Below are 42981 nucleotides of genomic sequence, written 5' to 3'. Positions count from 1 at the left end.
ACTTCTAAAACTGAGGAGTTGGGCTATATGCCATCAAGGTTGCTCTTAACTATATTGATTCGACACTCTTCTAAAACTGATCAAATCCATCATATTGCTTTGGCAATGCTCTTAACTATATTGATTCGACACTCTTCTAAAACAAAAAGTGTTAGAAAGTGTAATAAAACTGGGCTCTTAACTATATTGATTCGACACTCTTCTAAAACTATCCTTAACGGGTTTTACATCAAAGATGGGCTCTTAACTATATTGATTCGACACTCTTCTAAAACTGCAGGGTTGGAAACGTAACGGACTAACTGGCTCTTAACTATATTGATTCGACACTCTTCTAAAACTAATCGTACAGTTTAAACATTAATTTCACCGCTCTTAACTATATTGATTCGACACTCTTCTAAAACGTGGATCAGCAGAGACAGCTGGTACAACAAGCTCTTAACTATATTGATTCGACACTCTTCTAAAACTCGCTGTTTTATCAGTCATTTATTTTTTCCGCTCTTAACTATATTGATTCGACACTCTTCTAAAACTCAGCAAACAGTTTACCAACTACCCGTCAAGCTCTTAACTATATTGATTCGACACTCTTCTAAAACCATTAACTCGTTATTCTGCAAAACTAAATAGCTCTTAACTATATTGATTCGACACTCTTCTAAAACTGATGTACCCACGGGTTAAGTTTATTTCGCGCTCTTAACTATATTGATTCGACACTCTTCTAAAACCCTGTTTTGATTAGCCTCATTTTGTAATTGGCTCTTAACTATATTGATTCGACACTCTTCTAAAACTAACGACATCATCTTTTAAATCATTCATTTGCTCTTAACTATATTGATTCGACACTCTTCTAAAACTGACTATGTTAGAGCTTACCAGAGGGGCCAAGCTCTTAACTATATTGATTCGACACTCTTCTAAAACTAAAACATTCTGAGTATTCCAACGTAGCGGGCTCTTAACTATATTGATTCGACACTCTTCTAAAACGATGAGATGATTAATAAGTATCACGTTGAAGCTCTTAACTATATTGATTCGACACTCTTCTAAAACGTATCATGAGCATAAACAATGGTTCGCTGTGCTCTTAACTATATTGATTCGACACTCTTCTAAAACAGCAAGAGTAATTTGACCGGCAAAAAATGGGCTCTTAACTATATTGATTCGACACTCTTCTAAAACACACGTTCATGCACAGGCTCGGACGGGAGCGCTCTTAACTATATTGATTCGACACTCTTCTAAAACATCGGATTTACTGATTATACATCAAAAATAGCTCTTAACTATATTGATTCGACACTCTTCTAAAACACCTTAGTGGCGCATCGTCACCCCAGATATGCTCTTAACTATATTGATTCGACACTCTTCTAAAACAGGTGGCAAGGCACAATACAAGTATCCGGAGCTCTTAACTATATTGATTCGACACTCTTCTAAAACGCTGTTCATCTGCGTGTACCACGCCTTTGTGCTCTTAACTATATTGATTCGACACTCTTCTAAAACCCAGAGGCCGAATAAAAAAGACCCTAGCAAGCTCTTAACTATATTGATTCGACACTCTTCTAAAACTAAAACAATAGAAAATATTCAATCTGATAAGCTCTTAACTATATTGATTCGACACTCTTCTAAAACGTGTAGTCGTATCACTTCTGACCAGTATAAGCTCTTAACTATATTGATTCGACACTCTTCTAAAACTCCTGGACCATCTGAAGCTCAACAACAATTGCTCTTAACTATATTGATTCGACACTCTTCTAAAACTTAACCATTTAACAGACGGCCCCATCACCAGCTCTTAACTATATTGATTCGACACTCTTCTAAAACCCCACTGACTAAGCCAAGTCGAGCTTGGGAGCTCTTAACTATATTGATTCGACACTCTTCTAAAACCATTAGAAACAGGAACATAAACAATCCGTTGCTCTTAACTATATTGATTCGACACTCTTCTAAAACCCATAGGTTAGTATTAAAATTAAAGAATCTGCTCTTAACTATATTGATTCGACACTCTTCTAAAACATATTCTTAGTATTAAATTGTTTCTCAATTGCTCTTAACTATATTGATTCGACACTCTTCTAAAACCATCCGTTTCAGTATTCCGCCAGCCTATTAGCTCTTAACTATATTGATTCGACACTCTTCTAAAACAGTGATACTGATAGTATTAAGATTGAACACGCTCTTAACTATATTGATTCGACACTCTTCTAAAACTAATGGTTCTCATGATTAAACCGTCCAGTTGCTCTTAACTATATTGATTCGACACTCTTCTAAAACCCAGGTTCTTACTATTCCACGGAGCATCAAGCTCTTAACTATATTGATTCGACACTCTTCTAAAACTGTAAGTTTTGTCATAGTTGTTTTGCCTCTGCTCTTAACTATATTGATTCGACACTCTTCTAAAACCAACATGATACAGTCCTTCATTTTTACCAGGCTCTTAACTATATTGATTCGACACTCTTCTAAAACATGGTTGGACTCCTGCTTGAGGATCCTTTTGCTCTTAACTATATTGATTCGACACTCTTCTAAAACGTGATCCAGCTAGTCTTAGCCCAATATTAAGCTCTTAACTATATTGATTCGACACTCTTCTAAAACAAAAAATGTGGTGTTGAATACAGGTTCAAAGCTCTTAACTATATTGATTCGACACTCTTCTAAAACATCAAATGATGATTATTGGGGTCAGTTTAAGCTCTTAACTATATTGATTCGACACTCTTCTAAAACTCGCACACAGGGTTTACTTTAGTGAACGCAGCTCTTAACTATATTGATTCGACACTCTTCTAAAACGCGGCATAGCTGTTTTAATTGGGTACATTGGCTCTTAACTATATTGATTCGACACTCTTCTAAAACCGTACTTGGTTATGCAATTGGAAGAGATAAGCTCTTAACTATATTGATTCGACACTCTTCTAAAACTCACTGTGTGCTGTATTCGGAATTTTTGCCGCTCTTAACTATATTGATTCGACACTCTTCTAAAACTAATGCTCGTGATGATGCCAAGGATGCAGTGCTCTTAACTATATTGATTCGACACTCTTCTAAAACATCAGTGTACAGCACAAGTCTATGGGCCAAGCTCTTAACTATATTGATTCGACACTCTTCTAAAACATATTATTAACGCGGTATTTGCATTGCTGTGCTCTTAACTATATTGATTCGACACTCTTCTAAAACATTAATGTTTGCATAATAAAAAAGGGGATAGCTCTTAACTATATTGATTCGACACTCTTCTAAAACGCAGACTTCCAACTCCCACTCAAAACGCTTGCTCTTAACTATATTGATTCGACACTCTTCTAAAACCAGAGCTTGAGACTACCCCACTAGATGAACGCTCTTAACTATATTGATTCGACACTCTTCTAAAACTTGCCTCGGATTCTTCCGGGCCACAGCCAGGCTCTTAACTATATTGATTCGACACTCTTCTAAAACCCCAGCCTGTTGTGCTGCCCATTGGACTAAGCTCTTAACTATATTGATTCGACACTCTTCTAAAACTTGTTCGTCTGTCTTAGCTTTGTATTCGTCGCTCTTAACTATATTGATTCGACACTCTTCTAAAACTCAAGTCATTTTCCTGATTATCAACTTGCGGCTCTTAACTATATTGATTCGACACTCTTCTAAAACTAACGCGAAAGCACAGTATAAATCTCTTCCGCTCTTAACTATATTGATTCGACACTCTTCTAAAACCTTGTTAATCAAAACCTGTGTATCGATATTGCTCTTAACTATATTGATTCGACACTCTTCTAAAACAAACTTTATTGTGTGTGCCACATACACAGGGCTCTTAACTATATTGATTCGACACTCTTCTAAAACGCGTCACAAACCGGTAGTAAAGCTCATCATGCTCTTAACTATATTGATTCGACACTCTTCTAAAACCTGGACAGGTCAAACTGTCCTTGCATAGTGGCTCTTAACTATATTGATTCGACACTCTTCTAAAACAGCGAACAAGGATAATCAAGCCGATACACAGCTCTTAACTATATTGATTCGACACTCTTCTAAAACTCTGTTCACCATATTTCGTTTCGTTCAATGGCTCTTAACTATATTGATTCGACACTCTTCTAAAACAGCGGAAGTCTATGACGGCATATACGAAAGGCTCTTAACTATATTGATTCGACACTCTTCTAAAACCGTTTTTTTATAATGCTATTCTCATAGTATCTAGTACCGCCAATCAACAAAATCCTGATCAACGTAGTAATAACGGCATTTATCAAATTCTTCATGATTATCCATTTCTGAGAATGAAATAAATAGGATATTCAAATCAAGTGACTTAATTAAACTCACCAATTCATCAAATTGGCTGACACTGAGATAATTTTTCACACTAGTCAAGACAAGTACTTTGGTTTCCTTTAATTCAGAAGCAGTTTTTAACACCGTTTCAATTATACCATATGGATCTTGCTTTAAAGCACTTACAAAGCTAACTTCACAGTACTTTACCAACTTAATCGGATCAAATTCGTCGTTAACCTTAAGAGGTAAATCTAATGAAAATGTTGCATCAAAAATTAGTGATTTTAATTGACTATTGATTTCAGTTAGTTTTTGCCTAGAAGCATCATCCAATTTTGACACGATTTGCTTTTGCAATTGGCTTTGGTACATCTTATTTAAGTCTACGTCAACAAATGCATCCCCAATCCATTGAATGGCTTTTTCACATTCTTCAATTTCAAAATTATCATCACTAATTTTTACTGAATCAGTATATCCGCGCAATCCTGAAACCAAATCTGTGTAAACCTTTCGATTACTGGTCTCAATCAAAGTTGGTTTATTCGTATTAATAACAATTGGTTTAAACGGAAAATATGTAAGATTCATATAATGATGGTCCTTTCAGCTGAATTACGTACATCTTGCTTGGGTTCACCTACAATAAAGTTCATACTATTATATTGTTTTTCAGTTACCATTAGACTCTGAATCAACCCATCTGCCGGTGCATAAGTGGCAATTCTTTTTTCCATTAAATGGGCACTCTTTTTATCCACACATACGCGTACATATATTGAAAATTGCACCATCAAAAACCCTTCATTCAGCAATGCCTTTCGGAATTTTCGATAATTTCGTCGATCTTTACTCGTTTCAACCGGTAAATCAAACATTACCATTAATCGCATTATTCGATACCTCACTAATCTCCACCTCAATTTTTATTTTGTCAGTCTCTTCACTTAAATACTTTAAACAGTTGAGTACATGCTTAGAAATAGCATTCCTCATAATAGTATTCTGTCCGTTATATTTCATCTGTAAATCTAGCAAACCCACTAAGCCAAACTTAATATCTGGGGTAAAATCGTTAAATTTCTTTTGTTTAACCCACCAATCAATTATTGGCCTAAAAGGTTCCATCAAATCAGAGCCTAAATTAAAGTTGTTTTCTTGACTATGATGATGAATCCCTAATTGGGTTATATAACCATTTGCAACAATTTCTCGATTAACGGCAGATAAAATGATAGCATATCCATAATTTAAAGCTGCGTTCGTCGGGCTAAAATCTCGTCGGGATGCTTCATCTTCAAACAATAATGAAAAATATTTTCGAGCAACAACTGCTTCTCGATTTGTAACGTCATTCACCTCTAACTTCGAAAGCTCATCCTTTAACTCCTGGGATTCAATGCCCAAGGAATCTACCACAAAAATTTGATTAGCAATTTTTTGAACGACAATCTTAGTCCACAAATCTGTCTTTCGTTTCTCAGACCAGTTAAATTGCGTGTTTAGCAACTGCGGATCACGATTATTTGGATAATAATCTACCGTCTCCGTAACAGGTTGTCCACTGTTATCCGTAAAAATCACTTTACTTTGATGCTTGGCTAATTCACTAATTACAGCACTAGTAATTACCGCCCGCGTTGTACTAACCAGTAGAATCTGAATATCACTCACTGGAATTTGATTAATACTATCTGCCGTTTGAACGACCACACAATGTCCTGAATAGGAAATCTTTGCGTGTTGTGTAACCACAACTGTTCGCCATCCCATATAAAATTCCTCCTTGTTTTGAAAGCGTTAATATGATATTATGCAATTGTTAAGTTCGACACACTTAATATTTTAACTATATTGATTTGACGCTCTGGGTTAAAATCAAACAAAGCTTTATGCTGAGTTTTATCTTTTGAGTCCGCTATCGGACCATACATAATTTTATTAAGAAAAGCTATTGAAGGTTATTAAACCGACAATAGCTTTTCTTTTTACTTAATTTTATTCAATTGTACTCGCCGTTCAAATAAATCTGTTGGCGACTGATAAATTAGTTGAGCATTCTCACTTAATGCAATACCTGTTGGCTGTTGCATAAATCCAAATGGAGATTTAATACCTAAAATCTTCAAATCTGTCATTGTTGCATTAGCGTGTAATCCCTGTAACATCCTGTTGATAACCTCTTTTTTCCCTATTTTAGTTAGTTTTCCATTCTTAAATTCATTTGATATTGGTAAATTTTCAAATGTTGATTTACCTTCCGCAACTTTTTCTCTAAAGCCACGATTATCATATAGTGGAAAATATTTTTTCATGGCAATTATAATTTCATCATACACATCGTCCAATTTATAACTTTCTTGTTTATCACTGTTTTCTCCCTTTCGATAAACATTATTTATCACTTTAAGTGCACCTTCTGACAACACTAATTGTTGTGCATTATACGGGTACGTATCACTCCCGATCATAAACAATTTATCATCGTCTTCGACTAACTGCTGGTACTTCACCCTAGGAATAACGATTTCAAATTTACTTACAGTTTCAGAAATCTCACCAGTTTTGTTGTTTTTCTTCAGTTGGGTAAATTGAGGTTTAAGTACGTCATATAACCGATTTAGTTCCTCTTGAGATCCATGTTCAATACCTGCTAATTGAACTAAAGCAGAAGTCGGTACCCCCACAACTTTATATGCAATTTTCTTACCCTTGATCACTTTAACAATCGCCATGTAGGCAAGTGTTTTACCAGTATATCCACCATAAATTTCGGTCGGTTTATTAGCTTTAATTGGGATTAATTTCTTAGAACCTTGTCCACTAGCCTTATCATCACTGGCTTTATACACGGTTTGATTATAAAGTGCCCCACGCCGTTCACTCACTTCATGCGAAATCAGAATCTTTTTGTATGCAAACAAGTGACGAATGTAATCAAGATCATTCGTTTTGTGCCATATTTTTTTACCATTCTTATCTGCAATCTGATCACTATGTTTCAAATCGTAGATAAAGTTAAACCGTCTCATCTTTGTATCTTTTTGACTAAACTTCTTGAAATCTCCATAAACAAAGTATGACTGCAACTTAGGATAACGTTCCAACAAGTAGTTGCCAATAAACGCCGCTAAATAGGCATCAAACGCATGGTGATAATCATTCACATCCCGATTTTTCAGTAATTCAAAGTCTTCACGCATCTGATGGGAAAGGTCCGCCTTTACTGAAACAATTTGGGTATCTTCTGTATATTCATCAGCCAAAATATTAACAGCTAACTTAATTACCTGTCGAGTTTCAACCAATTGCCGATTGATAAAGCCATTTTCAGTATGGGCATTAATATTCTCAGGATTCATGGTTAAATTTCGATACTTAGCTTTTGAAATTAACCCCTGTTCTCTCATTAATTCCCAGGTTGATCGCATCTTAGCACCAAAAAGCTCACTAGGAACGGCATCCGATTTTCGTCTGTTTCCCTCAGCATCAGTTAACACACGATTATTTAATGAATCATCCTTAACAAAGGCCTGTGGCAAAATATGATCAATATCATAGCTTGAAAGGCGATCTATATTAATTGGTTCGCCATTATAAATATCACGACCTCCCTGCATGAAGTACAGGAATAATCGATCTTTAAAATCTCGTTTATCGTTAATGGCATCTTTTAGCTCTTGACGAACACCGGCGTCTACCAAGAGGTCACTGGTCACTTTATCATATGCTGCTTCAATCTGATGCTGACGTTGAATGGAACGTCGAGGGTTACGTTCCTCTCCACGCGCAAATTCTACATGAATTTTAGCGGGTGCTTGCCCATGCATCGCGTTTTGGATATCATGAACAACTAATAAAATTTGTCGAATTGCTTTTTTGTTTTGTGGAGAAGTATATAAATCGTTAATAACATCCTGTGAATTATTCTTGCCAAGCATCCCTTGATTAGCATTTTTTACAAGTTCAGCGAAATCTGGATCTGCTTGAATTTGCATAAAGTTTTCGTTCGTAATCCACAAAATGTCTAAAATACTACGATGATCCGAGTTTCTTAGACCACTAAGTAGTTTCTTTGATAAGCGACCCCAACCTTGATAACGTTTAGTCGCTAATTTTTCTTTTTGACTATCCGTTAGCCAAGTCAACTCATCTAGTTTGGCCCGGTAAATCTTTTTATCTTCAAAAATTGTCGACCACTCAATAATCTTTTCCAAATCGTCTTGTTTATCATTGGCATCAACAACCTCTGCACCCAAAATTCCATGCAAATCATGATAAGCACTTAGTCCACTATTAAATCGTTTTTCATCAGCTAAACCGTCAATTCTCGGGCGTTTATCATAGCCACCAGTAGCTACTAAATACTCCTGCAAATGCTTAATCGTGACATTTTTAAACTTTTTAAACAAATCATTAAAAATCTGTTGCTTGAGTTCGATCGAAATTGGCTTACGATCAATTCGAATTTTATTGAGTTCGTTTAACACTTCAAATCTTTGATATAACAAACTCTGTGCCGGTAGCACATCTTCACCCAATAAATAGGTATCAGTAGTTGTCATCCGTTTGATAAACTGGTTTGCACTAGCCATCCGGTCCACTTTTTGATCGAAGTTCCAAGGTGTAATATTTCCTGGTTCTTTTCGTTTCATCCATGCAAAACTAGCACCAGACTGTTTTTCCTGATCTTCGGCAGTAATCATTGGGCCAACATAATAAGGCACACGGAAAGTGACCAACTCATCCAACTTATATTTAGCAACCCCGCGGCGTGTCTCATTTGGATTTTCCTCAGCTAACCAAGGATAGTATTCCTTTTGATTTTCAACGATCTGATCCAGCTCCTGTTGTTGCAGTTGATGCGGAATTGAACCATTCGCTTTGGTGCGTTGCTTAGGCATAAATTCATCTTGATCCATCACATCTTGAATTTTCTGTGCTTCGGCTGAATCATCCAAGTTACCTTGAATTTGTTTATAGAAATCATCCCTAGTTAAAACTTTTCCCTTTACACCATCAATATAGCCGTCATATGCAGCACGAAGATTCTTAGCTTTCCTCGTATCAGTCATATTATTAATCAAATCTTTCAATAATTTCAAATGTGCCTTATGCGAATTATATTTTTCTACCATTGATTGTGATAAAGTATGATTTTCTGGCACAATTGCCGCCAAAGTGATCCCGGAGTATAGACTACGCAAAATTTCAATAATTTCACGGCCATCGTCTGTCATCTGACCATCAACCTTGGCCAATTCATCATCAATCGTTTCTGAATCAAATGTTAAGGACCAATCTTTAGCGGCTTCCTTGTCAACTTCAACGTTGGTAATCACATTTAATTTGGCTTTATTACCAACTGCAGCTTTCAGGATTTCGGTTGCAATGGCTTTGTTACGTTTTTCAATTTCTTTTTCTTCAGAACTTTGATACACATCCCCAGTCAAAGTTCGTTGCCGATCAGCCTTACTCCGCTTGTTATCAATCAATATTTCTTTGATATGATCCAAATTATCCGTTCTAAGTGCAAACGGATCATCAGTTAAAACGCGTTGATAAATTTCATTTAGAGCATCAAATTTGCCCTCCAAATTCAATTTACCAACAGTAAAATTACTGGCAGAAGCTGCATTTAAAAAATGCCCACGAAACTTCACAATATGATGGATCGCCAAATAAATCTCACGAACATCAAATTTACGATGTTCTGTCATGAGCGCATGACGTAAATGATAGATTGTAGGATACTTTTCATAAAATTTTTGATCCGATTGATCGTTAAACAAAATATCTCCTGAGTAGTGCTTGTTAGCATCCTTCGGTGACAAATTTGATTCTTTCAATCGCATAAAGAATGCTTCATCCACAGGATTTATGTACGGTTCAAAAATCTCCCGCAATAATCGTAAACGCCAACGACGGCGACTTAAGCGACGGCGTGTTGTTCTGAAACTACGTCGATCCGCAGCTGGTTGCCCTTCAGAAAATAAACGCACACCAATTGCATTTTTTCCTTTCACGCGCATGACACGGTTATTTTCATCCACGACTGCAAAACCAATTGAACTGGTTCCGATATCTAGGCCGATACTATATTTCTTATTTTCCATAATTTTCACTCCTACTTATTACTTCACTGTTACTATGATTATATAATACCCTTTCTTATAGCGCTTTCACATACCTTTCAAGAAACTTTTTAACTTCTACCTTATCCTACTAAAACCATTCTTTTTCCAGCCAATATCCTGTATAATAAATGTAAACGAATACAGTCACCAACAAGGGAGTTGTGACCTATGTTACAAGTGAAAAACTTAAACAAATCGTTCGGCCAAATGCAGGCCGTTGTCGATGAAAGCTTCACCGTTAATGACGGTGAAATTCTTGGTTTGATTGGTCAAAATGGCGCTGGTAAAACCACCACGTTTCGTATGATTCTGGACTTGCTCAAGCCCGATTCAGGTTCTGTATTTTGGAACGGCCATCCTTTCACTCGCAAGGATCAAGACATCGTTGGCTTCTTGCCCGAAGAACGCGGTTTATATCTTAAAATGACTGTCGAAGAACAAGTCATCTATTTTGCAGAGTTGCGCGGTCAAAAACCAGCTGTGACTAAACAAAAACTAAATGATTGGATGCAACGTTTTGCCGTCAAAGGTAAACGCACCGACAAAATTAAAGATTTATCTAAAGGAAACCAGCAAAAGGTGCAGCTAATTGCTACGCTCATTCATGATCCCAAACTGGTCATCTTAGATGAACCATTTAGTGGTCTCGATCCGGTGAATGCCAGTCTTCTCGAAGACGGTATCGAACGGCTCAAAGCACAAGGTTCCGCTATTATCTTTTCTTCACATGATATGGGGAACGTTGAAAAAATTAGCGATAAACTTTTGATGCTCCGCCAAGGCGAAACAGTTTTAAATGGCGTAACCAATGAAATTCGAGAAAGTTTTGGTGACACGCGTATTTTTCTTCAATCTCCTCTCACCGAAACCGACCTCCTGGCAATTGACGGCGTGACCGACGTTAAGAAGTATCAAGCTGGCTTCGAATTGCAACTAGCCAATCCTGAAGTCGGTAAAACGGTCTTTGCACAGGCAACCAAAAATGGATACATTCGTGAGTTCTCGCAGCAACCACCATCTCTTGATGAAATTTTCCGAATGAAAGCGGGTGTGTCTAATGAATAAATTTTGGGTTGTTTGCAAACAAGTCATTCGCAAAAACATTAAAAGTCCCACTTACATCGTTTTGTTATTAATGCCCGTTATTTTATTAGGAACCATAGTTGGCATCGCCGCCATCAAGAATCACACTAGTGAAACACCACAAATTGCCATTGTGAGCAACAACGCGCCATTACGTTCGGCTTTGCTTAAAAGCAATACCAAGAAAGCATATAACGTCAGCAAATCAATCACCACTAAAAAGGCAGCTGAAACCAGTTTGGCAAAGGAAAAATTGGACGGCTATTTAACCGTCGCAGTCAAAGGCAGTCAGGTTTCTGCAATCTATAAATCACGGACAAATGGAAAAACGGTAGATACTACCAGTTTGCAGAATTCATTAAATTCACTGAAAATGCAACAAACGGCAGCCCAATTAGGTTTATCTGCTAAACAGCTAGCAACTCTCTTTGCCCCCGCCAACTTTAAAACTCAGTCTGTTTCGTATACAAATGGAAAAGAAACGGCTCAAAAAAATAATCAACAGACCATCAACAGCATTTTAGCCATGGTGGTGACCATCTTAATTTATATTTTCATGGTCAGCTACGCGAGTCTGATTGCCCAAGAAGTGGCTACGGAAAAGGGTTCCCGAATCATGGAAATTCTGGTTAGCAGCGTCTCACCACAAATTCAGTTTTTTGCGAAAGTCACTGGCATGTTTGTTCTCATTCTGTTACAAGTTTTAGTTACCGCAATCTGTGGTGTGTTTGGCCTGAAGTATCTGAGTGGTAATGTGCAATTCTTAAAAGATCTAGATTTGAGCCATGTTCAACCCAACATTATCATCATATTAGTGTTGTTCTTTATTTTGGGAATCACGTTATACACCATTTTGGCAGCCGGTTTAGGCGCGCTAGTTTCCCGATCAGATCAAGTCAGCCAGGCAGTTTCTCCACTGACTATGGTTGGCTTAGCTGCATACGGAGCTTCGTTTGTGGCCATGAATTCTAACACCGTTTTGATTAAAATCGGCTCATTTATTCCGTTTCTGTCCCAAAGCATCATGTCAGTGCGGTATGCGGTCGGCAATGCCACAATCATGGATGCCATAATTAGTTTGGTTATTTTAGCGGTTTCGATTGTGCTCGTCACTTGGTTTACGACCCGCTTGTATGCAAATCACGTTTTGGACTATTCTGATCAGAAAATTTGGAAACGTATTTTGAAACGCAATTAATAAGCTTTTTCGTTCCTATTTTGCGTAGTTTGACGTAAGGTTAAGTTAAATAAACACGAGGAGGTTCATGACTATGCAAGTTTCAGTACCGACATCAAATGGTTTATTACTCGATAAATATGGTAAATATGCGCCCAAAGAGGCCATCTATAATAAAAACCCGGCAATCTCTTTTCCGATTGAAATTACGGGCATCCCTAAAGAAGCCAAAACAATTGCGCTAACCCTTTTGGATTTCGACTCTGTGCCCGTTTGTGGGTTTGCTTGGATTCACTGGATAGCCGCAAATATTCCTGCAGCATCCACCGTAGAAATTCCCGAGAATGCCAGTCAAAAGGGCGGCATCCAGATGATTCAAGGAAATAACAGTACGGCTGGTCCTTTAATTGGTGAAACAGATCCTTTAACTACCCAGCATTACATCGGACCGACCCCGCCGGACAAAACACATGATTACTGGCTGGATATTTATGCACTAGATAGTAAGCTAGATTTAAAAGAAGGTTTCTGGTTAAACGAGTTTTATCACGCCGCTAAACCTCATATTATTGAAAGAAAACGAATTAGTATCCTTAGTCGGGCATAAAGATATTTAAATAGGCTTAGATCGCGTCAATTCGCGACTCAAGCCTATTTATGTGCCTAAATTTAACCTTTGTTTAGTGGTTGTTGGCATTCAATTAAGGCCTTTAGATTTTCTTATCCAGAAGCCCGCAGAAAGTTCACACATTTTTAAGTTCGGTTTAATCTAGCCACCGCATACTTAGTATATTAATTCAAAGGAGCCATTCGAACCAATCGAATGTCGATATAGTTCGCTGGACATCCTTTTGGAGATAAGATTTTGCGATCGCAAAATACCCATTAATGACAATAAGTTGGACCTAAATCCAATGAACAATTAGAGAATATCACGCAGCATCTAAGTAGTGAAGAGTAAGAAACAAAGTTTCAAAATATATAATACGAGGAGCGATGAATATGTTATTGAATAATCAGAATCTATCAGTCTTAGAAGTTCAAGTGCTAGGTATTTACCAAGCAAAAATTGAAGTTAAAACGATTTCTGGTGAATGCCTTTTCGTCTATCCCACTCAGACTCAACGAGATGATCCTCTTTTTTGGACATCCCTAAAAGATATCATCAAAGCCAAACTATGGCTGCCAATCAACAAATCCTTACATCAATTAATTGATTCTGACTGGTTACTTCCGATGAACGCCTAATTAATCCTCGGATTGAAAATCTTCCTGAACTTTGATCAACCTGTTCAAAAAGTTTTTCACCGTTTGAATATCTGCATCCGAAAAATCCGCAACAGCTGCAAGAGCTTCTTCTCGCAGCTGTTTGTGTAACTGCATATGGGCTTGTGCTAATTTTCGCCCGGATGGAGTCAGTTTTAAATATACCGTTTTTTTATTTACCGCTTGATGGAATTTTTCCAACAACTCCAATTTTTCCAAATGATTGATTCTGCGCGACGTGCCACCTTGTGTGATTTGAATGGCGGCCACAACCTCACTCACCGTTTTTTCACCGTCTAACAAAACATCCAAGATATCCAAATCATTATGCGTCAAATGATTTTTTTTCGGATCACCATCAATGGCCGCATGTTTAGCAACCCACGTTTCATGCTGATTATGTGTTTCTTTTGAACCAATTTTGTGCAACAAAGCATCTATTTCTTTAAATTGTGATTCATTCATTGTTTTCACCTTCTGCTTATATATTACCAGTAATTTATAGTTGACAGCAAGAATTTTCGGGTTTATATTAAATACATTACTAGTAATATAAAAAAGGACTGATTATTTATGAAAGAATTAACGATTAAAAATTTTAAAACTGCTCCTTTTTTTTCACAGGATGTTCCTGAACCCACAACTGATGAAACGTTTGATACCTTGATTGACGTATTGGCTGCTCCGATCGAAAACTTCGATAAATCCAACGCCGCTGGTCGCCACTATTCAAGCACTTATTGGCATCCCGCATTTCCAAGCATCCCCGGTGCTAGTGGCATTGGCCGCCGCGTCGATAACGGTAAGCTGGTTGCTTTTCGGGCACGAACTTTAAAGCCGCAATTTGGCTCATATGCCCAACGAACAGTCGCCAACTCCAAATTATTATTGGAAATTCCCGAAAATACTGATCTTTATTCAAGTACTGCCGCTGCGTCTTCACTTTTAACCAGTGTTGCCCCACTTAAATTTGGTTTGGATATACAACCCGGGGACACCGTTTTGATCAACGGTGCGACTGGGTTTGCGGGGCAATTAGCCATTCAGGTTGCCAAAAGCCTTGGTGCTAGTGAAATTATCGGAACTGGTCGTAATCCAGAACGATTAGCAGGCCTAAAAGCTTTAGGTGCCACTCAAACCATTTCACTGGCTGATGATGATAAAACAATCATGCAAAATCTCGATAACTTATCTGTTAAAGGTAACTTGATTATCCTCGATTACTTATGGGGTCATCCAATCGAACTCATTTTACACGCGATTATTCCAAATAGTTTAGCTATGAAACGCGCCACTACGCTAGTTTCAATTGGCTCCATTGCTGGACCAGAAATCAGTTTACCTTCGAAGGCAATTCGGACTTCTGGCCTTCAAATTATTGGTATGCAAACACCTAAAGTCATGGCCAACCAACATGCAGTTTATAAGGCTGTTTGGGATTTGATCAACTCCGGCAAAATTAAATCAGATGTCAAAACAATTTCTTTAGAAGAAGCTGCTACTCAGATTGACTGGCAAAAACCAGTTCCAAGTGGCGTTCGGACTGTAATTAAACTCTAGTTTTCAAAATGGCATCTCTTTGTTTAACGGTGTAAAATGGAGGCAAAATCAAGCCATTGAAGAGGAAAACTATGTTAGAACCATACTTTAATAAAATTACTGCCGCTGGATATCACCAGATTGAAAAAGAAATTGAAGATTGGAAAGCAAAACGGCCAACCTTGATTAAACATTTAGCCGAAGCCAGTGCCCTCGGTGACCGATCCGAAAACGCCGAGTACACCTCTGCAAAACGGGATTTACGCCATCTTGAAAGCCGGCTCCATTTTCTAACCAAACAATTACAATACTCAAAGATCGTCACCCCCACTGACAATCAGATTGTAGAAATTGGTAAGTACGTTTCCATTGAATTTGTGGACGACCACGATCAAGTAACCTATCAAATTGTGGGTAAACAAGAGGCCGATATTAAAACAAATAAAGTTTCACTGGATTCGCCGCTTGGCTCTGTTCTGATGGGCAAGACCCTAGGTGATATCGTGACAGTTCAAGCACCAAATGCTGATTATCAGGTTAAAGTTTTGGACGTGAAATTATAATTAAAACGCGATTGAGAAGTGGTGGCTTCTCGATCGCGTTTTTTTAGGACTTGGATCAATTTTTATTAGGACAGCTCCTTGTGGCAGTCTCACAAATATAAGCGTGCCTTACCGTGGGATTCTCATCCCACTACTGGCACCACTTATATTCGTGAGACTCACCGCCACACTCTGCTCACTTTCTTTAGGACAGCTCCTCACAGTAGCCACACTAAAATAACCATGCCTTACCATAGGATAGTCATCCTACTATCGGCACAGTTATTTATTCTAGTGTGGCCTAGCACCGTGATCCGCTCACTTTCTTAGGACAGCTTCTTGCGACAGCCACAATCCGCCCACTTTCCTTAATACGCTGTAAAACTATCCTCTTCCACATCTCTCAAATACGTACTCAAATTCTGGAAAAATGCCGCCGGATTATCTCGACTATGCGAATGTCCACTATCCGGCGTCAATACAAACCGTGCATTCGGCAACGTCTGTTGCATCCGTCGTCCCGCGTCAAGCGGCATCGTATCATGATCACCAAACGTCAACAGAGTCGGAACCTTAATTTCATGCAAACGATCACGCACATCCCATCCATTCAGTTTTCCAACCATCACAAATTCATTATTGCCTTGAAAATAGTTATAAACTGCCGTCGCCAAATGGCCGCCACTCCTGTGCTTTCTTGCTTCCGGATTTCGCATCGAAAAATTATTATCCAAAATTCGCACTAAAGATTGATACTCAGGATCATCAAATTTTTCCGCTGACTCAATCCCTTCCATGTACGAAACCTGCGCTGGTGTCAGAGTCTCACGTCGCAGTTTATTCACGTGTGGCGTATATTCCGCAATATTATCAATCATACTCATAATGATTAACCCTTTGAGATGCTGCCCATATTTCAAAGCATATTCTTGCGCAATCAAGCCGCCCCACGAATGACCCAACAAATAAAAGTTGTCCAAACCTATTTTTTGCCGAACCTCTTCAATCTCATCAATGTAATAATCAAACGTTAGATACTTATCTCGCACCTTAGGATCTGTGAAATCCGGCTGGTCTGAAAAATAAGAGCCTAGTTGGTCGTACATTGAAACGCGAACCCCAAGATCTTTCAAATGTTCGTCAAAATGTTCGAATTCTTCATGGGTGCCACCAGGGCCACCATGCAAACATAAAAGATTAATTTTGCCCTCTCCAACCGTACGTGTAAACAAATGATAGCCGTTATCGAGTGTTAAAAGATGTGTACCATTTTTCATATAAGAACCTCCACCTATTTTCTGATTATAAAAAAAGACCACCCGCTAGGTATTTTACCTAACCGATGGTCCAAAATTGTCTAACTCAAACTAAACTAGCAAGTTAAGAAGGACGACACATCGGCAGTCATCTTAATCACGCTAATCACAATACTGTTTAAACCTAATTTTGAATTCTGCATCTATGTCGCCTCCCTCGCTCTGAATTACAATCATTATGCAATTGCATAATTAGAAAGTCAACAGTTTTTTAATTTAATTTTAACCTTGTGTGGAATTATGTGAATGTTCTGGGGCTGTATCTGGCATATTATTCAAAGTTGCCATATCTGCATCGCTAATTTCAAAATCGAGCTTAGCGTTGTTTTCAATATGGTCTTCCCCAACTGCCTTTGGTAATGGCAAAACACCATTTTGCAAGCAGAAACGTAATGCCATCTGGGCAACACTCACGTTATATTTACCGGCTAAAGCCACCATTTGATCGTTTTTCAACAACCCACCAGTTGCCAATGGGGAATAAGCTTCCACTAAAACGCCATTTTCTTTGGCAAAACTCGTGATCTTGGGTTCTGTATAACCAACGTAATACTGAATTTGGTTGATCATCGGCTTTACCTTAGCGTTAGCGAACACATTTTTAAGATCGTGAACATTAAAATTAGAAACGCCAATCGCTTTTACCCGACCGCTGGCATAAATATCCTGCATAGCACGCCAAACTTCGATATTACCCTCATCACAATCTTTACCGATCTGATTCCATGGCCATGGCGCATGCACTAAGTATAGGTCGACATAATCGATATCCAATTTTTTAAATGTACTATCAAAATCGGCCATTGCTTCATCGTATGTTTTACTCTGAGCAGGTAGTTTTGAGGTCACAAAGACCTGATCACGTGGAATGCCTGAATCCCGCACGGCACGACCCACATCGGCTTCGTTACCGTATGCTTTGGCAGTATCAACATGGCGATAACCCACTTTCAATGCGTTTAACACAGCTTGATAAGCTACGTCCCCAGCTGGAGTTTGCCAAGTACCGAATCCTACTTTAGGAATCTTGACGCCATTTGCTAATTCAAATGTATCTGTTAAAACTGACATGATTTACCCTCATTTCTTAAAATTAATTGCTTTTCAAATTAAATTTTACGCGTTTTCTTTCTGTTAGTCGCTTAACAAGGCTTTTAAACTACAAAGAAACATTCAAATTGAACATAAAGTTACATAATTAATGGTCCGTCTAAATCTTGTACATCTTTTGTACCAATGTGAATAACTTTATGCTCATAGTGATTTCCCAAGATATAAAAGCGAAGACTATCCTGGCTTGGATCAATAATATTCGTTAATTCTTGGCGCATTTTTAAAAATTCCATATCGTCAATTAAACATTCAAAAACGGAATTTTGTACTCTTTGTCCATATCTTGTACAGGTTTTTGACACACGGTTTAATCGACGTGTTCCGCCATCCGAAGTAATGGCAATATCATATGCTGCTACAATTAACATAATTCACCTACTTCCAAAGAAACGGCGGATATTCATCCAAATCCCCACGTAAAAAACGTGCTAGTAGCATAGCTTGGGTATAAGGAACTAACCCCCAAGCTATTTTTTCGTTCAAGTAAGGATGGACAATCTTATCTTGTTTTCGTTGTTGCCATTCTTCAATGAATTTTTTCCTGCCATCCTCATGTAATAAGACAGCGCCATTTTCCTTTTTTTGAAAATCTTTTGAATTCACGATTTTTTTATTAATTAATCTTAAAACAAATCTGTCGGCATATACGCCACGCAGTTCTTCCATCAAATCCAAAGCTAATGACATCCGTCCAGGTCTGTCTTGATGCATGAATCCAACGTAAGAATCTAAACCCACTGTTTCCAATGCAGCTGAAACATCATGCGCTAATAGTGTATATGCAAAAGAAAGTAACGCATTCACTTTATCCAATGGCGGTCGTCGATTACGACCATGAAACTGAAAATCTTTTTTCTGTTGCAAGATTAATTGATCGAATAATCCATAATACTGGGTGGCTGCGTTTCCTTCAATTCCTCGAATTATATCAATATCTGTTGCAGATGATAGCTGTTGGGTAACCTTTTGCAATTGACCTGACACTAATTTGAACTGCTTTGTATTTATTACCAATGAATGATCTCTTGTAGCTCGTTCCAACATCCAACGTTGATTATAGATTTTTCCGATAATAAAATTTCGTGCTATCAGACCGCTCTCTTGATTATCCTCAGAAATCTGATATTGCTTTTTCCGCAACACAACATTTCCGTTGGTCACCCCAATTACTCTTCCCATCAAGCTACCACTTGGTGACAAGAAAGTCATTGGAATCGTGCTTTTCATGCACTCATTCATTAAAGCCGGACTAGCTCCTGCACGCCCAAACGTTACTATTCCTTCCAAGTTAAGCAAAGGAACCTTACCTAAAATTTGCTTATTTGCCCGTATCTCTATATTGCCACCATCCAAAGATAAGTAGGCATCAGGTGACGTTATAAAAAGTGTATTTAATAACTTTCTCAATCACTCAACCTCCGTTTTAGATAACTACGAACGGTCTGCTTAGATAATAATTCTGGCAAACAGATATTAGCTAATGAACAACTTTTACACCATGGCCCAGTTTTGACTCTTGGTGTAAATCGTTTTTTCCAGTATTGATGCATTTTTTCCGTTGTATTAAGTAATTGTTCACGCATAGATTCAGTAAATTCTATTTCTTCACGTCGTCTAGTCTGTTGATAAAAAATACTACCAGAACGGATCGTACATCCAAGCATTTCTTCCAAGCAAGCTGCTTCAGCTAATAACTGTAAAGTATCTGACAAATCATACTTTTTATGTCCATGTTTATACTCTACTGGTTTGGGCAAGTACTTTTTCTCACTGCCAAAGATCGACACGCCATCAGGCTTCTCCTCAAATTCAACAACATCACAAATACCCGTTAAACCTAATTCACGAGAATGAACTGGTAAAGATCGCACAATCAACTTATTTTTTCTTTTTTCCCGAATTTCAGGTTGATCAGCTTTTGTATGTAGAATTTGCCCATCATAGGTCAATAGATTATCCTGCCATGCTTGTTCAACATGGATTAACGACCACTGTCGCTGACAAAAACGAAAATGTTGTATACCGGATATCATCAAAAAATCATCTTCCGAATATTCCACTTCTTTCATCTCCACCATCACGTTTTAGTGTTTCTCTAACATCATAATATCATCGATTCTAAAAATGTAAACGCTTTATTTAAAGATATTGTATGGTTAGCTTCTAAATGATTCATTCGTGTATGGTCAATAAACTGAAATAATATGATAAGTCACTAATATTATCATCAGTAATAATGTTGATTTCGCTTTCACACGGCCATAAAGGATGCAACTAACAGACCAGCCAGAACCTGGTGTGTGGGCACCTATTTCAATTCACGCACCCATAAAGGATGCGACCAAACCAAGATTCGCGTGATTGATCGTTTTGATGTTATTTCAATTCACGCACCCATAAAGGATGCGACAGCTATGATGATTTGCTGGCTGGCGTTCATTATATATTTCAATTCACGCACCCCATAAAGGATGCGACGAATTAGAAGCTTGCCACATGCAATAGCCAAGTGGTATTTCAATTCACGCACCCATAAAGGATGCGACACACTGCTTGACCATTCTGCCGGGTATTCGTTGGCATTTCAATTCACGCACCCATAAAGGATGCGACGGAAAAATATCGGGATTTTATCGTAAAAACATCGGAATTTCAATTCACGCACCCATAAAGGATGCGACAGCTGTTTACACGTATAAAGATAAAGAGTGCACCAAATTTCAATTCACGCACCCATAAAGGATGCGACGATAAGTTTAGCAAGGTCGTCCCCGCCTTTAGAACATTTCAATTCACGCACCCATAAAGGATGCGACGGGAACAGCACGTGGTAGTGTAACTAAATTTAATGATTTCAATTCACGCACCCATAAAGGATGCGACTTAATAATTGTGTCTTGGGTTGAATCATCTAAATCAATTTCAATTCACGCACCCATAAAGGATGCGACATTGGTAAATTCACCTGGAAGTCTAATTCTATCGTATTTCAATTCACGCACCCATAAAGGATGCGACATTTTGATTCTTTGAGTACTGCCAATGGAACTAATATTTCAATTCACGCACCCATAAAGGATGCGACAAACCATTTTCCTGACGTTAAATATATTTCATCATTATTTCAATTCACGCACCCATAAAGGATGCGACAATTATCACATCAAGTAGAAAGGTGGATGTTTGGAATATTTCAATTCACGCACCCATAAAGGATGCGACAGGAATCGAAAGCAAAAACGCTGACGAATATCGTATTTCAATTCACGCACCCATAAAGGATGCGACGACATCTGTGCATGATCAATTGTTATCTGGTGCAAATTTCAATTCACGCACCCATAAAGGATGCGACAACAAAATGATTCAGCTGTTTCAGTTTTAAAGGCTATTTCAATTCACGCACCCATAAAGGATGCGACAATCGACTGAATGAGGCAAGCAAATAATGATTAATCAATTTCAATTCACGCACCCATAAAGGATGCGACCAGGTACACACCATCAATCAGATTGGGGTTATAGCAATTTCAATTCACGCACCCATAAAGGATGCGACTAGCAACTGCTGAACTAGCATCATTTTGAGCATTTATTTCAATTCACGCACCCATAAAGGATGCGACTGTCCGTCACATCCGTCACACTTTTTTAGTTATTTATATTTCAATTCACGCACCCATAAAGGATGCGACCAATCAGCTAGCCTTACAGGTCCGCAATTATCTTATTTCAATTCACGCACCCATAAAGGATGCGACCTGATGTGGATGACTTAGCAGTAAACGCTTCAAATTTCAATTCACGCACCCATAAAGGATGCGACGATCGGATTAGATATGGTGATGAGAGTGCAGAGTAATTTCAATTCACGCACCCATAAAGGATGCGACCGTCTTCATACGTGGCGTTAAATCATTCCATTTTTATTTCAATTCACGCACCCATAAAGGATGCGACTGACTGATGGATCTACTATGACCATTGCTGAGTTAATTTCAATTCACGCACCCATAAAGGATGCGACTGCTTGGCTGTCATACTAGCCATGCGTGGATTCATATTTCAATTCACGCACCCATAAAGGATGCGACCCACCTTCGAAACATAATAAGCTCCATGCTGTAAATTTCAATTCACGCACCCATAAAGGATGCGACCGGTTACTTCACCTGTATTATTGTCGAATTCAATAATTTCAATTCACGCACCCATAAAGGATGCGACGCTACATTTTAAGTCCTAAAGAAGGCAAAACCAAATATTTCAATTCACGCACCCATAAAGGATGCGACATTTGGCAAATATCGCATACAACGCATTGTTGCTTATTTCAATTCACGCACCCATAAAGGATGCGACATAATTATTTTTAAATTTTATAGTTCCTCTTTTGATTTCAATTCACGCACCCATAAAGGATGCGACTGTTTACTACGTTTATCCTGACTACTCGTTATTTGATGATTTCAATTCACGCACCCATAAAGGATGCGACGCTTGTTCTTGTTGTCGCATAGCCGAAATTTTGTTATAATTTCAATTCACGCACCCATAAAGGATGCGACGATGGAACACATACAGAGGGCTTCATTTTACTAAATATTTCAATTCACGCACCCATAAAGGATGCGACAGTTCAATTATCCACGGCGACTTTAAAACCGAGCAATTTCAATTCACGCACCCATAAAGGATGCGACCTTGTGAGGTAAGATCTTCATTGCTTGACTTGAGTATTTCAATTCACGCACCCATAAAGGATGCGACCGTATGCACGTCGATACTCGCTATGTGCAGTATTCGATTTCAATTCACGCACCCATAAAGGATGCGACGAATCCAGATAATAAGTCAGCTGTTTCTTCTGGTATTTCAATTCACGCACCCATAAAGGATGCGACAATTAAGAGGCCAAATTTATGAACCAATATAAAGTATTTCAATTCACGCACCCATAAAGGATGCGACCTTTGATTCATACGTTTTCCCGTCACGTTCAAAACATTTCAATTCACGCACCCATAAAGGATGCGACACACTTATTGCCCAGACCAAAAGAGCCGTTATGTCATTTCAATTCACGCACCCATAAAGGATGCGACCACGCATACTAGAATTACCGACTCCTGTGATTTATTTCAATTCACGCACCCATAAAGGATGCGACGGGCAATGTGGTATTACCTAGTGCACCAGCTATGGCTATTTCAATTCACGCACCCATAAAGGATGCGACATTGTAAGTGCTCTGAGATAGATTAGTGCCACCATAATTTCAATTCACGCACCCATAAAGGATGCGACGCGAATATGTCCGGTGGCGCCATTGATAGTATGCAATTTCAATTCACGCACCCATAAAGGATGCGACAACCAAACATTCTGGCAATATCATAAATGATGTCACTATTTCAATTCACGCACCCATAAAGGATGCGACGCCTTGTTCGTCATTGAATTCGTTAACGCCTGGACATTTCAATTCACGCACCCATAAAGGATGCGACAGTATTACAATGTGTACATAAGGTTAAGGAAAGGGGATTTCAATTCACGCACCCATAAAGGATGCGACTTTATAATCCAGAATCGCATCGTCACTGATTAAATCATTTCAATTCACGCACCCATAAAGGATGCGACTCAAAACGCGTAACATCAGCAGAAACTTGAACAATTTCAATTCACGCACCCATAAAGGATGCGACGGTTCAAAAGTTTAACGAAGAATATCACGAAGAATTTCAATTCACGCACCCATAAAGGATGCGACGTTTCCGCTTCTAGAATTTCTCAAATGATTAGTACGTTATTTCAATTCACGCACCCATAAAGGATGCGACCGAAACTTCCTTATACTCAAAGCCACGAGTGGTTGATTTCAATTCACGCACCCATAAAGGATGCGACGACTTAAATCTAGTTCAACAGCCGCAACATTGAAATTTCAATTCACGCACCCATAAAGGATGCGACCCGGATCTACACCAAAATGACCAGGTGTCACATATTTCAATTCACGCACCCATAAAGGATGCGACGTAGAATCTTAGGTTCTTTGAAGCCGGTATCCGTAATTTCAATTCACGCACCCATAAAGGATGCGACAACTTAGCATTTAACTCATCCCTAATAATTTTGAATTTCAATTCACGCACCCATAAAGGATGCGACAAGGTATTCAAGTCACCGGACGTTGCTAATTTAACGATTTCAATTCACGCACCCATAAAGGATGCGACCAGAAGTTAAAAGGTTACAGTACTTGGTTAAAAAAATTTCAATTCACGCACCCATAAAGGATGCGACAATGGAACTCCATGATATTGCTTCTTAAAAAAGGATTTCAATTCACGCACCCATAAAGGATGCGACAAACGATTTTGATCATGTGTTCAGATTACATCATATTTCAATTCACGCACCCATAAAGGATGCGACGCTAGTTAGAGTTATAATAATAACATAGATTAAAATTTCAATTCACGCACCCATAAAGGATGCGACTGTTTAGCAGTTGGACTTGCTCCGTAAATGGCTGATTTCAATTCACGCACCCATAAAGGATGCGACAGCCGAATCGTGATCAGAAATAGGAGGTGTAAGATTATTTCAATTCACGCACCCATAAAGGATGCGACTCATCGGCATCGTCTTTATGCTTAGCTTTATATATTTCAATTCACGCACCCATAAAGGATGCGACTTAGTTTATCGGTTAAACTTTGTCAACAACTTGATATTTCAATTCACGCACCCATAAAGGATGCGACAAGCAACGTGTGTGTGCCTGCAGGAGTGGAAATGATTTCAATTCACGCACCCATAAAGGATGCGACGAACGGATATCTGATTAGTCGTAAAGGAACGGATTGATTTCAATTCACGCACCCATAAAGGATGCGACATTTCACACCATACAAGTACTTGTGAATCTTTTTATTTCAATTCACGCACCCATAAAGGATGCGACTAAAAGTAACGTTACTTAGTGCTCCACCGTCATTGTATTTCAATTCACGCACCCATAAAGGATGCGACATTCTTGAGCGGTGGAGATGTGTAGCTTCGATCAAGCTCATTTCAATTCACGCACCCATAAAGGATGCGACGGGATAGTTATCACTGTAACACGGCTGTATTGGATATTTCAATTCACGCACCCATAAAGGATGCGACAATAAAAGAGACGAAAAAGTTAAGATTAAGACTGATTTCAATTCACGCACCCATAAAGGATGCGACCGATTGAATAGGTAACTTTGCCATCATCACCAACCTATTTCAATTCACGCACCCATAAAGGATGCGACTTTACGCATTGTACTCAAATCGGATGATAGTGTTATTTCAATTCACGCACCCATAAAGGATGCGACGCTCGTTTGGCAACGTGCTTTATCAAGTGCTAAAAGAATTTCAATTCACGCACCCATAAAGGATGCGACTCCGCATTCGGAATCTTATATTTCGAAAACGAAATTTCAATTCACGCACCCATAAAGGATGCGACAAGGCCGATTTTTTAGGATGCATTTAAGAGATGTGATTTCAATTCACGCACCCATAAAGGATGCGACTAATCAAAACAACTTATGATTATTTTGAATTAATATTTCAATTCACGCACCCATAAAGGATGCGACAACGACAATGCCAAAGTTGCACAAGATGGGTTCACACAATTTCAATTCACGCACCCATAAAGGATGCGACAAAGTCACCAAAATATGGTTATGTTAGCAAAACTATTTCAATTCACGCACCCATAAAGGATGCGACTGAATTTTTTGGAACAAAAAAAGATCAGGGAGTCATTTCAATTCACGCACCCATAAAGGATGCGACGTTGTTTAACCATAATATTGCTAGCATTGCTAACAATTTCAATTCACGCACCCATAAAGGATGCGACCGCAAAATATAGTATATCTGGTGAAGAAATATCTATATTTAGACGGCTGGACATAATTAAAAAAATGTAACGAACAAATACAACTAAAAATAAATCATTTCCTGCAAATATTGGTGCGAACTGCCTAGCACATTTATGTGCACTTCATACTCGCACCACAATACTAACTAAGTGCATTAGTAGTCTAAAGAATCAAATTTTCCTTCGCCTAAACCAAATTTTTCACTATACGATCCATCTTCAGCAATAAAAATATCTTGTTCTTGGCAATAGCGTACACTGCCATCCGCCATTAATTTACCTAGATAACTACCAGGTTCTTCCCGATTCCCATACACCGAAACACAATATTTCTGAACTTGCTTTAAAAGTCCTGAAATACTTTCAAATTTGCTTTTTTGGGAAATAAGCTCAGCTACGAGCTTTTTCCCTTCACCATACTGAACAATCACATCAGTTGTTGATGAATCGATTACTTGAAACAATTTCGCAACTGTATTTGGTGCCACACTTAAATAAGTCGATGGTATTTTTTTGTTTTTCTGATAATAACTGATCTCGCTACTAACATTGGGCTCTTTATCCTCATCACTACTGCCGATTAATGGATAAAGTTTTAATCCATTATCACTTGGATAAGGAAGATCAGAACTCCTTTTAGCATACAAACGTATAAAGTAATCTCTCATAATTTCATCCGATAAAAGATCTCGGTTAACATTATTAGCTAATAAAACCTTTGTAATGCCGGCTGCTTCTCCTAAGAATTTTAGCGGCCCGCCAACATTTTCCACATTTTTATCCATCTGTATCAAATAAGTATAACCAAGTTTCACTTCGTTGTTGCGGTTACAACGACCTGCAGCTTGCACAACGCTATCAAGACCTGCACAAGAACGAATAACACATTCAAAGCTTAAATCCACACCAGCTTCAATTAGGTTTGTTGAAAAAACAACAACCTTCTTTGAATTTTTTTGCGGATTTTCAAGTTGCTTTTTAATTTCAGAGAACTTAACCTGCCGATGTTTTGAACACATGGCTGTTGACAGGTGATATTTAAATAGGTCCTTTTGATCGTTCAACGCTTCGTATGCATTTCGTACGGCTGCTTTTGTATTTAAAATAACCAATAAGCTATGAACACCCTGTTGTAATTTATCGTCTATAAATTCTGTTAAATCTTCCAGGGAAAACACTTTTAACTGTTTATCACTGTTGAATACTGGTTGAATAGTAACACGCTTGAATGCTTGTTGTGCTAATTTTAAATCAGGCACAATTTCTTTACTTATAGGTAACCCATTTCTAATTTTGTCCAACGCAGGTTGAGTTGCTGTACACAATAAACTAGTCGTCCCTTGTATTTTCAACCATTTTAAGGCGGCATTGTTCATCTCAATACACTTAATCGGCAATGTTTGAATTTCATCGAATATCACAACAGCATGCACTAATTGATGCATATGTCTGATGTTTTTGCTTCCTTTTCCAAACAAGGCATTCAAGTAAGCTACTTGAGAAGTTAAAATAATGGGAGAATCCCAACTGTCCCAAGAATAATAGTAACTATCTTTCTTTGGCTCTTGTGTAACAGTTGAATGATACTCTAAGATGTTGTCCGTCTTGTTTGCACTGCCATTCAAACGGTTACGAATGACGTTAGCATTTTGTTCAATAATCGTCGTGTAAGGGACAACGTAGATAATTCTATCTACATTTTGTAATTGAGCTTTTCGCAGTGCAAACCGTAAACTAGAAAGTGTTTTACCTCCACCTGTAGGAACAGAAAGTGAATAAATGCCCGTTTGCTCACCAGCCGCCGTAAAACAAGCATCCGACATTTCTTGACGCAGCCAATTAAGTTTTTTTGTTTTGTTATTTTTTTCTTTTGTATTTTCGCAAATTTGGGTTTGAACAGCCTTTTCGTTCACATCAAAATATTGATTGAGAATATCATGTTGATTATTTTCATACCCAAATTTGGTATTCCCTTCAAAATTAGCAGTATCAGTATGATCTGCATCAATTAATACACTCAGCACATACCTCAAATAAAAGTTTTGATCATTTATAAGTACTTTATTTCCTATTTGTTTTATTTCTGATAGGGCTTTCGAGTAGTAATCTGCGAATTCTTCTTCCTCAAATTCGGTAAAATAGTTATTCACCACTTGTTGGTATTGTTCCTGATAGTTAGCATCATATCCCCGAATACCTTTAACTTGTTTATTTAACCGTTGGGTAAAAGGCATATTCAGAATCACTGGATCAATAAAATCAAGAGCACCTTTGGAATTATGGTGTGCCATAATGACGTTCCCTAATAGCTCTTCTATTAACGCCTCAGAGCCATCCTTCTTGGGACTAAATTCTTGGTTGAAATCATGTTGGTCGCCACGAGAAAAATCATACAAAAGAATGGCCCCAGCAGTAGCATGATCAACTGACCCCCGCTTTCCATTCGGATCACGAATATACTTTTGGAATTTTTGGCTATATTTGCCTGCATCATGAAGCCAACCAGCTAATCCACAAACATATTGGAGCCCGATTTTACTTCCCCATTGTTCACAAAGAGCCCTCACATTCAACAAATGGTCTTTTAACGATTGTATACGTTCATCATCTTCACTAATATGTGCAATATACATTTTGCCAACTCCCGTCAAAATGTTTAATAGCCATCAGTAACTGTCTTATGAATTCCAGTCATGTCTGAAGGATCGTTAACGGTTATCTTAATTTCATTAAAGTTTTGCGCTTTTTCTGGAACTTCAACAGTTGTCAAATCATGCATAATGTAGGGTGCAAATTTTCCCAACTTGGAACCATGTTCCCACCAAACCAGCTTTAAGACTGCCATAGAGCCTTCCGGACGTGCAGCAGAACTATCATTAACAAATAACGTTTTCAAAGCTTCTTTCAGATCCGCTGCATCATCTTCCGTAAAACCAGTCTTCTCTGCTTGCTCAACATTAATACTGCCATTAAATTTATATGCTGCAAATGGCACAGAAGCCTTGGTTCCCATCGTATCACTAGCCTTACCTTCACTACCAGGTTCGAGATTAATAGACTTTGTAATTTGCTCTTCTTTAATATTAATTGGGTTAACACTGTATGCAGATTGAATGGAAACTGGTCCACGAATACCAATCGATACCCCATCCAGACCATCTTTTAATTTTTTGCTTGCACTAAATGGCATTACCTGTCCAAAAGCACGTACATCTAGCCAGCTTGCACAGGCCGCATTATAAAAAGCATCGCGCCAATGACTTTTATCATCTTTTTGTAAAGCAATAGCATCCCTAACAGCCTCACTCTGCTTCACACGATCTCGAATGTTCATCACACCATCTTTGACTCTTTCTTCCATTAACACCAAAACTGGTTTATGCATGTCTTGCCAACGGTTACGAATCTTACGCTTAATTGCAACATCTGTAATTTCGCCAAAACCATCCGCGTTCACTCGTGGCCGATTGCCATCCAGTGGATCACCATTAGGATTGGCATTTTTAACACCGATAACAACTGAAAAATCAATTTTATGTTCCAAAATATTTGAACTCATTTTTACGCCTCCGTTTGTAGACTTGTCTTTTTGTCTTGTTTTTTATGATTATAAACATATTGTGATGCAAATCCGGTCAGATATTGAGGTGTTAGTGGTTCATCTGTCATCCCATGATCTTCTAGCAAATCCAAAATGTCAGTAACTTGACCTAAATAATAATGCTGGCTTCCAGCACTCAACGACCCAAAGTAGGACTGCACGATGCTTTCATTAATCCTTTTCCAGGTTGTCGCTGGCTGATTTGAAAAATTAGTCATAAAACGTAAGGCCGTTGTCAATCGCGAACTTACATTAGAATTGGCGGATTGGCGTTGATACAACACACGCTCTTCCATGTCATTTGCAAGTGCTAGTAACCGACCAAATAAGTATGATCGATCGTGATTATCTATATTTAAAGCCATATTCTTTTTTCCTCCCTTTTGGTTGTAATTAAAGGCCGCAGCAAAATTATATAAATCGTTATACCATTGATGTAATGCATCATACCCTTGTGGTTTAGCCAGTCGGTGTTGTATTACGGTTAGCAAATCACCAGATATTGACTGGCCAGTTGTGATGGCAACTATCATTTCTCCTAATGCATGTTTTTTTAATGTTTCGTAACGTTGACCGCCTCGGCCTACTTTATACGCACTGCTAATAAGCTGATTAATAGTTGGCGTATAAATATGTTGGCCACCGCCGTCATTAATAATTACTCCACAATTTTTTGCCCAATGCTCGATATTTTCCTTAAAAATTTTAGTATCCATAAAGTTATAGTACACAGTTGCCATTCTTCCAGTCGTCGCGGCATCAAGAAAAATTATATGAACTAGTTTTCCATACTCAATATCCGAAGTAAGACCCAACAATCGTGAGTTATAGGCGTGGGATATTTGTTGTCCAGTATCTCCCTGGCCTTTACTCTGTGAAAGCAATTGATATTTTTGAGTCTGCCAATCTGTTATGCCACTTGTGAGAGATTTTGCAGTTTGTGCAACGGAATCATTACTATTACCTTCACTCCAAAACAGATACACACGACTATCGCTCTTTAAAGCTTGTCGTTGAATTAACCATTTTAGCGCATGAGTCATTTTTTGGGATTCCAAATAGCCAATACTATAAAAATCATCTCCCAAGAACATTCCGCGATAGGTGAAATTGCTAGAATCATTGGCAGAAATCAATTTTGCACCACTTGTGGCTGGATTAATGTTTTTTTCAATTAATTTGGTTGTTGGAACTAATTTTCCAGTCAAATAATCGATATTTAGTGGTGTTTTTTCTTTTAACAATTGACCGTAAAATTTTGTCCACGACTGATACATCTCTGTATCTCGCCATATTGATTCTGGATTGTCATCATACACATCAAAACGTACATAAGCATCTCTATCCTTACTGGTTAACTTCCCTGAATCTAGGGTAACGACCCCGGCCGAAATAAGATCCTTTATCAAAGAATTTTTTTCTTGATATTTTTCAATGGCTATTAATCGTGCATTTGAAAATTTCGATTGTACCCATTGCCCAAAAATGTCTTGATAGTCTTCGTGATATGCCTTAGCTTTTTTATCATTAGTTGCGTATTCAGAGTAATCGCCCGCGACATATTTGATTTTATCTTGGAGCGGATGTGCTGCTATATTACTTGCTCGATTAGCAGAATGAATTGTTGCAGGAATCACAGTCGTTTCACCCGGTTTATCTAATTGTCTTGCAGTATAAAACTGTCCATCTTTATTCAAAGTGACCTCAATTTGAACTCTCACGGAAACATGTGAAGCTGGCAATAAAGTATAATCATTTTTGAATTGGTCTTGCTCAAATTTACCAATCATATCTTGATTATCATCATAGACTTTAACCAAATCCTGAAATACGGTCATTTATCATCGCCTCTAATCATTTGCTTATAAAGGTCATCTACCGATTCAAATAATTTTTGGTCATGGCCACCAGTGTCTTTAATTTTTCGAATTGGCTGAATAATCTTACACTCTTCTGGTCTTTTAAAATGGACAACTCCCTTTTTCATTATTGGTGCATCCATTCTCACAGAAAGCATTGGATCCCCTGTATCAGATGGATAGTTATAGCCATGAAACATTAATCCGAAGTATTGAGATTCCACATCATCATAATAACCAGCACCGGAACCAAAAATTTGTGGTTTAACATATCCCTGGCATTCACGTGTTCCAAGAAACACATCTCTGCGTCCTCCAGCCTTAAGTGCTCGTTTAAAAATTGCAGTATGCTTCTTTATATTTCGATCAGCGACCAAGTCTTCTCTCTGCAAATTCCACTCAATATGGCAGCGTACTTGATACCTAACATCAGATAAATAGGTGTAAAAGGCTAACGTATTATGATTTAGTGCAAGTCTTTTATCTAATGGCCGCATTGATTTCGATTCGACTTTAATCGGATTTATAACCCTCAGATCATCAATAACATACTTAAAAGTTGGCTTCCAGTAAATACTTTCGGAAGTTCCGATCAAAGATTGATAAGTAGGGAGCGGAAATGACATTTTTTCTGAGCCACGACTAAGCGGCTCGCAGTATAATGCATTTTTGCCCCACATCTCATACTCTAATAAATTATCCGGCATGTTTTTTCCTCCATTTCACTGTAGAATTAGAATTGCTTGATAGCGTTTTCTTATCTTACTATACTTGTATTATACACGGTTATTTAAAAAAAACAATATTTCCTATAAAAATAACTATCATGAGTTTATAATTTATGATGATTAAAAAGGCAGTTCTTATATAAAAGAACTGCCTCAAGTTTGACTACTCAATGTAGCCAACAAGACTCATAAAAATAACGATCATTTTTCAATTCACATAGATCCACTATGATATATTTATCATAGCATATCATTGATACCTTAATCTAAACATTTTATTCTGTATCATTTGCCCCGCTGGTATAAAAATGCTCGCATATAGAATAGTAGAACCACCCATTTAAAAAAAGGAAGTTTTTCAATGTCAAATAAATTTTATCAACGCTTGTTGGCGGTGGCCGTTTTGATGCTTGTTATCGGAATTATTCGGCCATTTTCACCTCAAATATTCAATACGATCTGCCTTATTTTAGGTGCCGTTTTAATTGGCCTAACCATTGTGATCGGTCAGAAGAAAAAATAAGGTAGATACCCGTCATCGCTATGAAACAAAGGTGTTTTAGCGTATGATGGTGGTAAAAGTGAGAGGAAGTGTCCATGATGGCCAGAATTATGAAAATGAATGCGCAACAAGCAAATACTTACCTCAATTGGCAGTATCCAGAACCGCATACATTTTATAATTTTCCACCTTCAGTTAGTCGCTCTGAGTTATTAAACGAATTGCTGATGAGTAATAGCGATTACTTTTCAATCTTAGATGAAAATGAGCAATTATTCGGAATTTACGAATATCAGTTTCACAATGGCGTCATGGAAATCGGCTTCGGAATTCGCCCTGAAGATACTGGAAAAGGCTACGGAGAACAATTTGTTCAACAATGCATTGCCTTTGGTCGTCAGCACTACCACTACTTTGGCAAAGTCACCTTGGAAGTGGCGGATTTTAATGAACGCGCCATTCACCTTTATAACAAAATGGGTTTCAAAAAGGTCAGCGAACGCGCTGCTAAACCATTTGGTATGCCGATAACCTTTATAAAAATGACCCTTAAACCATAAGACAGGTGAATATTAAGGCGAGATTGTTGTATGATGTTAAACATGACATGAGAACTCATTGTCTAAGTGCTTCATGCCATGTTTAGTTTTCAATCAATTGTTATTAAGCAAAAGTGAGGTGAAATAGTATTGAAACAACCACCAAAATGGCTTTATAAGGTCGTACAGTTCATGCAGGGCCGTTACGGAATCATGGACAGTTTGAATAAATTTTTGATTAGTTGTGGTTTGATCCTAATTTTCTTAACCATCTTTATCCACGCTGGTTGGCTCAATCTGTTGGGCCTGCTTTTTCTGATCGCTACTTATTGGCGCGTGTTTTCACGAAAAATCTACCAACGAGCTCGAGAAAACGGAAAATTTCAGCAATGGACAGCTTGGTTAACTAAACCGATAAGTCGCCGTTATCAGGAATGGCAGCAACGCAAACAATATCGCTTTTTCACCTGTAAAAACTGTCACCAACGCATTCGCATCCCTAAAGGAAAAGGAAAAATTCAAATTACCTGTCCGACATGTCGCCATCAATTTCGGGCACGTACTTAATTTGTGCCAATTAAAAACTAGAATCTTCCTTAATCAAAGTAAGGTGGATTCTAGTTTTTTGTGTAAATTAATTCTTCTTCCATAACCAGCTCAAAGATACAATTAAAGCTATCCATGCAGCTAGTTCTAACCAACTAAATTTCTTTTTTGTTGCTGTTAATCTGACATGATCTGTTTCTATTAGTTTCATTGAGACTTCCCTTTTTTTGATATTTCATGGTGCTTCATGTTGTCATCTTATCCTTTTTCCGCCAAGTCCTAGGACAACTCCGCAAATCAGGTTTAAATAATTAAGCAGGATTCCTGCGGGATTGCGATCCCGCCTCCATATCCATCTACTGCACTTTTCCGCCGAGCTTCAGGACAACTCAGAAGAACAGTCAGAAGTTTCTAAGCATAATTCCTGCGGGATTGCGATCCCGCCTCCATTACGCTTAGAAACTTCTGACTCCCGTTCTTCTTCGTTCACTTTACTTCATTCACTTCTCTTAATTCAGGAATCGAATCCATCGCGCCCTCTTTTTGCACCGTCAATGACGACGCCAAATTTGCAAACTCAATCGTTTCATCCATATTACTCAAATCTGGCACCACCTTTGCCGCAATCGCACCAATAAACGTATCTCCCGCCGCCGTTGTATCCACCGGCGTAACTTTATGCGCAGGCACCAATCGACTCCTACCGTTCACACTGTAGAAAACGCCCTTTGATCCCAGCGTGATCACCACATTGGCAATTCCCATCTCTTGGAACCTCGCCGCAGCCTTTTGACAATCTGCTTCAGTTTCCACCTTTTGACCAGTCAATGTCGCCGCTTCCGTTTCATTTGGCGTGATCACATCCGTCAACTGAATCAATTCTTCCGGTAATTCAGGCAAAGCCGGTGCTGGATTCAAAATAGTTAACCGATCCACTTGTTTGGCCAATCTAAACGCCGCGATGACCGGCTCCAAATTTGTCTCCAATTGGGCAATCGTAATCTGTGAACGCTGAATATTCACCCGATCTGCATTAACAGCTTCCACTGAACCCAACTTATTAGCGCCACCCTCAACCATAATTGTGTTATGGCCATCTGGTTCCAGCATAATAAACGCCTGTCCAGTATTAGCGTCATTCAAAATTCGGATTCCGCTAATATCAATGCCTTCATTTTGACACTTATTTCGCAAAAGTTTTCCAGCGTCATCATCACCAACAGAACCAATGAAATGCACGGAAGCGCCTAAACGCTGAGCAGCCACAGCCTGATTGGCACCTTTTCCGCCCGCCGCCTGACTGCTAGGTTTTAGTAAACTCAGTGTTTCTCCCTGCAAGGGGATGTGTGCAACCGGAATGTGAATATCCATATTCAAACTACCAACAACCGTCACATTATTTGCCATGGTTACTCCTTCTTTTTCTATATTAGAATCGATTTTATTTCTATCTAAGAGTATACAGAGCCTAATAACCATGTCAACATGGATTCTCAATTTCACTTGATTTGATAAGGACGGATATGGTTCGATTTAGACTGGTATTCATCCAATTTGGAAATTTTTCCCTCTGCATTCCACTGAATCACAGAAACTCCATCAAATTCGTAAGTCGTTTGTTCGTGAGCCTTAAAAAACCACTTTACAAAAGACTGGTTATCGACAGATTTAATTTCATCAATCTGCCATTCCAAAACGGTTTGCTTAGCTGACTCATTTTTAATCCATTGTTGAACTTCATCAAGCCCCACATACTGAGGCCCATAGCATTCCGTATAACAAATTTCCGGAGCAAAATACTCTGTCAGCTTGGAAAAGTCCTTTGTGATCCACATCTGAAAATATTCAGCAATAATTACTTCTCGTGTCATTTAGCCGATATCTCTTTTCGTTATTTTTCAACCGTATAAATTAAATGCTCATTCACAAATGTCAGCATCCCTTGTTTGCTCAATTCACGTCCATAACCAGAGTTCCGAACGCCACCAAAGGGCAATTCCGGTAAACTGGTCCAGCCATGGTTTACGAACGTCATTCCCGCTTTGATTTGACTTGCCACTTTTTCTGCATGTTTTAAGTCACTCGACATGACCACGCTTCCCAGTCCATATTGTGAGTTGTTCGCTAATTCGATGGCTTCTTTCTCAGAATGAACCCGATAAACGGTGGCAACCGGCCCAAACAATTCTTGATCAAAAATTGGGTTTTCAGACGTAATATCAGTTAAAATCGTTGGCATGAAAAATTGCCCATCTAAATCAACCGACTGATTACCATAAACAACGGTTGCCCCCGCCGCAACGGCTTCATCCACTTGTTTTTGTAGTTTGGTCTTTGCCTTTTCTGAAGACATTGGCGCCAAAGTTGTATCCCGGTTCATGGGATCGCCCATTTTAACTTGTGAAAAAGCTTTCGTTAGCTGCTTGATGAAATCATTATACAGCGAATCGAGGACAATAAACCGTTTTGAAGCCGTACAAGTTTGACCAGTATTGGCTAAACGCGCTGCCGGTGCAACTTCATATAATACGTCTTTATCCACGTCTTCTAAAACGATGAAGGCATCATTACCACCCAACTCCAACGTTGATTTTTTCAGATTCTCGCCCGCCGCTTTGGCAACTTCCTTACCTCCGCGTTCAGAACCGGTTAAAGCAACCCCTGTAATCCGTGGATCGGCAATTATTTCGCCAATTTGGTCGTAATCTAAGAATAGATTCATCAGACTGCCTTCAGGTGCACCAACTTCTTCCACAATCTGGGCAATTTTTCGAGCCGATCCCGGGACAATGGATGCATGTTTTAAGATCACTGGGTTTCCCACCATAAAGTTTGGTGCAAAAATTCGCATGACTTGATATAACGGAAAGTTCCATGGCTCACATGCCAAAATTGGTCCCAAAGCTTGTTTCAAAACATTTGCGCTCGCGCCAGTGGTTTCAATCTCAGTTGGTTCTAAAAATTCATCCGCATGGTCCGCAAAATAATCGGCAATTGACGCACACAAACTTACTTCTTCTTCTGATTCACCAATCAATTTACCCATTTCTTGAGTCATAATTTCCGCCATACTGGATTTTTGTGCTCGCAATTGATTGGCAACGGTGTGAAGAATCTCTGCTCGTTTGGAACGCGATTCACTCTCCCACGTGTGAGCAAGATCAGCAGCCATCTGCAAGGCAGATTCGATCTCTTTAGAAGATGCATTTTGATACTCGTTAAACGTTTCGTTCGTGTAGGGATTTACTGATTTATAGGTCATAGAATATTCTCCTTACCTTGTTTGAGTTAACAGCGTTTACAACCCTCATTATAACGAGCGCAAATTAGCTAATGCGAAATATTTGCACAACCAAATTTCAAATTCATAACGGATGAAAGCATTATTTTATTTACATCGGTCTATTCAAAATTGAGCACTTCAAAATTAATAATTTTCCTAGCGTTTCATAAAATAAATAAATGAATAGTTAAAAGCAACCACACTTTAACGTTCGATTGTTACTTTTTTGAGGAATTTTAATTTAATTTCAGTAACCACACAGAAGTGAAAACCCCCTAGATTTGGGGTATTACCTATACCAATAACTTTTTTTAATTAAATTTACTTTAGAAAACGCTTGCAAAAAGAATACAAATATTTTAAACTAACCAACATAAGCTAGTCTTTAGCAATTGATTTCAAGGAGATGAAATAGATGAAAACATAATTGAAAAACATTATAAAACTGAGTAATTTGCCATTTAGAAAAATCAAAAAATTGAAAAAACTTTTTTCAGACTTGAAAAAGTTGCAAACATTTCAGCTATTATACTTACATTTTTACGTGACTTTATGAGTACTTAAAGAGTTTCTATCATAGACCAATTTTGATTTTGGTTTAGTTACGGTATCTTAAATTATCACATAACAATTCAGAAAAACGGCATAAACAAAAACTACTTAACCATTGGTCTGGTTTACTTTCATATTTTTGTTTATCAACCTTTTCATTTATATATAGGAGGAAAAAATATGGCTGACCAATCAGAATCATTCAAAGACAAATTTAGTAATGCTATCGGTATATTCTCCGGCTCACGTTTCGTACGAGCAATCATGGCTGCCGGCTATAGTGTTATCACTTTTTCTATTGTTGGTGCTATTTTCTTAATTTTAACTGTTTTACCACAGGCTTTTCCTATTCCTGGATTTGCGGCTTGGTATGCTGGTACAATCGGAAGATTCTCCAATATGTTCCAAGTAATTTATAATTCAACTATGGGTATTTTGGCATTGGTTTTTTCTGGGACCTTTACCTACACATACACCAAAATTTATCGTGATGAAGAAAGCCTTAACCTTGATCCATTAAATGGCTTAATGTTGTTCTTAATGGCAATGTTCATCACTGTTCCTCAATTAGTTTGGAAAAACGGTAGCATTCAGTTCGTTCAATCTTTAAATAAATTGAACGTTATCGGCGGTGGTTATGCCGTTTCTACAAGCGGTATCACTCGAATTGCTTCAGTTGGTATTTTTACTGGGTTAGTTGTTGGCTGGTTAACAGTTCAAATCTATCGTTTAACCATCAAACACAACTGGCAAATTAAAATGCCAGATTCAGTACCTGCCGGAGTTGCAAATTCATTTAGTGCTTTAATTCCAGGCTTCTGTGTAGCTTTTGTTGTTGGTGCAATCAACTTGGCTTTGATTATGGCCGGAACCGATATCTTTAAAGTCCTTTACATTCCATTTTCATTTATCAGTAACATCGCTGATACATGGTGGGGATTCCTAGTCATCATCTTCTTGATCCACCTTCTCTGGTGGTTCGGGATCCATGGTGCTACCATTATGAGTTCTTTCTATACACCAATCGTTTTGGCTAATATGGCCGCTAATGTTCACGGTGCTAACCACTTTTTCGCCGGTGATCCCATGAATGCCTTCGTTATCATTGGTGGTTCTGGTGCTACTTTAGGTATGGCAATTTGGTTAAGTTTTAGAGCTAAATCCGCTCAGCTTAGCAGTATTGGTAAGGTTGAACTGGTCCCAGCTATTTTCAACATTAACGAACCGATTTTATTTGGACTTCCAATTGTCTACAACGTCCAGTTAGCAGTGCCATTTATCTGTGCACCATTAGTATCCGGCATCGTTGGCTATTTCACAGTAACTTCTGGAATAGTCAAGAAAATTATTGTTCAGCAACCTTGGCCAACCCCGGTAGGCTTGAGTGGTTTCTTGGCCACTGCCAGTTGGCAAGGCGCCGTTCTATCAATCTTCTGTGCCTTCGTTGCCTTTCTTGTTTGGTACCCATTCATTCGTCATTATGACCGTACTTTGCTTAAGAAAGAGCAAGCCATAGCTGATGCTGAAAAATAAATTAAGTCAACTTTGTCTGTAAGTAGTTCAAAAATTTAGCTTTTAAAAAAACAATTCCGAATTGAGTTCAGCTATCAATTTGAGGTTGTTTTTTTTCAGCGCAAAACTTCTCAAATTGTTTTTCACAAATAAGATTGCTTTAATGCTACACTGAATGTAAGCGTCACCTTTAATTAAACAAAAAACGATGAAAGCGTGATTTTGTATGATTCAACACATTTTTTTAGACATGGATAATACTTTACTCAGCCCTGACGGATCAATCAGTGCTAAAAATATTTCGGTTATTAAAAATAGTCCTATTCCAGTCTCCTTGGTTTCGGCACGAGCACCATTTGAAATGCAGTTTGCCATTCACGACCTTGACTTGAATACCACTCAAGTTGCATTCAACGGGGGCTTAATTTACAAGCCTCAGCTTAAAGGCTACCAACAAATCTATTCACAAGCTATTAATCCTCAAACAGTTAAAAGAATAATGACAATTATTCATCAAAACTTTCCCGAAGTATCCTTAAACTGGTATTCTGATCACACTTGGTTCACAGATAAACATTGCCAAGAAACTGACGCCGAAACTGCGATCACTCATGAAAAGCCGGTTATTCAGAAAACCTCTGTCAATCTAACTCAAACAATCTATAAATTTATGGTTATGAGTTTTCAGCCGCCCTTATTTGATCGTTTACAAAAGTACTTAAAACAATTAAACTTACCAGATTTAAATGTGATGACTTCAGGGGATGCTTATATCGAAATCACCCCAACCAGTGCGACTAAGGCCAATGCAATTGCTCAAATTCAAAAAGAAGAACACTTGAAAATTGACCAATTGGCAGCCTTTGGCGACGGAGAAAACGATATTCCCATGTTTAAACACGTCGGTTTACCCATTGCGGTGGCAAATGCCAGTCAGGAAGTTAAACAGTACGCCAAATTTGTTTCGACCAGCAATCGCGAAGATGGTGTCGCAATTGGGATTGAACAACATATTTTAGCTAAGTAATCAAATCAGCACTTAAACTTGACTTTGTTGGTCGGCGTTTAAGTGCTTTTAGTTAATCTAAAAATCCATTGAAATCTCGGTTCGCATTTTTGGGCCAATTAATCTACAATTAAGTAAATAATTAAAGTGAGATGATATTTTTTATGACAAAACGTATTAAAGGTTCCTGTACCACAATTTTAGTCGGTAAAAAAGCTTCCATTGACGGTTCTACAATGATCGCCCGTAACGAGGACGGAGCCGGTCCACTTAATCCCCAAAAGTTTGTTGTGATTAAGCCTGAGGATCAACCTAAACAATACAAATCAGTTTTAAGCCCCGTTGAAATTGATTTACCTGAAAATCCATTGCGTTATACTTCGACTCCTGATGCCACAGATGGCCGCGGAATTTGGGCTGGTGCTGGTATTAACAGTGACAACGTCGCAATGACTGCAACTGAAACGATTACTTCAAACTCACGAATTTTGGGTGTTGATCCCCTTGTAGCCGATGGCATTGGCGAAGAGGATATCACAACCATTACACTTCCTTATATTCACTCCGCGCGTGAAGGTGTCAAACGGTTAGGTGCCCTTCTTGAAAAATATGGCACGTACGAAATGAATGCCATGGCTTTCTCCGACAAAGATGAAGTTTGGTATTTCGAATCAATCGCTGGGCATCACTGGGCAGCGATCCGCATCCCTGACGATGCCTATGTCATTGCGCCAAACCGTTTCAACATTGACCAATATGATTTCGATTCTGAAGACACTTTATTTGCAAGTGATTTACCAGAACTAATCGAGAAAAATCATTTAAACCCAGATCCTGACCAAGTTAACTTACGTCATATCTTTGGGAGTGCCACAATCAAGGATACTCGTTACAATAATCCGCGTGCTTGGTACGGCCAAAAGTATTTCAACCCTGAAATTGACCAATCCCCAATTGATCAGGACTTACCTTTCATCTGCCGAACTTCTAAAAAGATCAGTGTGGAAGATATGAAGTTTGTTTTGAGTTCACACTATCAAAACACACCATATGATCCTTACGGCACGGGTACTGAAGACGAAAAGAAACAGTTCCGGCCAATCGGTATCAACCGAAATCAGGAATTACACATCTTACAAATTCGTTCTGACGTTCCTGCAGAAATTGCTGGTGTTCATTGGTTAGCCTTTGGTCCTAATACGTTTAATGCACCAGTTCCATTCTACGCAAACGTTAATGACACACCTGATGCTTACCGTAAAACAACCGGTGAATGTGACCCAACTGCCATGTACTGGCTCACAAACGTTTTGGCATTGATGGGTGATAACAACTTCGGTTTGTATGAGGATCAGGAAAACTTGTTTGAAGAAAACACAGTTGCTGATTGTCGTCATCTTCAAATGGAAACTGATAAGGTTGCAACCCAACAGACTGACGTTTCAAAATACTTGGAGTCCGTTAACAACCAAATGTCAGATGTTGCAATGGCCTATGCCAACAAACTTCTCGGTCAAATGTTAGCTTTAGGCGAACCACAAATGAAATTACAATTCACTTTGAACGATTAAGTTTTTAAGACTTGTAAATTTAAAAAGCTGTGAAAAATTCATTTTTTCACGGCTTTTTTGGATAATTCTAACTTTTATGTATAGTTTTAAACAGCGATGGTTTAACGGAACCACAATCTGCATTCAAAAAAGGTGTATCCAATAAACGAATTAACCTTAGCTAACCTCGTTTATTGGATACACCTTTTTAGTTTAATACAAGTTTTTACTGTAATTTATTCGTTAGATCAGTTCTGACCAACAAAACATCACACTTGGCCACACGCACGACATAATCCGCTACAGAGCCAATCATTGTCCGTTGTAAAGCGCTCATTCCTGTTGCACCCATCATGATCAAATCGTCGCCAAACTTTTTAGGAGCCACCTCAGCAATGATCTTAGCTGCATTGCCAGATTCAATTGAAACTGACACATCATCAAAATTGTATTTTTCATGGATAGTTTGTTGTAACATTTCAACATATTCTTTGGTTCTTCGGTAGGTGATATCTAAATAATCTGTATTTGATCCCATGTGCCCATAAACATCTAAGAAACGGCTTGTTTGGATGATAGAAATAATATCTAAATGTGCCGAATTTCGTTTGGCAGTAAACACAGCTTTAGTCACAGCAAGTTCAGCATTTTTTGAGCCATCCACCGGAACCAGAATTCTATTGTATTGCATTGGGTTTACCTCTCACTTCAGTCTTCTAAGTTGATTATAATCAATATTAGCCTGTAGCGCTACCATTTGAGAAAAATTTATCCATCCCGTAAAAAAAGTCCCAGATGTAAACATTCATGCAGACCGGCAGATGTTTACATCTAGAACTTTCTT

Annotated in this window: 30 protein-coding genes and 2 CRISPR repeat arrays; of the genes, 12 read left to right on the top strand and 18 right to left on the bottom strand. The window is 38.4% G+C overall.

Translation table 11 applies throughout. From position 1 onward, the window contains the following. Window positions 1-41: 41 nt before the first annotated feature. Window positions 42-4236: direct repeats of the CRISPR family, unit length 36 nt; unit sequence GCTCTTAACTATATTGATTCGACACTCTTCTAAAAC. 30 nt (window positions 4237-4266) lie between these two features. From csn2 to cas9, 4 genes are all read right to left on the bottom strand, one after another. After that, window positions 4267-4938: a type II-A CRISPR-associated protein Csn2 gene (csn2, locus tag PPA04_RS04155; protein ID WP_057783619.1), complete on the bottom strand. Its 672-nt coding sequence runs from the start codon at window positions 4936-4938 to the stop codon at window positions 4267-4269. Further along, entirely contained in the window at window positions 4935-5240 is a 306-nt protein-coding gene (gene cas2, locus PPA04_RS04150) for a CRISPR-associated endonuclease Cas2 (protein ID WP_057783621.1), read from the bottom strand. Before cas2 (PPA04_RS04150) ends, csn2 begins: the two co-directional genes overlap by 4 nt. Beyond that, window positions 5218-6120, bottom strand: a complete 903-nt coding sequence (gene cas1, locus PPA04_RS04145; RefSeq protein WP_057783623.1) for a type II CRISPR-associated endonuclease Cas1 — start codon at window positions 6118-6120, stop codon at window positions 5218-5220. The genes cas2 (PPA04_RS04150) and cas1 overlap by 23 nt, the downstream gene beginning before the upstream one ends. A 215-nt stretch (window positions 6121-6335) precedes the next feature. Then, complete coding sequence (gene cas9, locus PPA04_RS04140) at window positions 6336-10463, bottom strand: type II CRISPR RNA-guided endonuclease Cas9 (RefSeq protein ID WP_057783625.1); 4128 nt, start codon at window positions 10461-10463, stop codon at window positions 6336-6338. 189 nt (window positions 10464-10652) lie between these two features. On the opposite strand from cas9, the gene PPA04_RS04135 reads away from it, so the two are divergent. The 4 genes from PPA04_RS04135 (at window position 10653) to PPA04_RS04120 (ending at window position 13992) form a co-directional block, all read left to right on the top strand. Further along, a complete protein-coding gene (locus PPA04_RS04135) occupies window positions 10653-11549 on the top strand; it encodes an ABC transporter ATP-binding protein (protein WP_057783627.1) in 897 nt (298 codons plus the stop codon). Further along, window positions 11542-12765, top strand: a complete 1224-nt coding sequence (locus PPA04_RS04130) for an ABC transporter permease (RefSeq protein ID WP_057783629.1) — start codon at window positions 11542-11544, stop codon at window positions 12763-12765. The genes PPA04_RS04135 and PPA04_RS04130 overlap by 8 nt, the downstream gene beginning before the upstream one ends. A gap of 73 nt (window positions 12766-12838) precedes the next feature. After that, entirely contained in the window at window positions 12839-13351 is a 513-nt protein-coding gene (locus PPA04_RS04125; protein ID WP_057783631.1) for a YbhB/YbcL family Raf kinase inhibitor-like protein, read from the top strand. 395 nt (window positions 13352-13746) lie between these two features. Next, window positions 13747-13992, top strand: a complete 246-nt coding sequence (locus tag PPA04_RS04120; RefSeq protein WP_057783633.1) for a hypothetical protein — start codon at window positions 13747-13749, stop codon at window positions 13990-13992. Here the strand turns inward: PPA04_RS04120 and PPA04_RS04115 are convergent, their stop codons facing one another. Continuing rightward, entirely contained in the window at window positions 13993-14475 is a 483-nt protein-coding gene (locus tag PPA04_RS04115) for a MarR family winged helix-turn-helix transcriptional regulator (RefSeq protein ID WP_057783635.1), read from the bottom strand. It abuts the gene before it with no gap. A gap of 108 nt (window positions 14476-14583) precedes the next feature. Here PPA04_RS04115 and PPA04_RS04110 point away from each other — a divergent pair, with 108 nt between their 5' ends. Further along, the gene (locus tag PPA04_RS04110; protein WP_057783637.1) at window positions 14584-15570 is read left to right on the top strand and encodes a quinone oxidoreductase family protein; all 987 of its coding nucleotides are present in this window, start codon (window positions 14584-14586) and stop codon (window positions 15568-15570) included. A gap of 71 nt (window positions 15571-15641) precedes the next feature. Continuing rightward, the gene (gene greA / locus PPA04_RS04105) at window positions 15642-16112 is read left to right on the top strand and encodes a transcription elongation factor GreA (RefSeq protein WP_057783639.1); all 471 of its coding nucleotides are present in this window, start codon (window positions 15642-15644) and stop codon (window positions 16110-16112) included. Window positions 16113-16459: 347 nt separating this feature from the next. On the opposite strand, the gene PPA04_RS04100 is transcribed toward greA, so the two are convergent. The 9 genes from PPA04_RS04100 to cas5c all read right to left on the bottom strand — a co-directional run bounded on the left by PPA04_RS04100 (window position 16460) and on the right by cas5c (window position 32626). After that, window positions 16460-17368: a proline iminopeptidase-family hydrolase gene (locus tag PPA04_RS04100; RefSeq protein WP_057783641.1), complete on the bottom strand. Its 909-nt coding sequence runs from the start codon at window positions 17366-17368 to the stop codon at window positions 16460-16462. A gap of 261 nt (window positions 17369-17629) precedes the next feature. After that, window positions 17630-18478 carry an aldo/keto reductase gene (locus PPA04_RS04095; RefSeq protein ID WP_057783643.1) on the bottom strand — a complete coding sequence of 283 codons (849 nt, stop codon included), beginning with the start codon at window positions 18476-18478 and terminating at the stop codon, window positions 17630-17632. Between the two features lie 119 nt (window positions 18479-18597). Next, complete coding sequence (cas2, locus tag PPA04_RS04090; protein WP_057783646.1) at window positions 18598-18888, bottom strand: CRISPR-associated endonuclease Cas2; 291 nt, start codon at window positions 18886-18888, stop codon at window positions 18598-18600. A gap of 7 nt (window positions 18889-18895) precedes the next feature. Further along, window positions 18896-19927, bottom strand: a complete 1032-nt coding sequence (gene cas1c, locus PPA04_RS04085; RefSeq protein WP_057783648.1) for a type I-C CRISPR-associated endonuclease Cas1c — start codon at window positions 19925-19927, stop codon at window positions 18896-18898. Then, window positions 19924-20580: a CRISPR-associated protein Cas4 gene (gene cas4, locus PPA04_RS04080; RefSeq protein WP_229923072.1), complete on the bottom strand. Its 657-nt coding sequence runs from the start codon at window positions 20578-20580 to the stop codon at window positions 19924-19926. The genes cas1c and cas4 overlap by 4 nt, the downstream gene beginning before the upstream one ends. Before the next feature lie 453 nt (window positions 20581-21033). Continuing rightward, window positions 21034-26438: direct repeats of the CRISPR family, unit length 32 nt; unit sequence ATTTCAATTCACGCACCCATAAAGGATGCGAC. A 176-nt stretch (window positions 26439-26614) separates the two neighbouring features. Beyond that, window positions 26615-29092 carry a CRISPR-associated helicase/endonuclease Cas3 gene (locus PPA04_RS04075; protein WP_057783650.1) on the bottom strand — a complete coding sequence of 826 codons (2478 nt, stop codon included), beginning with the start codon at window positions 29090-29092 and terminating at the stop codon, window positions 26615-26617. Window positions 29093-29115: 23 nt separating this feature from the next. After that, complete coding sequence (gene cas7c / locus PPA04_RS04070) at window positions 29116-30018, bottom strand: type I-C CRISPR-associated protein Cas7/Csd2 (RefSeq protein ID WP_057783652.1); 903 nt, start codon at window positions 30016-30018, stop codon at window positions 29116-29118. Window positions 30019-30020: 2 nt separating this feature from the next. Next, window positions 30021-31898: a type I-C CRISPR-associated protein Cas8c/Csd1 gene (gene cas8c / locus PPA04_RS04065; RefSeq protein WP_057783653.1), complete on the bottom strand. Its 1878-nt coding sequence runs from the start codon at window positions 31896-31898 to the stop codon at window positions 30021-30023. After that, window positions 31895-32626: a type I-C CRISPR-associated protein Cas5c gene (gene cas5c, locus PPA04_RS04060; protein ID WP_057783655.1), complete on the bottom strand. Its 732-nt coding sequence runs from the start codon at window positions 32624-32626 to the stop codon at window positions 31895-31897. The genes cas8c and cas5c overlap by 4 nt, the downstream gene beginning before the upstream one ends. A gap of 382 nt (window positions 32627-33008) precedes the next feature. Between cas5c and PPA04_RS09550 the strand changes: the two genes are divergently transcribed. The 3 genes from PPA04_RS09550 to PPA04_RS04050 all read left to right on the top strand — a co-directional run bounded on the left by PPA04_RS09550 (window position 33009) and on the right by PPA04_RS04050 (window position 34255). Next, the gene (locus PPA04_RS09550) at window positions 33009-33170 is read left to right on the top strand and encodes a hypothetical protein (RefSeq protein WP_186806947.1); all 162 of its coding nucleotides are present in this window, start codon (window positions 33009-33011) and stop codon (window positions 33168-33170) included. 74 nt (window positions 33171-33244) lie between these two features. After that, window positions 33245-33709 carry a GNAT family N-acetyltransferase gene (locus tag PPA04_RS04055; protein ID WP_147206720.1) on the top strand — a complete coding sequence of 155 codons (465 nt, stop codon included), beginning with the start codon at window positions 33245-33247 and terminating at the stop codon, window positions 33707-33709. 129 nt (window positions 33710-33838) lie between these two features. Next, window positions 33839-34255 (top strand): hypothetical protein, encoded by a 417-nt coding sequence (locus PPA04_RS04050; protein WP_057783660.1) that lies wholly within the window; start codon window positions 33839-33841, stop codon window positions 34253-34255. Window positions 34256-34720: 465 nt separating this feature from the next. On the opposite strand, the gene rbsK is transcribed toward PPA04_RS04050, so the two are convergent. From rbsK to PPA04_RS04035, 3 genes are all read right to left on the bottom strand, one after another. Continuing rightward, window positions 34721-35641, bottom strand: a complete 921-nt coding sequence (gene rbsK / locus PPA04_RS04045; RefSeq protein WP_057783662.1) for a ribokinase — start codon at window positions 35639-35641, stop codon at window positions 34721-34723. A 92-nt stretch (window positions 35642-35733) separates the two neighbouring features. Further along, window positions 35734-36105: a nuclear transport factor 2 family protein gene (locus PPA04_RS04040; protein ID WP_057783664.1), complete on the bottom strand. Its 372-nt coding sequence runs from the start codon at window positions 36103-36105 to the stop codon at window positions 35734-35736. Window positions 36106-36125: 20 nt separating this feature from the next. Further along, window positions 36126-37496, bottom strand: a complete 1371-nt coding sequence (locus PPA04_RS04035; RefSeq protein WP_057783666.1) for an NAD-dependent succinate-semialdehyde dehydrogenase — start codon at window positions 37494-37496, stop codon at window positions 36126-36128. A gap of 753 nt (window positions 37497-38249) precedes the next feature. On the opposite strand from PPA04_RS04035, the gene celB reads away from it, so the two are divergent. The 3 genes from celB (at window position 38250) to PPA04_RS04020 (ending at window position 42158) form a co-directional block, all read left to right on the top strand. After that, window positions 38250-39602, top strand: a complete 1353-nt coding sequence (gene celB / locus PPA04_RS04030) for a PTS cellobiose transporter subunit IIC (protein ID WP_057783668.1) — start codon at window positions 38250-38252, stop codon at window positions 39600-39602. Between the two features lie 205 nt (window positions 39603-39807). Beyond that, window positions 39808-40608, top strand: a complete 801-nt coding sequence (locus PPA04_RS04025) for an HAD family hydrolase (protein WP_057783670.1) — start codon at window positions 39808-39810, stop codon at window positions 40606-40608. Window positions 40609-40751: 143 nt separating this feature from the next. Beyond that, a complete protein-coding gene (locus tag PPA04_RS04020) occupies window positions 40752-42158 on the top strand; it encodes a C69 family dipeptidase (RefSeq protein ID WP_057783672.1) in 1407 nt (468 codons plus the stop codon). A 205-nt stretch (window positions 42159-42363) separates the two neighbouring features. Here the strand turns inward: PPA04_RS04020 and PPA04_RS04015 are convergent, their stop codons facing one another. Beyond that, a complete protein-coding gene (locus PPA04_RS04015; RefSeq protein WP_057783674.1) occupies window positions 42364-42828 on the bottom strand; it encodes a universal stress protein in 465 nt (154 codons plus the stop codon). Window positions 42829-42981: the final 153 nt, after the last annotated feature.

Origin of the sequence: Pediococcus parvulus, assembly GCF_007990205.1 — a bacterium.
Taxonomy (GTDB): Bacteria; Bacillota; Bacilli; order Lactobacillales; family Lactobacillaceae; genus Pediococcus; species Pediococcus parvulus.
Note: the sequence above shows the minus strand (reverse complement) of the source record. Positions and strands in the feature narration are given on the sequence as shown.

Excerpts from the sequence above, each read along its gene's own strand:
- PPA04_RS04130 (WP_057783629.1), top strand. The coding sequence starts at position 11,542 with ATGAATAAATTTTGGGTTGTTTGCAAACAAGTCATTCGCAAAAACATT.
- PPA04_RS04015 (WP_057783674.1), bottom strand. The coding sequence starts at position 42,828 with ATGCAATACAATAGAATTCTGGTTCCGGTGGATGGCTCAAAAAATGCT.
- cas5c (WP_057783655.1), bottom strand. The coding sequence starts at position 32,626 with ATGCCGGATAATTTATTAGAGTATGAGATGTGGGGCAAAAATGCATTA.
- PPA04_RS04095 (WP_057783643.1), bottom strand. The coding sequence starts at position 18,478 with ATGTCAGTTTTAACAGATACATTTGAATTAGCAAATGGCGTCAAGATT.
- PPA04_RS04055 (WP_147206720.1), top strand. The coding sequence starts at position 33,245 with ATGATGGCCAGAATTATGAAAATGAATGCGCAACAAGCAAATACTTAC.
- PPA04_RS04040 (WP_057783664.1), bottom strand. The coding sequence starts at position 36,105 with ATGACACGAGAAGTAATTATTGCTGAATATTTTCAGATGTGGATCACA.
- PPA04_RS04020 (WP_057783672.1), top strand. The coding sequence starts at position 40,752 with ATGACAAAACGTATTAAAGGTTCCTGTACCACAATTTTAGTCGGTAAA.
- csn2 (WP_057783619.1), bottom strand. The coding sequence starts at position 4,938 with ATGAATCTTACATATTTTCCGTTTAAACCAATTGTTATTAATACGAAT.
- PPA04_RS04120 (WP_057783633.1), top strand. The coding sequence starts at position 13,747 with ATGTTATTGAATAATCAGAATCTATCAGTCTTAGAAGTTCAAGTGCTA.
- cas1 (WP_057783623.1), bottom strand. The coding sequence starts at position 6,120 with ATGGGATGGCGAACAGTTGTGGTTACACAACACGCAAAGATTTCCTAT.
- PPA04_RS04025 (WP_057783670.1), top strand. The coding sequence starts at position 39,808 with ATGATTCAACACATTTTTTTAGACATGGATAATACTTTACTCAGCCCT.
- cas2 (WP_057783621.1), bottom strand. The coding sequence starts at position 5,240 with ATGCGATTAATGGTAATGTTTGATTTACCGGTTGAAACGAGTAAAGAT.
- cas7c (WP_057783652.1), bottom strand. The coding sequence starts at position 30,018 with ATGAGTTCAAATATTTTGGAACATAAAATTGATTTTTCAGTTGTTATC.
- rbsK (WP_057783662.1), bottom strand. The coding sequence starts at position 35,641 with ATGGCAAATAATGTGACGGTTGTTGGTAGTTTGAATATGGATATTCAC.
- cas2 (WP_057783646.1), bottom strand. The coding sequence starts at position 18,888 with ATGTTAATTGTAGCAGCATATGATATTGCCATTACTTCGGATGGCGGA.
- celB (WP_057783668.1), top strand. The coding sequence starts at position 38,250 with ATGGCTGACCAATCAGAATCATTCAAAGACAAATTTAGTAATGCTATC.
- PPA04_RS04115 (WP_057783635.1), bottom strand. The coding sequence starts at position 14,475 with ATGAATGAATCACAATTTAAAGAAATAGATGCTTTGTTGCACAAAATT.
- PPA04_RS04125 (WP_057783631.1), top strand. The coding sequence starts at position 12,839 with ATGCAAGTTTCAGTACCGACATCAAATGGTTTATTACTCGATAAATAT.
- greA (WP_057783639.1), top strand. The coding sequence starts at position 15,642 with ATGTTAGAACCATACTTTAATAAAATTACTGCCGCTGGATATCACCAG.
- PPA04_RS04110 (WP_057783637.1), top strand. The coding sequence starts at position 14,584 with ATGAAAGAATTAACGATTAAAAATTTTAAAACTGCTCCTTTTTTTTCA.
- PPA04_RS04135 (WP_057783627.1), top strand. The coding sequence starts at position 10,653 with ATGTTACAAGTGAAAAACTTAAACAAATCGTTCGGCCAAATGCAGGCC.
- PPA04_RS04035 (WP_057783666.1), bottom strand. The coding sequence starts at position 37,496 with ATGACCTATAAATCAGTAAATCCCTACACGAACGAAACGTTTAACGAG.
- cas9 (WP_057783625.1), bottom strand. The coding sequence starts at position 10,463 with ATGGAAAATAAGAAATATAGTATCGGCCTAGATATCGGAACCAGTTCA.
- PPA04_RS04100 (WP_057783641.1), bottom strand. The coding sequence starts at position 17,368 with ATGAAAAATGGTACACATCTTTTAACACTCGATAACGGCTATCATTTG.
- cas8c (WP_057783653.1), bottom strand. The coding sequence starts at position 31,898 with ATGACCGTATTTCAGGATTTGGTTAAAGTCTATGATGATAATCAAGAT.
- PPA04_RS09550 (WP_186806947.1), top strand. The coding sequence starts at position 33,009 with ATGTCAAATAAATTTTATCAACGCTTGTTGGCGGTGGCCGTTTTGATG.
- PPA04_RS04075 (WP_057783650.1), bottom strand. The coding sequence starts at position 29,092 with ATGTATATTGCACATATTAGTGAAGATGATGAACGTATACAATCGTTA.